The sequence below is a fragment of the Metapseudomonas cellulosilytica genome, assembly GCF_049334135.1.
GTDB lineage: Bacteria > Pseudomonadota > Gammaproteobacteria > Pseudomonadales > Pseudomonadaceae > Metapseudomonas.
Genome location: NZ_JBHZGN010000005.1, coordinates 115,049 through 172,719 on the forward strand (window position 1 = coordinate 115,049; position 57,671 = coordinate 172,719).

The following is a 57,671-nucleotide window of genomic DNA, read 5'->3' on the forward strand; positions in this document are numbered from 1 at the left end:
CGAGCTGCGGGCCCAGGTCGCGGGGTTGCTGGAGGACTGCACTGAAGAAGACGATCTCGGCCGTCGCCTGCGCCGATACCGCAATCGCCAGCAATTGCGCATCATCTGGCGAGATCTGACCCGGCAGGCTGACCTGGCGGAGACCTGTCGCGACCTGTCCGACCTGGCCGACGCCTGCATCGACCTGGCCTATCACTGGCTCTACAGCCGTCATTGCGCCCAGTTCGGCACCCCCATCGGCCGGCGTTCCGGCCAGCCGCAGCACCTGGTGGTGCTGGGCATGGGCAAGCTGGGCGCCTTTGAGCTGAACCTGTCCTCGGACATCGACCTGATCTTCGGTTACCCCGAGGGTGGTGAAACCGAAGGCGCCAAGCGTGCCCTGGACAACCAGGAGTTCTTCACCCGTCTCGGTCAGCGGCTGATCAAGGCGCTGGACGCCATCACCGTGGACGGCTTTGTCTTCCGCGTGGACATGCGCCTGCGTCCTTATGGTTCATCAGGACCGCTGGTGTTCAGCTTCAACGCCCTGGAGCAGTACTACCAGGACCAGGGGCGCGACTGGGAACGCTACGCCATGATCAAGGCGCGGGTGGTGGGTGGCGACCAGGCCGCTGGCGCGCAGCTGCTGCAAGTACTGCGCCCCTTCGTCTACCGCCGCTACCTGGACTTTTCCGCAATCGAAGCGTTGCGTTCGATGAAGCAGCTGATCCAGCAGGAAGTGCGGCGCAAGGGCATGACCGAGAACGTCAAGCTCGGCTCCGGCGGTATTCGCGAGGTGGAGTTCATCGCTCAGGCCTTCCAGCTGATCCATGGCGGACGCGACCTCAGCCTGCAGCAGCGGCCGCTGTTGACCGTGCTGGATACTCTGGAAGGCCAGGGCTACCTGCCGCCGCCAGTGGTGGCGGAGTTGAAGGAAGGCTACGAATTCCTCCGTTATACCGAGCACGCCCTGCAGGCCATCGCCGACCGCCAGACCCAGATGCTGCCGGACAGCGACCTGGACCGCGCCCGTGTGGCCTTCATCATGGGCTTCGATGATTGGGCCGCCTTCCAGGAGCGCCTGATGTACTGGCGCGGACGTGTCGAGTGGCACTTCCGGCAGGTGATCGCCGACCCGGATGAAGAAGAGGGCGGCGATGGCGAAAGCTGCATCGGCGGTGAGTGGCTGCCGCTGTGGGAAGAGGCCCTGGACGAGGAAAGCGCCTGTCGCCAGTTGGGCGAGGCCGGATTCCGCGAGCCCGCCACCGCCTGGCGCCGGCTCACCGACCTGCGCAACGGCCCGCAGGTGCGGGCCATGCAGCGCCTCGGCCGCGAGCGCCTGGATGCCTTCATTCCGCGCCTGCTGAACATGACCGTGGAGCACGGCAACCCTGATCTGGTTCTGGAGCGGGTGCTGCCCATGGTGGAAAAGGTGGCGCGCCGTTCCGCCTACCTGGTGCTGCTGAGCGAGAACCCCGGCGCCCTGCAGCGGCTGATCGAACTCTGTGCCGCCAGCCCCTGGATCGCCGAACAGATCACCCGCTTCCCGCTGCTGCTGGACGAGTTGCTCAACGAAGGGCGCCTCTACCGCCCGCCGCTGGCCCCGGAGCTGGCCGCCGAACTGCGCGAGCGCCTCACCCGCATTCCCGAGGATGACCTGGAACAGCAGATGGAGGCCCTGCGCCACTTCAAGCTGGCCCACAGCCTGCGGGTGGCGGCATCGGAAATCGCCGGCACCCTGCCCCTGATGAAAGTCAGCGACTACCTGACCTGGCTCGCCGAAGCCATCCTGGAACAGGTGCTGGCGCTGTCCTGGCGCTACAACGTGGCCAAGTTCGGCACGCCGAAGCGCGCTGACGGCAGTCTCTGCGACCCGGATTTCATCATTGTCGGTTACGGCAAGGTGGGCGGCCTGGAGTTCGGCCATGGCTCGGACCTGGACCTGGTGTTCATCCATGACGGTGACCCCCAGGCCGAGACCGACGGCGCCAAGCCCATAGACGGCGCGCAGTTCTTCACTCGCCTGGGCCAGCGCATCATCCATCTGCTGACCACGCAGACCACTTCCGGCGCCCTCTACGAGGTCGACATGCGCCTGCGCCCGTCCGGCGCGGCGGGGCTGCTGGTCAGCTCCCTCGGCGCCTTCCAGCGCTACCAGGAGAACGAAGCCTGGACCTGGGAGCACCAGGCGCTGGTGCGTGCGCGGGTGCTGGTGGGCTCGCCGCGGGTCGCCAGCGCCTTCGAGCAGGTACGCCTGGCGGTGCTGGGGCGCGAGCGTGACCTGCCCAAGCTGCGCGCCGAAGTGAGCGACATGCGTGCCAAGATGCGCGACAACCTCGGCACCCGCGAAACCGCCGCCGGCACTGCGCCGAATGCCTTCGAGGCCGCGGCCGCCTTCGATCTGAAGCAGGATGCCGGCGGTATCGTCGATATCGAATTTATGGTGCAATATGCGGCCCTGGCCTGGTCGCGACAGCACCCCGAACTGGTGCGTTACACCGATAACATCCGCATTCTGGATGGCCTGGAGCAGGCTGACCTGCTGTCCGGCGACGAGGTTCGCCTGCTGCAGGAGGCCTACAAAGCCTATCGTTCAGCGGCTCACCGCCAGGCCTTGCAGAAGCAGCCCGGTGTGGTGGGAGGGGACCAGTTCAATGCGGAGCGCCAGGGCGTGATGCGGATCTGGCGCGAGTTGGGCTTGAACTGACTCGACTGACTGAACCAATCGAATTCTTGAGGAGCTGGCAATATGTCGATGGCCGATCGTGATGGCGTGATCTGGTATGACGGCGAACTGGTGCCGTGGCGCGAGGCGAATACCCACGTCCTGACCCACACCCTGCATTACGGCATGGGCGTGTTCGAAGGCGTGCGCGCCTACAACACCCCGGACGGCACCGCCATCTTCCGCCTGCAGGCCCACACCGATCGCCTGTTCGACTCCGCTCACATCTTCAACATGCAGATCCCCTTCACCAAGGAGGAGATCAACGAAGCCCAGCGCGCCGCAGTGCGCGAGAACGGCCTGGAAAGCGCCTACCTGCGCCCGATGGTGTTCTTCGGCAGCGAAGGCATGGGTCTGCGCGCGTCCGGCCTGAAAGTCCATGTGATCGTTGCCGCCTGGCACTGGGGCGCCTACATGGGCGACGAAGCGCTGGAAACCGGCATCAAGGTGCGCACCAGCTCCTTCACTCGCCACCACGTCAACATCTCCATGACCCGCGCCAAGGCCAACGGCAACTACATCAACTCGATGCTGGCCCTGCAGGAAGCCATCTCCGGCGGCGCCGACGAGGCCATGCTGCTGGATCCGGAAGGTTACGTGGCCGAGGGTTCGGGCGAGAACATCTTCCTGGTCAAGGACGGCGTGGTGTACACCCCGGAAGTGACCTCGTGCCTCAACGGCATCACCCGCAACACCGTCCTGACCCTGGCCGGCGAGTTGGGCATCAAGGTTGTGGAGAAGCGCATCACCCGTGACGAGGTGTACATCTCCGACGAGGCCTTCTTCACCGGCACCGCTGCCGAAGTCACCCCCATCCGCGAAGTGGACGGCCGCAAGATCGGCCTCGGCCGTCGCGGTCCGGTGACCGAGAAGCTGCAGCAGGCCTACTTCGACCTGGTGACCGGCAAGACCTCCGCTCACGCCGAGTGGCGCACCCTGGTCAAATAAACCGACAGAGCTGCACGCGGCAAGCCGCAAGCTGCAAGTGGTCCCCACCGCTTGGAGCTTGCGGCTTGTCGCTTGAGGCTTGAAGCTGCCCTTATGAAGATTCTGATCGTAGGACCCTCCTGGGTCGGCGACATGGTGATGGCGCAGACACTCTTCCAGTGTCTGAATGCCCGCCATCCCGACTGCGAGATTGACGTACTGGCCCCCGAGTGGAGCCGGCCCATCCTCGAGCGCATGCCGCAGGTGCGCCGCGCACTGAGCTTCCCCATCGGGCATGGCGTGCTGGATATCGCAACCCGGCGCAAGATCGGCAAGTCCCTGGTGGGGGCGTACGACCAGGCCATCCTGCTGCCCAACTCGCTGAAGTCGGCACTGGTGCCCTGGTTCGCGGATATCCCCAAGCGCACTGGCTGGAAAGGCGAGATGCGCTACGGCCTGCTGAACGACATCCGCGTCCTCGACAAAGAGCGCTACCCGCTGATGATCGAGCGCTTCATGGCCCTGGCCTTCGAGCCCGGTGCCGAGCTGCCCAAGCCCTATCCGCGCCCTTCGTTGCGGATCGACCCGGCCAGCCGCGAGGCGGCCCTGGCCAAGTTCGGCCTGGACCTGGACAGGCCCGTACTGGCGCTCTGTCCGGGCGCCGAGTTCGGCGAGGCCAAGCGCTGGCCGGCCGAACACTACGCCAAGGTGGCGGAGATCAAGATCCGCGCGGGCTGGCAGGTCTGGCTGTTCGGCTCGAAGAACGACCATCCCGGTGGTGAAGACATTCGCATGCGCCTGATTCCCGGCCTGCGCGAAGAGGTCACCAACCTCGCCGGCGAAACCAGCCTGGCCGAGGCCATCGACTTGCTGTCCTGCGCCAGCGCCGTGGTGTCCAACGACTCCGGCCTGATGCACGTGGCCGCGGCCCTGGCGCGTCCGCTGGTGGCGGTCTATGGCTCCACCTCGCCGCAGTTCACCCCGCCCCTGGCCGAGCAGGTGGAAATCGTTCGCCTGGGCCTGGAGTGCAGCCCCTGCTTCGAGCGCACCTGCCGTTTCGGGCACTACAACTGCCTGCGCGAGCTCAAGCCACGCCCGGTGATCGACGCCCTGGACCGCCTGGTGCCGGACCCGCTGGAACTGGTGGAGACTCACTGAGTGCGGGTACTGCTGATCAAGACTTCCTCCCTGGGCGACGTCATCCATACCCTGCCGGCGCTGACCGATGCCGCGCGGGCGATTCCCGGCATCCAGTTCGACTGGGTGGTGGAAGAGGGCTTCGCCGAAATCCCCGCCTGGCATCCGGCGGTGGCCCGGGTCATCCCGGTGGCCATCCGCCGCTGGCGCAAGAACCTCTGGCAGACCCTCAGGAACGGTGAGTGGCGCCGTTTCAAGCGGCGCCTGCGGGAAACCCGCTACGACCTGGTGATAGACGCCCAGGGCCTGCTGAAAAGCGCCCTACTGACCCGATACGCCAAGGCCCCGGTGGCTGGCCTGGATCGGGATTCGGCCCGCGAACCGCTGGCCAGCCGCTTCTACGACCGCCGCTATCCGGTGGCCTGGGGGCAGCACGCCGTCGAGCGGGTGCGCCAGTTGTTCGCCCAGGCCCTGGACTACCGCGTGCCCGAGGGCGTGGGCCATTACGGGCTGAACCGCGCCCAACTGGCCGACAGCCAGGGTGGGGCGCCCTACCTGCTGTTCCTCCATGGCACCACCTGGGATACCAAGCACTGGCCGGAGAAATACTGGCGCGAACTCACCGAGCGTGCCTGCGAGCACGGTTGGCACGTGCGCCTGCCCTGGGGCAACCCGGCGGAGAAGGCGCGTGCCGAGCGAATCGCCGAAGGCTTGGAAAATGCTGCGGTACTCCCCAGGTTATCCCTGGCGGGGATGGCCAAGGTGGTGGCCGGCGCCCGCGCCTGCGTGGCCGTGGATACCGGACTTGGCCACCTGGCCGCCGCGCTGGATGTGCCTACCCTGTCGCTCTACGGCCCGACCAACCCGGGTTTCACCGGCGCCTATGGGCGGTCGCAGATCCACCTGGGCAGCGACTTTCCCTGCGCGCCCTGCCTGAAGAAGACCTGCGCCTACAAGCCGACGGCGGAGGATCGCCGCCTGTTCGACCTGGAGCGCGAACAGCCGCTTTGTTTCACCCGGCTGAATCCGCAGCGTGTGGCGACCCAGTTGGAAGCCCTGCTGCTGACCGAGGATATCCACTGATGCAATTGGCATTCGTGCTCTACAAGTACTTCCCCTTCGGCGGCCTGCAGCGCGATTTCATGCGCATCGCCCTGGAGTGCCAGCGCCGTGGGCATGCCATTCGCGTCTACACCATGATCTGGGAAGGCGACATTCCAGAAGGCTTCGAAGTGCTGATCGCACCCGTCAGGGCGCTGTTCAACCACAAGCGCAACGAGAAATTCACCGCCTGGGTCGAGGCGGATCTGGCGCACCGTCCGGTGAACCGGGTGATCGGCTTCAACAAGATGCCCGGCCTGGACGTCTACTACGCCGCCGATCCCTGCTTCGAGGACAAGGCGCAGACCCTGCGCAACGGTTTGTACCGTCGCTGGGGTCGCTACAAGCATTTCTCCGATTACGAGCGTGCGGTCTTCGCTCCCGAGTCGAAGACCTCGGTGCTGATGATCTCCGAGGTGCAGCAGCCACTCTTCGTCAAGCATTACGCCACCCCGGCCCCGCGCTTCCACCTGCTGCCGCCGGGCATCGCCGCCGACCGCCGTGCCCCGGCCAATGCTGCCGAGATCCGTGCCGAGTTCCGCCGTGAATTCAAGCTGGGCGAGGATGACCTGCTGCTGGTCCAGATCGGCTCCGGTTTCAAGACCAAGGGCCTGGACCGCAGCCTCAAGGCCGTGGATGCGTTGCCCCGCGATTTGAAGAAGCGTACGCGGCTGATCGTCATCGGCCAGGACGACCCCAAGCCGTTCCTGCTGCAGATGAAGGCCCTGGGCATCTCCGACCAGGTGGAAATCCTCAAGGGTCGTAGTGATATCCCGCGCTTCCTGCTGGGCGCCGACCTGCTGATCCACCCGGCCTACAACGAGAACACTGGTACCGTACTGCTGGAGGCCCTGGTAGCCGGACTGCCGGTGCTGGTCACCGATGTCTGCGGCTATGCCCACTACATCGCCGAGGCCGACAGCGGCCGCGTGGTACCGGGGCCGTTCGAACAGGAACAACTCAACCGCATGCTTGCCGAGATGCTCGCCGACCCCGCAGCCCGCTCCCGCTGGAGCACCAACGGCCTGGCCTTCGCCGACAGCGCCGATCTGTACAGCATGCCGCAGCGCGCGGCCGATGTGATTCTTGCGGAGCGTCCATGAAGCTTGTCCTGAAGGAACCCTTCGAGCGCCTGTGGGCCGGGCGTGACGCCTTCGCCGAGGTGGAGGCGCTGCAGGGCCAGGTCTACCGCGAACTGGAAGGCCGCCGCACCCTGCGCACCGAAGTGGCGGGCCGGGGCTACTTCGTCAAGATCCACCGCGGCATTGGCTGGGGCGAGATCGTCAAGAACCTGGTCACCGCCAAGGCTCCGGTGCTGGGGGCCGGCCAGGAGTGGGCGGCCATCCAGCGCCTGCATCAGGCCGGTGTGCCGACCATGACGGCGGTGGCCTTCGGCGAGCAGGGCAGCAATCCCGCCCGCCAGCATTCCTTTATCGTCACCGAGGAACTGGCGCCAACCATCAGTCTCGAGGATTTCTGCCTCGACTGGCTGCGCAACCCACCGCCGGTACGCCTGAAGTGGGCGCTGATCAATGAAGTGGCGCGGATGACCGGCACCATGCACCGGGCGGGGGTCAACCATCGCGACTGCTACATCTGCCACTTCCTGCTGCATACCGCGCGGCCGGTGAGCGCCGATGACTTCAAGCTGTCGCTGATCGACCTGCATCGTGCGCAGACCCGCGCACGCACGCCGAAGCGCTGGCGCGACAAGGACCTGGCCGGCCTTTATTTCTCGGCCCTGAACATCGGTCTTACCCGGCGCGACAAGCTGCGCTTCCTCAAGGCCTATTTCCGCCAGCCGCTGCGCCAGGTGCTGCGCGAGGAAATCGGCCTGCTGGCCTGGCTGGAGCAGAAGGCCGCGCGACTGTTGTCGCGCTACGAGCGCAAGTACGCCGGGGGAGGGGAGGCGTGAGCCACTGGAAGCTGGCCGAGGGGCTGGATGCTGAAATCGCCGAGCTGTTCGGCGACCTCGACAAGGTGTTCGCTCTGCAGGGTGACTGGATCACCAGCGACCCCCTGTCCGAAGTGCTTCGGGTCGAGCACTGCGGCGTGCGCTACTACGTCAAACGTTACTGGGCTGCGGGCAAGGGGCTGCGCCGCTGGCTCGGCCGGCCTCGGGTCAAGGCCGAGTGGCAGAACCTCAAGCATTTCGCCAAGTGGGGCATTCCCACTGCCCCGCTGGTGGGCTGGGGCCAGGAACGTCGCGCCGGTGCCTTCCATCGCGGTGCGCTGATCACTCGGGAACTCGAGGGCACGGCGGACCTGGCGGAAATGGCCAGGCAGGGCGATCCGCGTCTGGCTGACCCACGCTGGGTCGACCGCGTCAGCCGGCAACTGGCAAGGGCCACCCGGGAGCTGCACCAGCACAACTTCGCCCACAACGACCTGAAGTGGCGCAACCTCCTGGTGGATGAAGCGGGTGCCCTGTTCCTGATCGACTGCCCGACCGGCACCTTCTGGTGGGGGCCTTTCCTGCAGTACCGGGTGATCAAGGACCTGGCCTGCCTGGACAAGGTCGCGAAGTACCACCTAAGCCGCAGCCAGCGTCTGCGCTTCTACCTGCAATACCGGGGGCAATCGCGCCTGCACGCCGGCGACAAGCGACAGGTGCGGCAGATCCTGAAGTTCTTCGAGGGACGCGAATGAGCGACTTCATCGCTGAGGCGGACCGCGAGATCCTCGCCCGCCACGGCCTGGACAGCTTCGACGCGCTCTGGGCGTTGCGCCTGGAAGCGGTGGATGAGCCCAATACCGGACGTGGTGGCTGGAGCAGCGTGTTCCGCCTGGACCTGGGCGACACCGCCTACTTTCTCAAGCGGCAGAGTAATTTCCTCAGCCGCAGCCCGCTGCGCCCATTCGGCGAGCCCACCTTCGCCCGTGAGTTCCGCAATATCCGCCGCTATCAGGCCCTCGGGGTGCCTGCCCTGGAGGCGGCATTCTTCGGCACTCGCCAGGTCGACGGCGAGCGCCGAGCCATCCTGGTGTCGCGCGCGCTGGACGGTTGGTGCGAGCTGGTCGGCTGGCTGGACGGCTGGGACGAACTGTCGGTGCGGTCGCGCTCGGCCATCCTGCTCGCAGTCGCCGGCCTTGCCCGGCGCCTCCACGAAGCCGGCCAGTTGCACGGCTGCTTCTATCCCAAGCACGTTTTCCTGCGGGAAGCTGGGGCCGGCTTCGAGGCCTGCCTGATCGACCTGGAAAAGACCCGGCCGCTGCTGCTGGGGTGGCGCGACCGGGTCAAGGACCTGGAGGCCCTGGTGCGTCGCGCCGACGCCTGGGGCGAAGCCGAGATGCGTGAATTGCTGGCCGCCTATCTCGAGCGCCCGCGCGATTCGGAGGAGGTGAACGATTGGCTGGCGCGCCTGGTGCATCGCCGTCGCAACAAGGAACGCAATCAATGACCCTGGCGGAACTGGCCCGGGCGGGCCGTAGCCCGCAATTGCCCATTCGACTGGACATCGCCGGCGGCCTTGAGCTGCACAGCCTGCTGCGGGTGCTGCCCGGCCAGCGCTACGTGGGCGTAGCCCGTTGGCAGGGTCGCAAGGTGCTGGCCAAGCTGCTGGTGGGCGGCAAGGCCGAGCGGCATTTCCAGCGTGAGCTGTCCGGTGCCCGTGCCTTGCACGAGCAGGGCATCGATTCGCCGGCGCTTCTGGCCGAAGGGTCGCTGCAAGGGCAGGGCGGCTGGCTGCTGTTCGATTTCCTCGAAGGCGCCGAGAGCCTGTGGGACGCCTGGCGCCATGTGGAGCACGAGGCGCCGCTGTCCGACGGGCAGCAGGACGTGCTGGGCGAGGCCCTGGCAGCGATCGGCCGTCTGCACCTGGTGGGTCTGGCGCAGGAGGATCTGCATCTGGACAACCTGCTGCGCCATGGCAGCAGGCTGCAGGTGATCGACGGCGGTGGCATCCGCGCCGAAAGCCCTGGTACGCCACTGCCGCGGGACAAGGTCATGGCCAATCTCGGCGTGTTCTTCGCCCAGTTGCCGGCGGAGCTGGACCCTTTCCTCGAAGAGCTGCTGGTGCATTACCTGCTGGTCAATGGCGAGCATGCCCTGCCCCTGGAAGCCCTGGAGAAGGAAATCGCCCGCGTACGGCGCTGGCGCCTGGGCGACTACATGAAGAAGATCGCCCGCGACTGCAGCCTGTTCAGCGTCGTTCGTGGGGCATTTGGCCTGCGTGCCGTGCGCCGGGACGCCGAAGCAGGGTTGGAACGTCTGCTGCAGGCGCCGGACGCCGCCCTGGAAGGGGGCCGCTACCTGAAGCAGGGTGCTACCGCCACCGTGGCGGACGTCGCTGTCGAAGGCCGTCGGCTGCTGCTCAAGCGCTACAACATCAAAGGGCTGCTGCACTGGCTGACGCGCTTCTGGCGGCCGAGCCGGGCCTGGCACAGCTGGCGCGAGGGCAATCGCCTGGAGTTTCTCGGTATCGCCACGCCGCGTCCGCTGGCCGTGCTCGAGCGGCGCTTCTTCTGGTTGCGCGGACGTGCGTACCTCATTACCGAATATCTCTCCGGGCAAGATATAATCGCCCGTTTTAAACCCTATCTGGACGACCCCGACGGGGCTGGAACTCCGCCCGAAGTCGAGCTGCAGGCGCTCGATCGGCTGTTCGCCGCGCTGATCCGCGAACGCATCAGCCATGGCGACCTCAAGGGTTTCAACCTGTTCTGGCAGGACGGCCGCTGGACCCTGATCGACCTCGATGCCGTGTGCCAGCATCGCAGCCAGCGCAGCTTCGCCCGGGCCTACGCCCGTGACCGCGCGCGCTTTCTGAGGAACTGGCCGGCCGAGTCGGCGCTGCACCAGCTACTGGATCAACGTTTACCGCAGGTGCCGGGCACCTGCCCTGAAAGAGGCTAACCCCGTGGCATTGACGATTCTCGGCCTTTCCGGCGCCCTCAGCCATGATCCCTCCGCTGCGCTCTATATCGACGGCAAGCTGATCGCGGCCGCCGAAGAAGAGCGCTTCGTGCGCGACAAGCACGCGAAGAATCGCATGCCTTACGAGGCGGCCAAGTTCTGCCTGGAGCAGGCCGGCATCAAGCCGTCCGACGTCGACGTGGTGGCTATTCCCTTCGCCCCCATCAGCCTGTTCGGCAAGGCCCGCTGGCAGTACGCCAAGCGCTACTGGTACGCCCCGGATCGCGCGCTGGACGCCATCCTCATGGGCAACCGCCGCTACAAGCGCTACCGCAAGAAGATCGTCTGGTGCCTGGAGCAGCTGGGCTTCGACGCCAAGAAGGTGAAGATCGAGCCGGTGGAGCACCACCTGGCCCACGCCTCCAGCGCCTACCACTGCTCGGGCTTCAAGGAGAAGACCGCGATCCTCGGCATCGACGGCAAGGGCGAGTACGCCACCACCTTCTTCGGCTGGGGCGAGAACGGCAAGATCCACAAGATCAAGGAGTTCTACGATCCCGACTCCCTCGGTGGCCTCTATGGCGCGATCACCGAGTACCTCGGCTTCGAGATGCTCGACGGCGAGTTCAAGGTCATGGGCATGGCGCCATACGGTGACGCCGCCCAATACGATTTCTCGCGCCTGGCCAAGTTCGAGAACGGCGAGCTGATCATCAATACCGACTATGCCAACGTCATCGGTTTCCGCCGCTACAAGGAAAACGGCAAGGGCTACTACTTCTCGCCCAAGCTGATCGAGTGGCTGGGCCCGAAACGCCAGGGCGACATCGCCGACGATCCGTACATCCACTACGCCGCCAGCATGCAGGCGCTGTTCGAGAAGCTGGCGCTGGAGATGATGGACTACTACCTCGGCGACATCCTCCGCGAGACCGGCAAGATCGCCTTCGCCGGCGGCTGCGCGCTGAACGTCAAGCTGAACCAGAAGATCATCGCCCGCCCGGAAGTGAAGGAGCTGTTCGTCCAGCCGGCTTCCGGCGACGCCGGCACCTCCGTGGGTGCCGCCGCCTACGTCTCGCACAAGCGCGGCGTGCCGGTGGAGAAAATGGAGCACGTCTACCTCGGCCCATCCTTCACCAACGAGGATGTGATCGCCGCCTGCGCCAGGCACCCGAAGCAGCCGGTGTACAAGCGCATCGACAACACCCCGCAGCGCATCGCCCGGATCATGGTCGACGCCAACCCGGTGGCCTGGTTCCAGGGCCGCATGGAGTTCGGCCCGCGCGCCCTCGGCGGCCGCTCCATCATCGGTTGCCCGAGCGTGGCCGGCGTGGCCGACCGCATCAACGAGCAGATCAAGTTCCGCGAGCGCTGGCGCCCCTTTTGCCCGTCCATGCTGGACACCGTGGCGCCGCAGATGCTCAAGGTCGACCATCCGAGTCCCTTCATGACCTTCACCTTCGAAGTCAATGAAGAGTGGAAGACCCGCGTGGGCGAAGTGGTGCACGAGGACGGCACCTCCCGTGCCCAGGTACTGGAGCGTCGCCACAACCCGCGCTGGTACGACCTGATGAAGGAGCTGGAGAACCTCACCGGCAACGGCGTGTCGCTGAACACTTCGCTGAACCGCCGTGGCGAACCGATGATCTGCTCGCCCACCGACGCGCTGAACATGTTCTACGGCTCCGACCTGCAGTACCTGATCATGGAAGACATCCTCGTCGTCAAGGAAGGCAAGGACTGGTATGACAATGTCGGCTAAGCCGCTGCTTAGCGTTGTCATTCCCAGCTACAACTACGCGGGCGTGCTCCCGCGTGCCGTGGAATCGGTGCTGGCCCAGGCCACCCCGGAGGTCGAACTCTGGGTAGTGGACGACGGCTCCACCGACGGCACCCCGGCGGTTTTCGCCGCCCTGAGCCAGCGTTACGGCGATGCCTTCCAGGGCGTGCGTCAGGCCAATGCCGGGCCGTCCGCCGCGCGCAACAACGGCGTGCAGCTGGCCCAGGGTCGCTACGTGCTGCTGCTGGACGCCGACGACGAACTGGCGCCCGGCGTGCTGCCCGACCTCTGCGCGCGCCTGCGCCAGCAACCGGATGTCGGCCTCTGGCTCGCCGGCCATGTGGCGGTCCAGCCTGACGGCCGCGAGCGCGGGCATCCCGCCAATACCGTGCCTGGCGAGCCCCTCCGGCGCCTGAAGGATTACCTGCTGGACAAGAAGATCGCCTTGAGCCACGGCGCCTGCGTCTTCCAGCGCGAGCTGCTGCTGGAGCGGCCCTATCCCGAACACCTGCGCCATAGCGAGGACATCCCGGTCTTCGCCTATTGCCTGACCCAGGGCGAGGTGGAAGTCCTGGACCTGATGCTGGCGCGCATCCACAAGCATCCCGGCAGCCTGCGGCATAACGCCGAAGCCGCCCGCAAGGTAGGCCTCGACCTGGTGGACGAGGTCTTCCGCAAGCTGCCGGCCGCTCTGCAATCGCTCAAATCCGCCTATCGTGCCCAGCGCTGCCTGTCGCTGTTCCGCACCTGCCTGCTGGCCGGCGACCGGGACAGCGCGCGGAACTATTACTGCGAGGCGCTAGGCGCGGACTGGCGGGTGTTGTTCAAACTGTCCTACAGCCGCAAGGCCCTGCGCCTCTGGTTGGGGCGCTGATATCCCGTTTACCGTCGTGGCCCGGAGTGGCGCGCCGTTTTTTACCCAGGAGTCTCCATGCAAGGAATAATCGGCCAAGTGCACAGGCTGCGCCCAGCGCATTGGGCCTTCATCGGCAGCCTGCTGCTGTCCTGGATCGCCGTGGGCTTCGAGGTCACGATAGCCAAGGATGCCGCGTTCTACATGGACGCCGCCCAGGTCTTCGTCGATCAGGGGCTGGCCGCGACCCTGGCGACATTCAACTGGCCCTGGTTCTCGATCCTGGTCGGGATCACCCATGCCCTGACCGGGTTGCCCATGGAAACCACCGGGTATCTCTGGTGCGCGCTCCTGATGGCGGGTACCTGCGCCTTGCTGGTGGACATGGTGTCGAGCCGCATCCCCGGAAGCGGTGGCTGGGCTTGCCTGGTGGTCCTGGCGATGCCGGCGTTCAACGGCTTTCGCAACGATATCCTGCGTGAGTTCGGCTTCTGGTTCTTCTCCATCCTGGCGCTGTGGCTGGCCCTGCGCTGGGAGGCGCGTGGCGGCTGGGGCCGCGGCTTCCTGATCTCGGTGGTGGTAGCCCTGGCCGCCCTATTCCGCCTGGAAGCCGTGATGCTGATGGCGGCGCTGTGCTTGTGGCTGCTGCCGGGGCTGGGCACCACCCTGGGCAGGAAGCGCTTCCTGCAGTTGATCCTGCTGCCGTCGCTGCTGATGGCAGTGGCCGTGGGCGGGTTGTTCGCCACCGACCATCTGCCCCTGGCGAGGATCCAGTACTACCTCCTTTTGCTGGACCCCCGCACCATGTTTGCCAATTTCTCGGCCGCGGCCGAGCAACTGGGCTCGAACATCCTGCAGAAATATTCGGCCGACGACGCGGGACTGATCCTGCTGGTCGGTTTCATCGCCACCGCACTGCTGAAGTTCGCCAAGCTGCTCGGCCCCTTCTGCGTGCCTTTCCTGTTCCGTGACGGCTGGCGCTGCCTGCGTGACTACCTGAAGGGCTTTTCAGCCCTTGCCTGGGCGTGGGTGCTCTACTTCGGCGTGTTGCTGATCTTCTTCATGCAGCAGATGTTCATCAACGGGCGGTACGTCAGCTTCCTGAACCTGCTCGCGGTTCCCCTGGCGGTCCTGGCCATGCAGGCGCTTTCCCGGCGCTTCCCCCGCGCCATCAGGGGGCTGGTGGTGGTGGCAGTGCTGGTGATGCTGGGCAACGTCATTTCCCTGTCGGCGAAGAAGACCCACTACATCGAGGCCGGCCACTGGCTGGCGCAGCACATCGAACGTACCGATGCCATCTACTACGAGGATCCGCGCATCGGCTACTACGCGGGCTGGGGTTACCGGTTGCCGTCCCTGACCCGTGAGCAGGCGATGAACGACGAGCATTTCGCCGAGTTCCGCTACTTCCTGATCGAGGAAAAGGCCGATGAGCCCTGGGTCCAGAAGTGGCTGGCGCGTCGCGAGCTGAAGGTCCTGGCGCAGTTCGCCAACAAGAAGAACGCGACGGTGCTGGTGATCGGCAAGTGAGGCAGGGCCGCGCGGCTGTGCGCCCCTATTGCGGATGCAGCCGCTGGATGGCCGAAGCCAGGCGTCGGGCGACCTGCGCGCCGCATCCGGCGGCATAGCCGTCGAGCAGGGCGGCGCGATGCTCGCCGACCAGCAGGCGGATGTCCTCCTCGTAACGCAGCATGTGCTGAAGGTTGCGACGGCGTTTCCAGGACGTCAGGGGGTGCCCGCTGATGCGCATGTCGGAGAGGTCGATCAGGCCGAGCTGGCCATCAGGCAGCAGCAGCACGTTGCCCAGGTGCAGCGAGCGGAAGTACACCCCCAACTGGTGCAGTCGTGCGAGGAAGCGGCCGAACTGGCGGACCTGCGCATCCCGGCTGGCGGCGTCGAGATCGCGCCAGTGGCTGCGCAGGGTTTCTCCTGGCAGCGGTTGGTAGCGCACGCCGTTGGCCCGGCGTTGCGGCACCTGGAAGGTCTCGATGATGTCCGGAGCCGCGATGCCCAGCTCCTGGAGGCGCCTGGCATTCTCGGCGAAACGCTGCGCCGGTGGCGACCAGATGCTCGATGAGATCAGCCGCTTGCGGCGAAACAGCTTGAGGAAGCTGCCATCGGCAAGGCGCGCCACCTTGAGTCCATGGCCATCGGCTTCGATGGTCTGGGCGCCTTGCAGAAGGGTGTCGAGGTCGGTCTCTTCCAGCGCTCTCATCGCTCGGGCTCTTCGCTTCCTGGGTCTGTCGCGGATTCTATTGACGGGCCTCCCGCCATCGGCCCGGCGGCATCTTAATCCATCCCCGGGAAAGGGGCAGCCCTCGGTGTGCTAAGCTTGCCGCCTTTTCGGCAACGTCCTTGCGTGAGTCCATGTCCGATAACCCCCTCAGCGACGCTCGCCCGTCGAGTCTCAGGATCTACCTGCGCCTGCTGGGCTATGTAAGGCCCTACGTCGGCCTGTTCCTGATCAGCATCATCGGCTACATCATCTTCGCCTCCACCCAGCCGATGCTGGCCGGCATCCTCAAGTACTTCGTCGATGGCCTGAGCAATCCGGATGCCGTCCTGTTCCGTGACGTTCCCTACTTGCGCGACCTGAAACTGCTTCAGGCGGTGCCGCTGCTGATCATCCTGATCGCCGCCTGGCAGGGGCTGGGTTCCTACCTGGGCAACTACTTCCTGGCCAAGGTATCCCTGGGCCTGGTGCACGACCTGCGGCTCGCCCTGTTCGACAGTCTGCTGAGACTGCCCAACCGCTACTTCGACAGCCACAACTCGGGCCACCTGATCTCGCGTATCACCTTCAACGTGACCATGGTCACCGGCGCGGCGACCGACGCCATCAAGGTGGTGATACGCGAAGGCCTGACCGTGATCTTCCTGTTCGGCTACCTGTTGTGGATGAACTGGAAACTGACCCTGGTGATGGTGGCCATCCTGCCGCTGATCGCGCTGATGGTGAGCAGCGCCAGCAGGAAGTTCCGCAAACAGAGCAAGAAGATCCAGGTGGCCATGGGTGACGTGACCCACGTGGCCTCCGAAACCATCCAGGGTTATCGCGTGGTACGCAGCTTCGGCGGTGAGCCCTATGAGTCCGCCCGCTTCCAGAGCGCCAGCCAGGACAACACCCACAAGCAGCTGCGCATGACCAAGACCTCGGCCGTCTACACCCCGATGCTGCAGTTGGTGATCTACACCGCCATGGCCGCGCTGATGTTCCTGGTGCTGTTCCTGCGGGGCGACGCCAGTGCTGGCGACCTGGTGGCCTACATCACCGCCGCGGGCCTGCTGCCCAAGCCGATCCGCCAGCTGTCCGAGGTCAGCTCCACGGTGCAGCGCGGCGTGGCGGGTGCGGAAAGCATCTTCGAGCAGCTCGATGAAGAGCCTGAGGTGGATCACGGCACCGTCGAACGGGACCGGGTGAGCGGGCGCGTGCAGGTGCGCAACCTGAGCTTCCAGTATCCCGGCACCGACAAGCCCGTACTGCAGGACATCAGTTTCGAGGCCGAGCCGGGCCAGATGGTCGCCCTGGTGGGGCGCTCCGGCAGCGGCAAGTCCACCCTGGCCAACCTGATCCCGCGCTTCTACCACCACGAACAGGGGCAGATCCTGCTGGACGGCGTCGATATCGAGCAGTACCGCCTGCGCAACCTGCGCCGCCACATCGCCCTGGTGACACAGCAGGTCAACCTGTTCAATGACTCGGTGGCCAACAACATCGCCTATGGCGACCTTGCTGGCGCGCCGCGGGAAGACATCGAGAAGGCTGCCGAGGCCGCCTACGCCAAGGAGTTCGTCGACCGGCTGCCGAAAGGCTTCGACACCGAGGTGGGCGAGAACGGCGTGCTGCTGTCCGGTGGTCAGCGTCAGCGCCTCGCCATTGCCCGCGCGCTGTTGAAGAACGCCCCGGTACTGGTGCTGGACGAGGCCACCTCGGCACTCGATACCGAGTCCGAGCGGCACATCCAGGCCGCGCTGGATCGCGTGATGGATGGCCGCACCACCCTGGTCATCGCCCACCGCCTCTCCACCATCGAGAAGGCGGACCTGATCCTGGTGATGGATCAGGGGCGGATCGTCGAGCGCGGCAGCCATGCCGAACTGCTGGCCATGAACGGCTACTACGCCCGGCTCCACGCCAGCCAGTTCGAGGAGGAGGCCCAGCCGCAAGAGCTCTGAGCAGGGCTGGGCGCAGAGGGTAACGAGGAAGGGCCGGGCATTACTCCCGGCAGGGTAAGGATTTGCTCAACAGATGCAGGCTGTACCGTGAACGTGGATGGGAGTCGATAGACGCCGCTGGTTATGCCGATGCCTGGGCGCACTTCGGTGGCAGCGTCATCACCCACCCGCAGATCGTCGAGCGGCTGTCCGCGCTGGCAGGAATTCCGGTGCGTTATCTCGGCTACCGGGTGGCCGGCGAGCTCCAGGCCGCCATTCCGACCTGGGGCAGGAGCCTTGCGCTGTCCCGGCGGGTGCTCAAGCGCAAGGGCATGCGCAACCTCTTCGATCTGGGCAATGCCGAAGTCATCTTGCCGGTTTCGCCTGATGCCGGTATTCCGCTGCGCCACGAGGTGCGCTATCTCTCCGAGCTGAATCGGTCCGGATTCAGCGGCCAACGCTCGCAGAAAGAACAGCTGGCCCTGGCCCGCCCACCCGAGGAGCTGTCCAGGAAGTTCCGCTACAACCAGCGTCGCGAACTGCGCCTGTTCGAGGAGGCGGGCGGCGAGATCCGGCCGGTGGCGGACTATGCCCCCGACGAACTGGCGACTGTCTACACGGAGCTGTTCGAGCGTCGCTGGGGCTTCGAGGTGCCGGGCAAGCCCAGACTGGGCGAAGTCTTCGCGCTGCTGCGTGAGTTCCTCAGCGGCGCACTGCTCCTGCTCGACGGCGCACCCGTCGCCGTTCAGGTGCTGTTCAGGGTCGAGTCACCAGAATGGCTCAGTTACGAGTACATCAACGGTGGAGTCGACCCGCGCGCGCAACACCTCAGTCCGGGCAGCGTACTCAGCTTCATCAATACCCAGGCTGCCTGGGAGCAAGCCCGGGCCGGGGGCAAGGCCCTGCGCTACTCCTTCGGTCGCGCTGATCGTGAATACAAGGATCGTTGGTGCAACAGAGTCGCTGCATACCGGGTTTAAGTGAATGGAAACACGCAAACAGCAATTGCTGCGTCGGCACCGGCGCGGCAAGCGTCTCTTCATGCTCGCGGCGCTGCTGGTCCTGGCCGCGCTCGACTGGTTCGGCAGCTGGAACAGCCTGCCGGTGCTGCTGGTGCTGGCCTGGATCGCCCATGAGGCCTGGTTCGCCGACCATCTCTTCTATTCGCCACGGGAAGATTACCGCTACGACTTCCCTGAATCCGCGCGTTCGATGCCGGGCGAACTCCGCGAAGGCCGGTTGCGGCTCAATACCGCCTCGCTGGCGGAGTCTGCCGATACCCTGATCCTCGACGTGGAAATCCACAGCACCTGGCTGGGGCGCTGGCTGGATCCCCATGTGCTGATCCGGGATGCTCAGTACCGCGATCGCCAGGATTTCGAGCGTGGCCTGCGCGGTCGGCGCTATCTCAACTTGTCGGGCCTGCTGCCTGCCCTGCGCGACGGGCGCCTGCAGCTGTCCGGCCGCTTCTGCCGGTTGCTGCCGGAGGTCAGGCTGCATGCCTTCGCCAACCCGGATTACGCGGCGCGGCGTGTCATGGTCATCGCCCCCCACGCGGACGACGCCGAACTGGCGGCCTTCGGCTTGTACAGCCGCTGCGCCCACGCCTGCATCGTCACCCTGACCCAGGGCGAGATCGAAGCGCGGAATTACCGTCGGATGGGGCTCGACAAGGCGTCTGCCGCGCGCCTGAAGGGGCGCCTGCGCAGCTGGAGCAGCCTGGCCGTGCCGCTGTGGGGCGGAGTACCGGCGACGCAGTGCGTCCAGTTGGGCTACTACTGCATGCAGCTGGCGCCCATGGCGGCCGAACCGGACAAGGCTTTCGCGTCGCTGGAGTCCGGCGATGCGGATATCCGCAGCGTGCGCCGCTTCAATCCCCTGACGTTGCCGGGTGACCGCGACGGCGTGCCGAGCTGGAACAACCTGGTGGGGGACCTCGCCGCGCTTCTGGAGCGCTGCCGCCCCGAGGTGGTGGTGCTGCCACACCCCGAGCTGGATCCGCACCCTGACCACGTCCAGGCCAGCAGGGCCCTGGTCGAGGCCGTCGAGCGAAGCGGCTGGCGGCCCGGGGTCCAGTTGCTCTATGCCAACCACCTTTACGACAACGACCGCTGGCCCATGGGGCCTGCGGGCAATGGTGTCCCCCTGCCGCCACGTCTGGAACCGCTGCCGGCCGACGGGTTGTGGAGCCCGTTGTTGAGCGAGTCCGCGCGCATGGACAAGGCCCAGGCACTGGCCATGCAGCACGACCTGCAGGGGCCGCTGCCGTTCAGGAGGCGCCTGCGGCGCATGATCCAGTGGCTGCTGGCCGGGCGGCGCTGGCCCGAGTTTGGCCAGGACGAATTCTTCCGCAAGGCGGTGCGTCGCCACGAGCTGTTCTGGGTGCGTTCCACGTCCGATCGGGGGCCTCGGGCCCACTGAGCTGCTATGGTATGATCCGCGCCGTTTTTGACGTCCGGAGACTCCATGAAGCTGTCCATGCCCCGATTCGATCAGGCCCCCGTTCTGGTGGTGGGCGACGTCATGCTCGACCGCTACTGGCATGGCGGGACCTCGCGCATTTCGCCCGAGGCGCCGGTGCCCGTGGTCAAAGTGGAGCAGATCGAGGACCGTCCCGGCGGTGCCGCCAACGTGGCGCTGAACATCGCCGCCCTGGGCGCGCCGGCCATGCTGGTGGGCATCACCGGTATCGACGAAGCGTCCGACAGCCTCACCGACAGCCTCAACGCCGCCGGCGTCGAGGTGCACTTCCAGCGTCTCGCCCAGCAGCCGACCATCGTCAAGCTGCGGGTCCTGAGCCGCCACCAGCAGTTGCTGCGCATGGACTTCGAGGAAGCCTTCGACACCGACGCCGAAGCCGTGGCCACGGAAGTCGAGCGGCTGCTGTCCGGGGCCAAGGTATTGGTGCTGTCCGATTACGGCAAAGGTGCGCTGAAGAACCATCAGGTGCTGATCCAGGCGGCCCGCCGCAGCGGCGTGCCGGTACTGGCCGATCCCAAGGGCCGGGACTTCAGCATCTATCGTGGCGCCAGCCTGATCACGCCGAACCTCAGCGAGTTCGAAACCATCGTCGGCCGTTGCCTGGATGAAGCCGAACTGGTGGCCAAGGGCGCCGCCCTGATGCAGGAGCTGGATCTGGGCGCGTTGCTGGTCACCCGTGGCGAGCACGGCATGACCCTGCTGCGTCCCGGCCACCACGCCCTTCACCTGCCGGCCCGCGCCCGCGAAGTGTTCGACGTCACCGGCGCCGGCGATACCGTGATCTCCACCCTGGCCGCCGCCCTGGCCGCGGGTGAGGAGCTGCCCCAGGCCGTGGCCCTGGCCAACCTCGCCGCGGGCATCGTCGTCGGCAAGCTGGGCACCGCCGCCATCAGCGCCCCGGAACTGCGCCGCGCGGTGCAGCGCGAGCAGGGCTCCGAACGCGGCGTGCTGAGCCTCGACCAGCTGCTGCTGGCCATCGAGGACGCCCGCGCCCATGGCGAGAAGATCGTCTTCACCAACGGTTGCTTCGACATTCTCCACGCCGGCCACGTGACCTATCTGGAACAGGCGCGCGCCCAGGGCGACCGCCTGGTGCTGGCGGTCAACGACGATGCCTCGGTCAGCCGCCTGAAGGGGCCGGGCCGGCCGATCAACAGTGTCGAACGGCGCATGGCCGTACTGGCTGGCCTGGGCGCCGTGGACTGGGTCGTCAGCTTCGCCGAGGACACCCCGGAGTGCCTGCTGTCCCAGGTCAAGCCCGATGTGCTGGTCAAGGGCGGCGACTATGGCATCGACCAGGTGGTCGGCGCCGATATCGTGCGTGCCTACGGCGGCGAGGTGAAAGTGCTCGGCCTGGTGGAGAACAGCTCCACCACCGCCATCGTCAACAAGATTCGCGACCGCTCCTGAGGACGATTGGGCTCCCCTGATCGAATGCATACGTCGCCCGGGGCGGATCGAGCTGTGTAACAAGAAAAATAAACGCGCAGGTCAGGCTATTGCGCTGTACTCCGTGATCAGGATCGGCAGCCTCCGATCGATGTAAAGGGAAGTCGATTCATGTACATGCTAGGGATCCATACGGGGCACGATGCTGGTGCGTGCCTGTTCGAGGACGACAGGCTTCTGGCTTTCTGCAAAGAGGAACGCCTGAACCGGATCAAGAATGATGGTGGTTTCTTCGATCTGCAGTCGGTGGATGAAGTGTTGCGCATTGCCGGCATATCCCGCGCGCAAATCGATGTCGTTGCCTTTACCCGGATGAAGTTCCCGGTGTCCTGCTTCAAGACGGGGGCGCTGCCCCTGCGGGATGTACGCCGCAAGATATTCAACCAGCAGCGTGATCGCTCCCTCGGCTCGCTGATGATGCGCACCCGGAACCTCGACGCGGAAACCTTCCTCGACCTGCCCAGGCTGCGCCAGCACATGGGCCTGCGGCCGGACGTCGAAATGCACTTCGCCAACCACCACCGCGCGCACGTGATGTCATCGCTGCGTTATTGCGACTGGCCTGGCGATACGCTGCTGGTCAGCTGCGATGGTGGCGGCGACGCCGCGCAATACTCGGCTTACCTGCTTGCCGATCAGCAACTGAAGCTGATCTGGGGCGGCGAGGAGACGCTGCTGGATGAGCCTCAGAACGAGGCGGCCTCCATCGGTCTGGCCTATGCCTTTGCGACCTCCGCCTGTGGTTTCAAGCCCAACCGCCACGAAGGCAAATTGACCGGCCTGGCCGCCTTCGGCGAGCCGAAGGGCGCCGATCGGATCGTCGCGCTCTTCCCGATCGACGAGCACGGCCGTATTCACACCGAACTGGCCGACAACAAGGCCCTGCATGCGGCGCTTGGCGATATCTTCCAGGGGCTTTCCAACGCAGATATTGCCGCCTCCATCCAGGTCGCTACCGAGCGGGTCGTGCTGCGTTGGCTGCAGGTGCTCCTGAAAAAGCACCCGGCCAAGTACATCGCCATGAGTGGCGGGGTCTTTTCCAATGTGCGCCTGAACCAGCTGGTTGCCGCGCTGCCGGAGATTGAAGAGGTCTTCATCTTTCCGGCGATGGGCGATGAAGGGCTGCCGGTGGGCGCCTGCGTGGACTATTGGGTCGCCAGGCACGGGCTCGCCAAGCTGACGCGCGATCGCCTGGACCACCTGTATTTCGGTTGGCCGTACACCGGCGACGACCTGCTCGGCGCCGGCGAGCGGCTCGGTTTTCGGGTCGAGCGCGAGCCCGGTTATGTCGAGAAGACCGCACAGATGCTGGCTGACGGCTGGGTGGGGGCGATCTTCTACGGCGCAATGGAAATGGGGCCACGCGCCCTGGGGGCGCGGACCATCCTGGCCAGCCCGGCCCAGCGTGAAGTCAACGACAGCATCAACAAGCGCCTGCAGCGCACCGAGTTCATGCCGTTCGCACCCTACGTCCTGGATGTCGATGCCGAGCGTGTCTATGACATCGATCCGAGCAACCAATACGCCTGCCGGTTCATGACCATCACCACCAAGGTCAAACCCGAGTGGGCGGCCAGGATCCCGGCGGTGGTGCATGTCGATGGCACGGCGAGGCCGCAGATCATCGAGCGCGCGAGCAATCCGCTGTATTACGACATCCTGGTGTCGTTCAAGGAAAAAACAGGGCTGCCCACGCTGGTCAACACCAGCTTCAACGCCCATGAAGAGCCGATCATCAATACCCCCGAAGAGGCGCTGCAGGCCCTGGCCGACAACCGCATCGACTTCCTGGTCTGCGATGGCGGCATGGTCTTCCCCGGCGAGGCTCACCGGGCGCAAGGCTGATTTTCCCTTCCCGGGTGCGATTGACTGCGACGCCTTGCGGGCCTGATCCGCAAGGCGTCGTCGTTTGAAATCGGCGTTTGGCCGGACTGCCGCTCACCCGCGGCAAAGCGGTCATAGTCGCCGGCCATCCCCGCGCGCATGCTCCTCGCATTGTCGAGAGCAGGGGATTGGACACCATGGCTTCCACCGCACAGGGCCGTGCCCTGGCCGCGCTCTATCGCGTGGCCCAGGCCGATTGGCCCGATCGTCTGAAACTACGCAAGGTTTTCGAACGACTCCTCTACAGCGGCGCCCGTGCCGGCTTCGGGTTGGCCGCCCGGCGGGGCCGCAAGGCAACTCGCCAGGCCGCGGCGGACGACCTGTTCGATCTTTCCCTGTCCGACGAGCAGCGGATGCTGGTGGAGATGCTGGAATCCTTCGCCCTGGATACCCTGCGTCCGGCCGCCCGTGAGGCGGATGCCCGTGGCGTGCTGCCCGCAGTACTCCTCAACCAGGTCCACGAACTTGGGCTGGCCCACTATGGGGTTGGTGAATCCCTGGGCGGGCTGGCCGGCGAGCGCACCATAGTGACCAACGCCCTGATGGCCGAGGCCATGGCCAAGGGCGACCTTGGCCTGGCCGCCGCGCTGCTGGTGCCGCTCTCGGCCGCCAACTGCATCCGCCGCTGGGCCTCGCCCGAGCAGCAGGTCGCCTGGCTGCCGGCTTTCGTCGCGGCACAGCCGGCGCCCCGCATGGCGATCGCGGTGAACGAACCGGCCTTGCTCTTCGATCCCCATCGACTGGCCACCCGTGCCCGGCGCCGGGGCGGGCACTACGTGCTGAGCGGCGAGAAATGCCTGGTGCTGGACGGGCTGGACGCCAGCCGACTGATAGTGGCCGCCGAAACCGGCAGGGGGCCGGCGCTGTTCATGGTTGAGGCCGGCAGCAAGGGGCTGGAACGGCGCCATGAGCCGGCCATGGGCCTGAAAGCCTGCGGCACCGCACGGGTTCGCCTGAAGGGGGTGAAAGTGCCGCTGGGCAATCGACTGGCCGCCGCCGATTTCGACTACCAAGCATTCCTCGATCTCAGCCACCTGGCCTGGTGCGCCCTGGCCCTGGGCACGGCCCAAGCTGCGCTGGACTACGTGATCGATTACTGCAACCAGCGCACGGCCTTCGGCGAGCCCATCAGCCACCGCCAGGGCGTGGCCTTCCTGGTCGCGGACATGGCCATCGAACTGGACGCCATGCGCCTGATGGTCTGGCGCGCCAGCGCTCGCGCGGACCGGGGCGAAGCCTTCCGCCGCGAAGCCTACCTGGCACGCCTGTTCTGCGCCGAGAAGGCCATGAAGATCGGGACGGACGCCGTGCAACTGCTCGGCGGCCACGGTTTCACCCAGGAGCACCCGGCTGAGCGCTGGTATCGCGACCTGCGCGCCGTCGCCCTGATGAGCGGCGGCCTGCAACTCTGAGGACGGCAGCATGAATCTGGAAATCCCGAAGAAACTCCGCGGCCTTGGCGACCAGGCCCACCAGGTGGCGGCCCGCTACTTCCGCCCGCTTTCGCGCAAGTACGACAAGGCCGAGCATGCCTATCCTCGCGAACTGGACCTCTTGGCTGCGCTGCTGGATGGCATGAACGCCGGCTCCCCTGACGCCGTCGGCGCCGGCTCTGCCAGCAAGCGCGGTGCAGTGGCGGAGGACGGCGTGTGCAACGGCGGCAACCTGTCCGCCCTGCTGGGCGTGATGGAGCTGTGTTGGGGGGACGTCGGCCTGCTCCTGGCCATGCCGCGCCAGGGCCTGGGCAACGCCGCCATCGCCGCGGTGGCCAACGACGAGCAGCTCAAGCGCTTCAAGGGCACCTGGGCGGCCATGGCCATCACCGAGCCGGGCTGCGGCTCGGACTCGGCGGCCATCCGCACCACGGCGGTGAAGGATGGCGAGCATTACGTGCTCAATGGCGAGAAGATCTTCGTCACCTCCGGCGAGCGCGCCGACGCGGTGGTGGTCTGGGCCACCCTGGACCGCAGCCTGGGGCGTGCCGCCATCAAGTCCTTCGTGGTCGAAAAAGGCGCGCCGGGGATGACGGTGACCCGCCTGGAGAAGAAGCTCGGCATCAAGGCCTCGGATACCGCCTCCATCAGCCTCAACGACTGCCGGGTACCGGCCGCCAACCTGCTGGGCGCCGCCGGGATCGATGTGCAGAAGGGCTTCGCCGGGGTCATGGAAACCTTCGACAACACCCGCCCGCTGGTGGCCGGGATGGCGGTGGGGCTGGCCAAGGCCGCGCTGGACCGCACCCGCGAGCTATTGGGCAAGGCCGGTTGCCGCTTCGACTACCGCATGCCGCTGCTGGCCGTGCGTCATGCCGAAGCCACGCTCTATCGCCTGGAGGCCGAATGGGAGGCCGCGCGCCTGCTCACCCTGAAGGCGGCCTGGATGGCCGACAACCGGCTGCCCAATTCGAAGGAGGCCTCCATCGCCAAGGCCAAGGCCGGGCGGGTGGCCAACGAGGTCACCCTGAAGTGCGTGGAGCTGGCGGGCGCCCTGGGCTACGGCGAGGACGAGCTGCTGGAGAAATGGGCGCGGGACTCGAAGATCCTCGACATCTTCGAAGGCACCCAGCAGATCCAGCTGCTGATCGTGGCGCGGCGGTTGCTGGGTAAGACGTCGAGTGAACTCAGATGAGCCGGCCAGCCTCGTTGCGCTCGGTCGCGTAGGGTGCGCCGTGCGCGCCAGACCGAGGTGTCGGCGGACTCGGCGCCGGGCTCGGGCATCGAATTCGGTGCGCGCGGTACACCCTACGGCGAGCCATCTTCCAGGAGCTTGAGGCCGCGCGTGAATACTCATTCGCGCGGGGGCTCCTTGCGCTCCCGGTGCTTCAGCCGGCCATCCGCTTTCCCATCGGCCGGGCCGTCCCCACCCGCGACAGCCAGTCCCGCCAGCGCACCCGTTCGTCGTGGACCAGCCAGCCGTCCTGTTCGGCGAAGCTTTCCGAAAGCCACAGGCCACGGGTGCTGGCGGTATTGAACTCGCCATTGCGCAGGGTCAGCAGCTCACCGGTGGGCAGGCCCTGGTGCAGCGGCAGCAGGTAGATGTCCGGCCGCCGCCGTTCCAGCTGGGCCACCAGTTCGCGGTCCTGCAGCACCTCATCGACGTGGAAGAGGCTGATCTGGTGGCAGTCCCGTGGCAGCTCCAGGCGCAGGTCGTAGACCAGTTGCAGGGAGGCGGTGGGCAGGTGGACATAGGCCTCGGGCCGCTCCAGCAGGGTCAGCTTGCCATTGCGCACCGGCCGCGCCGCGCCGGACAGCGGGCTCAGGCGAAAGTGACTCGCCTCGCGGTAGCGCAGTTGGCGCTGGTAGGGCGTGGGCAGCCAGGTGTCGGCGAAACGCCCGGCGAGCCAGCCTTCCGACGTTTCGATCAGGCATTCCTCGGCTACTTCCTGGATGGCGGTGAGTAGCGGCAGGTTCAGCTCATGGGCCGGGACGTAGCCGGATATCAGCTTGAGCACGGTGTCGCCGCGATCCTGCCGGCGCTGGCGCACCAGCAGCCAGTAGTCGCGGCCTTGCAGATTCAGCGTCAGGCGTACCGAAACGCCCAGGTTCGCCAATTCCACCGCGAAACGCCGGTTGTCGTTCACCTGCACCGGGCGGCGGCGCTCCAGCATCTGGGAGAAGTTGAGCGGCCGACCGAGGCTCTGGTAATTCAGTGACTCGGAACTGGCTTCGACATGCAACGGAAGGGTCTTGAAAGCGCTGGGGTCCTTGCGGGCGAGGATTCGCGGCATGTCGGCTCCTTCTGCGTAGGGGGCGGCTAGCGATGACCCCCGATCACTGCGGCGGCCGTCGCGACATTATGGGACAGATGCAGCGGATTGATCGTCCCGATTATCGCGCTGGTCACCCCGGGATGACCGAAGATCAGTTCGAAGCTGGCGTGCACCGGGTCCACTCCCGCAGCCAGGCAGACATGGCCGCTGGCCAGGCCTTTCTTGATCAGGATGCCCTTGTTCTGTTGCAGCGCGAAGTCGAGCACCGGCTTCTCGCCCTGCTCGTTGAGGTTGTAGGTGACCATGGCGCAGTCGCCCTGCTCCAGGGCCAGCAGGCCGCCGTCCACCGTCTTGCCGGAAAGGCCGTAGGCGCGGATCTTGCCGGCCCGCTTCAGCTCGGCGAGGGTCTCGTAGACGCCGCTGTTGCGCAGGACGTCCAGGTCATTGCCGTCGGAATGCACCAGGACCAGGTCGATGAAGTCGGTTTCCAGGCGTTTCAGGCTGCGTTCGACGGAGAAGCGTGTGTGTTCGGGGCTGAAGTCGAAACGGGAGAGTCCGTTCTCGAACTCTTCGCCGACCTTGCTGACGATGACCCACTCCTGGCGCTGGCCGCGCAGCAGCGGGCCAAGGCGTTCCTCGCTGCGACCGTAGGCCGGCGCGGTGTCGATCAGGTTGATGCCGAGGTCGCGGGCCAGGGCCAGCAACTGGCGGGCCTCGAAGTCATCGGGAATGGTGAAGCCGCTGGGGTATTTCACGCCCTGGTCGCGGCCCAGCTTGACGGTGCCCAGGCCCAGCGGGGAGACCACCAGACCGGTGTTGCCCAGCGGGCGGTGGAGGCTGTGCAGGTTGTTCATCCCAGCAGCTCCTCCCAGGCGGGCTGCGCCACCGGCGGGCGGGGCAGGGCGGGCAGTGGGGAATGGTGAGCCGGGCGGAGACTGTCGCGCGCGAAGGCGGCCAGCACGCGGTCGGCGAAGTCCGGCGCCAGGGCCAGCTTGGTGGGCCAGCCCACCAGCAGCGCGCCCTGTTCATGGAGGAAGGCGTTGTCCGGGCGCACCAGGCCGCTTTGCGCCGGCTCGGCACGATCCACCCGCAGGGTCGCCCATTGGGCGGCGGAGAGGTCGATCCAGGGCAACAGCTGGCGCAGTTCCTGTTCGGCGGCGGCGATCTGCTCGGCTTCGCTGCGGGCCACGCCGTCGGCTTCGGCCAGGTCGCCGCCCAGATACCAGACCCACTGGCCGTCGGCGGCCGGGTGGCTGGTGACGGTGACGCGGGGCTTGGGGCCGCCGCCCAGGCAGTGTGCGTAGAGGGGTTTCAGGCTGGGCGCCTTGACCATCACCATGTGCAGCGGGCGGCGCTGCATGGCCGGCTGGCTCAACCCCAGGGCTTCGATCAGGCCCTGGTTGCCGGCGCCGGCGCTGAGGACGATGCGCTGGGCGCGCACTTCACGGCCGTCGATGCGCAACCCTTTGAGCTGGCCATCTTCCAGCAGCGGTTCGATCTCGCGGGCGGCCAGCAGGCCATCGCCGGCCAGTTCCGCCAGGCGGTTGATCAGGCTGGGCACATCCAGTACGAGTTCGGCCAGGCGATAGACCTTGCCCTTGAATTTCGGATGTTGCAGCGCGGGGGGCAGGGCGTCGCCCTTCACCTGGTCGACGCGGCCGCGCACTGCCTTGCTGGCGAAGAAGCTGGTGAGGTTGCCGGCCAGGGTGCCGGGGGACCAGAGGTAGTGGGCGTCGGAGAGCAGGCGCACGCCGGAGAGATCCAGTTCGCCGCTGCCGGCCAGGGCTTCACGCCAGCGCCGCGGCATGTCGGCGATGGCTTCGGAGGCGCCGGTCAGGGCGCCGTGCAGGGCGTACTTGGCGCCACCGTGGATGATTCCCTGGGATTTCACGCTCTGCCCGCCGCCCAGGCTGGCGTTTTCCACCAGCAGAGTGGCGAAGCCTTGCTTGCGCAGACGGGCGTTGAGCCAGAGGCCGGCGATGCCGCCGCCCAGGATGAGCACATCGGTGGAAAGGGATTCGGCCATGAGTTGCAGGCGCCTTAAAAAAAACAGGGGCGCAGTATAGCGCCCCTGTCGGTGATGCTGCGGCAGGACCCTGCTTAATGCCCGGTGCTGCTGGAAAACAGCTGGATCACGACGACGCCGGAGACGATCAGCCCCATGCCCAGCACCGCCGGGGTATCCAGCTTCTGCTGGTAAAGCACCAGCGCGGCGACGCTCACCAGCACGATGCCGAGCCCGGCCCAGATGGCGTAGGCGATGCCCACGGGAATGCTGCGCACCACCATGGTCAGCATCCAGAAGGCGATGGCGTAGCCGCCGATCACCAGGATCAGGGGCAGCGGTTTGTTGAAGCCGTCGATGGCCTTCATCGAGGTGGTGGCGATGACTTCGGCGGCAATGGCGATAGCGAGGTAGATGTAGCCGGTCATGGTCGGGCCTCCTGTGCGATGGAGCGGATTCTAAGACTTCAGGTGATGGGATAAAGTCATTACCCATCTGTATTGGAGATAGGTTTGCCACCATGCAATGGAGTCTGGAACAGATCCGCCTGTTCGTCGGCGTGGCCGAGGGCCAGTCCTTTTCCGCCGTGGCACGGCGCCTGCGCCGCGCGCAGTCTGCGGTGAGCAGCGGCATCGCCCTGCTGGAGGAAGACCTCGGCGTGCAGCTGTTCGAGCGTAGCAGCGGACGTCAGCCGCGCCTGACGGAGGCCGGGGTGGCCCTGCTGGAGGAGGCGCGCGAGGTATTGCGCCAGTGCCAGCGCCTGGACGGCCGGGCGTTGGGGCTGGCGCGGGGTGAGGAGGCGCGGTTGCGCCTGGCCCTGGACGAGGCCATGCCGTATCAGCCGGTGCTATCCAGCCTGGAAGCACTGGGCAGTGCCTTCCCGCTGCTGGAAGTGCAACTGGCCAGCAGCGCCCAGGGCGATGTGGCGCGCAAGCTGCTGGAGCGCCGCGCCGACCTCGGCCTGCTGTTTCACCACGAGCAGATGCCCGACGCCCTGGAACGCCAGCGACTGGGCACCATCGAGATGGTCACCGTCTGTGGCGCCAGCCATCCTCTGGCGGCGCAGGACTATGCCGAGCGCCGCGAACTGGCGCGTCACCGGCAGATCCTGATGTCGCCCCAGGACAGCCACTACCCCGGCGGCGAGCAGCTAGGCCCCCAGGTCTGGCGCGCCGACAGCTTCTATGTGATGGCCGAGTTGCTGATGCGCGGTCTCGGCTGGGCCTGGCTGCCGCGCCATGTGGCCCAGTACCCGGGCTACCAGGGACAACTGGTGGAGCTGCGCAGCGACTGGACGCCGCCGTCGCTGGTGGTGGAACTGGTCTGCCGTCGCGACGAGGCCCTGGGCCCCGCCGCGCTCTGGCTGGCCGACCGCCTGGCCGAGCACCTGCAGGCCATGGGCTGAGAGCCCGTTCAAAGGCTGCTGCGCGTCGGACCTGCTGCGTTAAAAACAGGCTCAGAATGCTCATTTACAGTCGTAAACTCCGCTTCTTCGCCTGTTTTTGCCTTGCATGTCTCTAGCTCGCGATCCTTTGAACGGGCTCTGACGTGTTGTCGGGTATCATCCGCGTCAATTTGGTCAAGCGCCGCGCCCATGAACCGTACCCTCTATACCCTGCTGTTCCATCTTGGCCTGCCGCTGGTCGCCTTGCGCCTGGCCTGGCGGGCCTGGCGCGCGCCGGCTTACGCACGGCGCCTCGGCGAACGATTCGCCTTCGGCCTGCCGGCCATCAAGCCGGGCGGTATCTGGGTCCATGCCGTGTCGGTGGGCGAGAGCATCGCCGCCGCGCCCATGGTGCGCGCCCTGCTGGAGCGCCACCCGGACCTGCCGATCACCATCACCTGCATGACGCCCACCGGTTCGGAGCGCATCCGCGCCCTGTTCGGCGACCGGGTGCAGCATTGCTACCTGCCCTATGACCTGCCTTGGGCGGCGGCGCGATTTCTCGATCGGGTGCGGCCGAAGCTGGCCGTGATCATGGAGACCGAACTCTGGCCCAACCATATCCACCAGTGCGCCCGCCGCGGCATTCCGGTGGTGCTGGCCAACGCGCGCCTGTCCGAGCGTTCGGCCCGTGGTTATGCACGATTCCACAAGCTCACCGCGCCCATGCTGGCGGAGTTGAGCTGGATCGCGGTGCAGACCGAGGCCGAAGCCGAGCGTTTCCGCACCCTGGGGGCGCGACCTGAGTGCGTCGGGGTGACCGGCTCGATCAAATTCGACCTGCGTATCGATCCGGCCCTGCCGCAGCGCGCCGCCGAACTGCGCGAGCAGTGGCGTGCCAGCGAGCGACCGCTGTGGATCGCCGCCAGCACCCATGCCGGGGAGGACGAGGTCATCCTCGACGCCCACAAGAGCCTGCTGGCGCAGCGGCCCGATGCCCTGCTGATCCTGGTGCCGCGCCACCCGGAGCGCTTCGGTCCGGTGTTCGAGCTCTGTCGCCGCGAAGGTCTGGCCACCGTGCGCCGCTCTACCGGCGGGCCGGTAACGGCGGCGGACTCCGTGCTGCTGGGCGATACCATGGGCGAGCTGCTGTTCCTCTATGCCCTGGCGGACATTGCCTTTGTCGGCGGCAGCCTGGTGCCCAATGGCGGTCACAACCTGCTGGAACCGGCGGCCCTGGGCAAGCCGGTGCTCTCGGGGCCGCACCTGTTCAACTTCCTCGAGATCGCCTCGCAGTTGCGGGGCGCCGGGGCGCTGGCCGAGGTGGCCGACGCCGGGAAACTGGCTGCGCAGGTGGGCGGGCTCTGGGCCGAACCGAAGCGCGCGACGGCCATGCGCGAGGCCGGGCTGGGGGTGCTCAAGGCCAACCAGGGGGCGCTGGAGCGACTGCTGGGCGGGATTGCGCGGTTGCTGCGCTGAGACTTGGCAAGCCTTGTTGTAGGGGCGATTTCAATCGCCAAGCAGACCGAAGGTCTGCCCTTCGGTCTCCCATGGGGCGGCTGCGCCACCCTTGGCGAATGAATTCGCCCCTACAGGAATGCTGCCTTCGCCAGGGCTAGAACGTCGGCGGAGTTATCACCCAGAGGATCAGCGCATCCTTATCGCCCGGATTGCCATAGCGGTGCGGTTCCTGGCTGGAGAAGCTGAAACTGTCGCCTTCCTGCAGGCGGAAGTGGCGCTCGCCGACCCAGAGCTCGAATTCGCCGCTGAGCACATAGCCCGCTTCTTCGCCCTCGTGGCTGTAGCTCTCTTCGCTGTAGGTCCCGGGTGGAAAGCGCGAGTGGAGCATTTCCAGCTGGCGCAGCGGCTGCGGGCTGAGCAATTCGTCGGTGATGCCGTTCTCGTAGTGCAGGCTGGTGCGGGCGCTGCGTCGCACCACGTAGCCACGGTCGGCCTCGCTGGTGGGGGCCTCCTTGGCGAAGAACCACTGGATGGTCACCCCCAGGCTGCGGGCGATGTTGAACAGCGCCGGGATCGAGGGATAAGCCAGGTTGCGTTCCAGCTGGCTGATGTAGCCGGCGGTGAGCCGGCTCTGCTCGGCCAGCTCGCTGAGGGTCATGCCCTGGCGTTTGCGCAGCGCGCGGATGCGCGTGCCGAGGAACTGGCTCTCGGCGTTGGCGTTCGGCGATGGCAGGCTGGGGCTCATGGTTCCCTCCATGGGAAGCGGAATCGCGGCATTGTATTGCAGCCGCGATCCGCTGGGGCCTTCAGATATTCCAGCCGGCCTTCAGTCCTTCGTAGATGGCTTCTTCCACCGTGCGCGGCGCCAGGCAGTCGCCGATCCGGCGGAATTCCACCAGGCCTTCCAGTTCGGCGCCCAGCTCATCCACGGGCTGGTGGCCCTGGCAGAGCACCAGGGTGTCCACCTCCTCGAACAGCATCGGCTCGCCACAGGCAGCGTGCATCATGTACACCGTGCTGTCGTCGCAGCCGTACAGCCGGGCATAGGGGGTGATCGGGATGCCCAGCTTGTGCAGCTCGCCGGCCAGCTGGTCGCGAACGTAGAGCGGCAGGCTCTCGCCGCAGTGGGGGCCGTTCACCGCCAGGCGCACCTGGTGGCCGTTGCGCGCCAGGCGCTCGGCGATGCCCGGGGCGATCCAGTCGCCGCGCCAGTCGGTCACCAGTACCGAACGACCGAGCTGAACTTCCTCACGCAGCACCTGCCAGGCATCCACCACCTGCAGCTCGCCGCCGCGCTCGAAGGGCGGCCAGTAAGGTTTGGCGCCCGTGGCAAGAATCACCAGGTCGGGGCGCTCCTGTTCCACCAGCGCGCGGTCGACCTGGACATTGCGCCGCACCTGCACGCCCGCCAGCTCCATTTCCCGCTGCAGGTTGGTGGAAGCGCCGCCGAACTCCGCGCGCCGGGGCAAAAGCTGGGCCAACAGCACCTGGCCACCGAGCTGGCTGCCGGCCTCGAACAGGGTTACCTCGTGGCCGCGCTGGGCCGCCACCGCAGCGGCCTTCATCCCTGCCGGACCGCCACCTACCACCATCACCCGCTTGCGCCGGGCCGCCGGATTGGGTTGGCCGTAGGTCAGTTCGCGGCCGGTTTCAGGGTGCTGGATGCAGGAGATGGGGTAGCCACGGTGGAAGTGGCCGATGCAGGCCTGATTGCAGGCGATGCAGGCGCGTACGTCATCGCTGCGGCCGGCGCTGGCTTTGTTCGGCATCTGCGGGTCGCAGATCAGTGCGCGGGTCATGCCGCAGACGTCGGCCTGGCCGCGGGCGATGATGCTTTCGGCTTCCTGGGGCTGGTTGATCCGCCCGGTGACGAAGAGCGGGACGTCCAGGCGCGATTTGAAGCTGCCCGCCGTGGGCGCCAGGTAGGCGGCCTCGATGGCCATGGGCGGGACGATGTGGATCGCGCCGCCGAGGGACGCGGAGGTGCCGGCCACCAGGTGCACGTAGTCCAGCTCATTTTGCAGGGACAGGACGGCGGCCAGCGATTCGTCCTCGGTCAGGCCCTCGGGATCGCGCTCGTCGGCGGAAATGCGCAGGCCGACGATGAAGTCCTCGGAGCAGTTGGCGCGCACCGCCTGGATCACTTCGCGGAGGAAGCGCAGGCGCGCCTGCAGATCGCCGTTGTAGCCGTCGGAACGCTGGTTCACCCGGGGGTTGAGGAACTGCGCCGGCAGGTAGCCATGGCTGGCGACAATTTCCACGCCATCCAGCCCAGCCTCGCAGAGGCGGCGGGCGGCGGCGGCATAGCCGGCGACTATCTCGTCGATCATCGCCTGGTCCAGGGCCCGGGGCATGACGCGGAAACGCTCGTTGGGGGAGGCCGAGGCGGACCAGGCCACTGCCAGCAGGCCGTCGCTGGACTCCATGATCTCCCGGCCCGGATGGAAGATCTGCGACAGCACCACGGTGCCCTCGGCATGGCAGGCCTCGGCGAGGCGGCGGTAACCCTCGATGCAGGTGTCGTCGGTGGCCATCAGCACATGGGAGGTGTAGCGCGCACTGTCATGGACCCCCGCCACCTGCAGCACGATCAGGCCGACACCACCCCGGGCGCGGGCGCGGTGGTAGGCGATGAGCTGCTCGTTGACCAGGTTGTCGGCGGGCATGGACGTGTCGTGGCCGCTGGACATGATGCGGTTCTTCAGTCGCTTGCCACGGATTTCCAGGGGCTCGAAGAGGTGCGGGAAGGCCAGCGCTGGCTGGTGTGCGGTGGACATGGGGGCTCCTGTGGACCTGGTGGTCCCGCTTGTTCTTGTTGTGCCATGAAAATTTACCGTTAGTAAAAAATCAACTTGTTTTTTTACTTTGCCCTGACTAGTTTCGAGTCAGCCCCAAGCCGGGCACGCTTCATGACAACAACAAGAGGAGAAGCACCATGCGGCATTCGTTCGTCCCTTGCCTGAACATCGAGAACCTCCCTTCCATCGCCTCCTGGCTGGCCGGACTGGCTCTGGCCTCCACCCTGGGAGCCGCCCAGGCGGCGGACAGCATGGTGGTAGTGGGCTATGGCGGGGCAGGGCAGAAAGCCCTGAGCGACGCTTTCTTCAAACCCTTTGCCCAGGCCAGCGGCAGCCCGCTGACCGAGGGCGAGTACAACGGCGAAATGGCGCGGATCAAGGTGATGGCCGATACCGGCAGCGTCGACTGGGACCTGGTGGAGATCGAGGCGCCGGACCTGGTACGCGGTTGCGAGGAGGGCATGTTCGAGCGGCTCGACTGGCAGCGTATCGGTGGCGCCGACCAGTTGATCGCCGATGCGGCCCAGGAGTGCGGTTCGGCCACCATGGTCTGGAGCGTGGCGCTGGCCTATGACGCCGGCAAGCTGGCCGAGGCGCCGAAATCCTGGGCGGATTTCTGGGACGTCAAGCGCTTCCCCGGCAAGCGTGGCCTGCGCAAGCGCGCGGTGTACAACCTGGAGTTCGCGCTGCTGGCCGACGGCGTCAAGCGCGAGGATGTCTACAAGGTATTGGCCACCCCGGCCGGAGTGGAGCGTGCCTTCGCCAAGCTGGACCAGCTCAAGCCCCATATCCAGTGGTGGGAGGCGGGCGCCCAGCCGGTGCAGTGGCTGGCCGCCGGCGATGTGACCATGACCTCGGTCTACAGCGGCCGCATCGCCGCGGCCCACCAGGAGGGGCACAACTTCGCCGTGGTCTGGCCGGACAGCCTCTACGGCATGGACTACTGGGCCATCATCAAGGGCTCGAAGCATGTCGATCGCGCCCATCAGTTGATCGCCTTCATCAACAAGGCGGAGAACCAGGCCGACTACGTCAAGCGCATTCCCTACGGGCCGGTCAACCAGAAGACCTTCGATCGTCTCGACCCGGCCCTGACCGGCTGGCTGCCCAGCGCGCCGCAGAATATCGCCCAGGCCTTGTCCATGGATGTGGAGTTCTGGACCGATCACGGCGAGGACCTGGAGCAGCGCTTCAACGCCTGGGCGGCGAAGTAGGAGCGAATTTATTCGCGATTGAGGTGTGGCACCGAGGATGTAGCTGTGCGAATGCGTTACAAGGGTGGATCACGCTTCATCGATCCACCATCGGAGTCATGCCGAGCGCCGCTGGTGGATAGGAAAAGCGCTATCCACCCTACGAAAACAAGAAGCCCGGCGAATGCCGGGCTTCTTCGTTTGCAGCGAACCTCAGTACTCCGAATTTCCCTTCAGGCTTTCTTCCGCCGCCTTCGCCAGGTCTGGCGGGAGGAAGTCCTTGTCCGGGTCGTAGTCGGGCTTGAGGAAACCGGCCAGGGCTTCCAGGTCGCCCGGGCTCAGGGTGCCGGCAGCCTGCTTCAGGCGCAGGTTGTCGAGGATGTAGTCGTAGCGGGCGTTGTTGTAGTCGCGCACCGAGCTGTACAGCTGACGCTGGGCATCGAGCACGTCGACGATGTTGCGGGTGCCCACCTGGTAGCCGATTTCGGTGGCTTCCAGGGCGCTCTGGTTGGAGATGATCGACTGCTTGCGCGCCTTCACCTGCTCGACGTCGGTGTTCACCGCGCGGTGGAAGTTGCGGGTGTTCTGCACCACGGTGCGGCGCAGGCTTTCACGCTGCTGTTCGGTCTGGTTCAGGCGCTGGTAGGACTCGCGCACCTGGGAGCTGGTCAGGCCGCCGCTGTAGATCGGGATGTTCAGCTGCAGGCCGATGCTGCGCTGTTCCACGTCGCCACTGAACGGTGCCTGGCCGGTAGTGGAGCCGGTGTTGCTGAAGCCGAGGCTGTCGTTGTCACCCTTCTGGTAGCTGGCCACCGCGTCCAGGGTCGGCGCATGGCCGGCCTTGCGCTGGCGCAGAGTTTCCTCGGCAGCGTCGACGGCGTAGTTGGCCGCCTGCAGATTGAGGTTCTGCTGGGCAGCGGTGTCGACCCAGGCCTTGGCGTCATTGGGCGCGGGTACGACCACCGGGAGGGTGTGGAGGATGCCTTCGATCGAGGCGTACTCGCGGTTGGTCAGGGTCACCAGGGCCTGGAAGGCATCCTGCACGTTGCGCTCGGCGATCATCCGGTTGGCGCGGGCGGTGTCGTAGCCGGCCTGGGCTTCGAGCACGTCGGTCTTGTCCGAAAGGCCGACGTCGAAGCGTTCGTTGGCCTGGTCCAGTTGACGCTTGAACGCCGCTTCCTCGGCCTTGGTCGAGGCCAGGTTGTCCTGGGCGCGCAGCACGGAGAAATAGGTTTCGGCGGTCTGCAGGATCAGGTTCTGCTGGGTCGCGGAGTAGTCCAGACCGGCCTGCTCGGTGCTCGACTCGGCGGCCTTCAGCTGGAACCAGCGGTCGGCGCGGAAGATCGGCTGGCTCAGGGTCGCCTGGTAGGCGATGCCGCTGCGCGAGAAGGTGTTGGAGGGCTCGTCCAGCTTGGTGCGGGTGTTGTCCGCCGTGGCGCCGCCATTGATCTGCGGCAGCAGACCAGAGCGTGCCTGGGGCACCGCTTCGCGCAGCGCTTCATAGTTGGCGAGGGCGGCAGCGAGGTCGGCGTTGTTGTCGACGGCGTCCTTGTAGACGGTCACGAGGTCCGTCTTGGCTGACAGGGGGGCATCTTCGGCCCAGGCGGTTCCGGCAAAGGCGGAAGCCACGGCGATGGCCAGCGAGAGTCTGCGCAGCATGATCAATCCTGGATTCTGGGGTGTCGGGCAAGGCTACGGGGCCGCTGGGGGGCGGGTCAAGACGCCCCCACGGCGGCCTCAGTGTAGTTTGCGACAAGCTATGTTGCCTGCCTGCAACAATCGATTCCCGCCGGCAGTGGATCGTCATTTCCCGACGAGGCGGTCACCTTATTCTGACCACCGGGTTGGTTTTCTTCCCCAAGCTTGATTAGACTGCGCGAGTTCTTGTCGGGGTGCCTCGAATTGGAGGCTGAGATCGGAGAGTTCCGGATCCCGTTGAACCTGATCAGGTTAAGGCCTGCGTAGGGAACAAGATGTGCCTCCCAAGCCGAAGTCCGGGAGGTTCCTCTCGGCACCAGTCCAGGTGCGCTCTGCCTTCAGGTTCGCTCCGACATCTTCCCCAGGAGCCAGCCGATGACCGCAAAACAACAAAAGAACCTGAGCGAAAGCGCCCAGGTCGACCAGCAATCCATCCAGCCTTTCCCCCGTTCGCAGAAAGTCTATGTGCAGGGCTCCCGCCCGGACATCCGCGTGCCCATGCGCGAGATCAGCCTGGACGTGACCCCCACCGCCTTTGGTGGCGAAATCAACGCCCCGGTCACCGTCTATGACACCTCCGGCCCCTACACCGACCCGAACGTCAGCATCGACGTACGCCAGGGCCTGGCCGATGTGCGCTCGTCCTGGATCGAGGACCGCGGCGACACCGAGCGCCTGCCCGGCCTGACCTCCGAGTTCGGCCAGCGCCGCCTGGCGGACGCCGAACTGTCGGCCATGCGCTTCGCCCATGTGCGCAATCCGCGCCGCGCCAAGGCGGGCCAGAACGTCACGCAGATGCACTACGCCAAGAAGGGCATCATCACCCCCGAGATGGAATACGTCGCCATCCGCGAGAACATGAAGCTGGCCGAGGCCCGCGCCGCCGGCCTGCTGAACGAGCAGCACCCGGGGCAGAGCTTCGGTGCCGCCATCCCGAAAGAGATCACCCCCGAGTTCGTGCGCGAGGAGATCGCCCGCGGCCGGGCCATCATCCCCGCCAACATCAACCACGTGGAACTGGAGCCGATGATCATCGGCCGCAACTTCCTGGTGAAGATCAACGGCAACATCGGCAACTCGGCCCTGGGCTCCTCCATCGAGGAAGAAGTGGCCAAGCTGACCTGGGGCATCCGCTGGGGCTCGGACACCGTGATGGACCTGTCCACCGGCAAGCACATCCATGAAACCCGCGAGTGGATCATCCGCAACTCGCCGGTCCCGATCGGCACCGTGCCGGTGTACCAGGCCCTGGAGAAGGTCGGCGGCATCGCCGAAGACCTGACCTGGGAGCTGTTCCGCGACACCCTGATCGAACAGGCCGAGCAGGGCGTGGACTACTTCACCATCCACGCCGGCGTGCTGCTGCGCTACGTACCGCTGACCGCCAAGCGCGTTACCGGCATCGTCTCCCGCGGCGGCTCGATCATGGCCAAGTGGTGCCTGGCGCATCACAAGGAGAATTTCCTCTACACCCACTTCGAGGAAATCTGCGAAATCATGAAGGCCTACGACGTCAGCTTCTCGCTGGGCGACGGCCTGCGTCCGGGTTCCATCGCCGATGCCAACGACGCCGCGCAGTTCGGTGAGCTGGAAACCCTCGGCGAGCTGACCAAGATCGCCTGGAAGCACGACGTGCAGACCATGATCGAGGGCCCGGGTCACGTTCCGATGCACCTGATCAAGGAAAACATGGACAAGCAGCTGGAGTGCTGCGACGAGGCGCCGTTCTATACCCTCGGCCCGCTGACCACCGACATCGCCCCCGGATACGACCACATCACCTCCGGCATCGGCGCCGCGATGATCGGCTGGTTCGGTTGCGCCATGCTTTGCTACGTGACGCCCAAGGAGCACCTGGGCCTGCCGAACAAGGATGACGTGAAGACCGGCATCATCACCTACAAGATCGCCGCCCACGCCGCCGACCTCGCCAAGGGCCATCCGGGCGCGCAGATCCGCGACAACGCCTTGTCCAAGGCGCGCTTCGAGTTCCGTTGGGAGGACCAGTTCAACCTCGGCCTGGACCCGGACACCGCCCGTGCCTTCCACGACGAGACCCTGCCGAAGGATTCGGCCAAGGTGGCGCATTTCTGCTCCATGTGCGGACCGAAGTTCTGCTCCATGAAGATCACCCAGGAAGTCCGCGACTACGCCAAGGAAAATGGTCTGACCGACGAGCAGAAGGCCATCGAGGCCGGCTTCGCCGAGCAGTCGGGGCGCTTCAAGGACGAGGGTTCGGTGATCTACAAGCAGGTGTGAACGTCTGTAGCAAGACCGTGAACAGGCACTGACCTGTCACACCCACGCTGGAAGCCGGGCCTTGTGCCCGGCTTTCCGGTTTGTGGATAACCTGATAACAACAGTCCACAAGGACATCTGCCATCGTGAACACCCCGCCCAACTATTCGCCGTCCCTCCCGGTCGCCTTCGACCAGCGCGTTCTCGGCACGCGCGACCTGTTTTCCCTCTGGTTCTCCCTCGGCCTGGGCCTGATGGTGCTGCAGACCGGTGCGCTGCTGGCGCCGGGCCTGGGCACCAGCGACGCGCTGCTGGCGATCCTGCTTGGCACCGGCGTCGGCGTGCTGCTGCTGGGCGCCACAGCCATGATCGGCAGCGACACGGGCCTTGCCGCCATGGCCTCGCTCAAGCTCAGCCTGGGCTCGGCCGGCGCGGGCCTGCCGGCCTTCCTCAACCTGCTGCAACTGGTGGGCTGGGGCGCCTTCGAGATCATCGTCATGCGCGACGCCGCCAGCCTGTTGGTGGCGCGCGGTCTGGGCGAAGGCAGCCCGTTGACCTCGCCCACCCTCTGGACCCTGGTATTCGGCGCGCTGGCCACCCTGCTGGCGGTGGCCGGACCGCTTGCCTTCGTGCGCCGCATCCTGCGCCGCTGGGGCATCTGGCTGCTGCTGGGCGCCTGCATCTGGCTGACCTGGGACCTGCTGCACCGCGCCGATTTCGGGGCGCTGATGGCGCGTGCCGGCGACGGTTCCATGTCCTTCGCCCTGGGCTTCGATATCGCCATCGCCATGCCGCTGTCCTGGCTGCCGCTGATCGCCGACTACTCGCGTTTCGGCCGCCGTGGCGGCGGCGTGTTCGCAGGCTCCGCCCTGGGCTTCTTCATCGGCTGCCTGTGGCTGATGGGCCTCGGCGTGGCCTACACCCTGGCCTTCGCCGAGGGCACTGACGCCAACGCCCTGCTGCTGGCGCTGGCGGGCGCCGGCATGGGCATCCCGCTGCTGCTGATCCTGCTGGACGAGTCGGAAAAGGCGTTCGCCGATATCCACTCGGCGGCGGTATCCAGCGGCATCCTGCTGCCGCTGAAGGTGGAGCAGCTGGCACTGGTCATCGGCGTGCTCTGCACCCTGATCGCCTGGTTCGCGCCGCTGGCCGAGTACCAGAACTTCCTGCTGCTGATCGGTTCGGTGTTCGCGCCGCTGTTCGGCGTGGTCCTAGTGGATCACTTCATCCTGCGTCGCCGCCGTGCCGAGCTGGCGCCCCGCGTGGCATTGCGCTGGGACACCCTGCTGGCCTGGGCCTGCGGCGTCGCGGTCTACCACGTTCTGGCCAACCGCTGGCCGGAGCTGGGCGCGACCCTGCCGGCGCTGCTGGCTGCCGGCGGCCTGCAGTTCCTGCTGGGGTTCAGCCGCGCCCGGGGAAATACTGCGGCTTCAATATTCCGTTGAGCTGCGGGTAGGGGATGCGAATCTCCGGGTGGCCGCTGGAATAGGGCGCGATGCTGTAGACGTCGTACTTGAGCAGCATGGCGCCGTAGCCCAGGCCGATATTGGCGGTGCGCTCGAACGGCCAGGTCTTGATGAAGTCAGGGTCCTGGTCGAGCTTGTTGGCCGCCAGCCAGCGCTGGTGGGCCTGTTCGGCCACCTTCCAGAAGGCCTCTTCCTGGCCTGGCAGCAGCATGTCGCCGAGGCTCAGGGTCTTTTCCAGCTTGCGGTCGTAGTTGATGAAACCGCGCCCCGGCATGCCGTGGGCGCCGCCGGTGAAGAGGTAGCTGGACAGTTCGATCAGCAGCAGCTTGTCGTGCTGCTCCAACACCTTGGCCTGCAGGTAGCTGCTCCAGCCCGGCTCGGCGCCGGCGAGGAAATCCTTCTCGTAGGACTCGAGCGATGCCGGCAGCGGCGTGCCAGGGGTGTCCTGGGTCATCTGCAGCAGGCGCTGGGTGATCAGGGTATTGAGTTGCGGCTCATCGGCGAAGCTGATGGTGTCGATGTTCACCAGCGGGCAGCTTTCGCCTTGGCAGCCGGGTTTGAGATGCTCCCAGGCGTGGCGCTGGGGTTCCAGCTTGTCGCTGCCGCCGGGCAGCATCTGGCAGGCGCTGAGCAGGGTGCCGAGACTGGCGGCGGCGAGGACTCTGGCGAGGGACGTCGGCTTCATCTTCAGGGGGAATTTCCGGAAAAGTGCAGGCTTCGACTGCCGCCGGGGCCATGAGTTCGGGCGCGGCGCAGTGCTGTTCAGCCGCGCATCTTCCCAGTCCTCGGTCCATCTGCAAAGAGGCTGCACGGCCTGTGGCCAAGGGGTAGGATGCGCGGATCGAAGCCTTCCGCAGCCAGTGAGACCCTCCCATGACCGAATCCTTCAAGCCGGGCCCCGACGCCGTCGAAATGGTCGAACGCGAGACCTGCTTCCAGGGTTTCTACCGCCTGGACCGCCTGAGCCTGCGCCATCGCCAGTTCTCCGGTGCCATGGGGCCGGTCATCCATCGGGAACTCTTCGTCCGTCATGATGCTGTCTGCGTGCTGCCCTATGATCCGCAGCGGGATGCGGTGGTACTGATCGAGCAATTCCGTGTCGGTGCCCTCGGCAAGAGCGAGAACCCCTGGCTGCTGGAGCTGGTGGCCGGGTTGATCGACAAGGACGAAGAGCCGGAGGATGTCGCCCGTCGGGAAGCCATCGAAGAGGCCGATCTGCAGTTGACTTCGCTATGGCCGATCACCACCTACTATCCTTCACCAGGGGGCTCCAACGAGCGTGTTCACCTGTACCTCGGACGCTGCGACAGCAGTGGCGCGGGCGGTGTCCACGGGCTGGCGGAGGAGGGCGAGGATATCCGCGTGCACGTATTGGCGCTGGAAGATGCCCTGAACCTGATGCGTGAAGGGCGCCTGGATAACGCCGCAAGCATGCTGGCCCTGCAGTGGCTGGCACTGAACCGTACCGAAGTCAGGGGGTTGTGGACGTGAATCTGTTGCGCGATCGCTACCGGGTCGACCTCATCGGGCTGCAAGCAGCCTGCGAGGCGAACTACGCGCGCCTGATGAGCCTGCTCCCGCAGATGCGCGAGGTGCGCGGTTCCCGGCGTGTCGCGCTGAGCCAGGGTGAGCGCCTGCTCGGCGTGCTGGCCCTGGAAGTGGTCGAGGCCTGCCCCTACACCACCACCCTGCAGGTGCGCCAGGAGTACAGCCTGCCCTGGCTGCCGTCGCCGCAGCTGGAAGTGCGGGTCTACCATGACGCGCGCATGGCAGAAGTGGTCGGTGCCGAGAATGCACGGCGCCTGCGCAGCGTGTATCCCTATCCCAACGCCGATATGCACCAGCCCGACGAGAAGAGCCAGCTCAACCTCTTCCTCGGCGAATGGCTGAGCCATTGCCTGGCCTGCGGTCACGAACTCGAGCCCGTCGTCCTCTAGTCGCCTGCTGGCAATCGGCTTCCACCAACTGTGAACCATTCCCGTTTCGCGGGTTTACCCTTTGCGCGTGCAGCAACCATAATCTGGACATCCCGCCCAAGGAGAAGGCCTTGCCCAGACCACTCCCCCAAGCCGCTGACGAATCGGTGCTGCTGGTGCAGCTTTCCGACAGCCACCTGTTCGCCGAGGCGGATGGCAAGTTGCTGGGTATGGACACCCGCGACAGCCTGAGACAGGTGATCGAACAAGTGCTGCAGGAGCAGCCGCGCATCGACCTGGTGCTGGCCACCGGAGACTTGTCCCAGGACGGATCGGCTGATTCCTATAGGCGTTTCCGCGAACTGGTTGGACGTATTCCGGCACCGGCCCGCTGGTTCCCCGGCAACCACGACGAAGTGCCGGTGATGCGCGAGGTCTGCGCCGGCACCTCCGCCCTTGAGCCCATAGTCGACTTCCCCCGCTGGCGCCTGGTGCTGCTGGATTCCACCATCGCCGGCGCCGTTCCCGGGCATTTCCCCGCCGAGCAGCTGCAACTGCTGGAGGAGGCTCTGGAGGGAGCCGGGGATCGCCATGTGCTGGTCAGCTTCCACCATCATCCGGTGCCCATCGGCTGCGCCTGGATGGACCCGATCGGTGTGCGCAACAGTGCTGCTCTGTTCGCCGTGCTGGACCGCTATCCGAACGTGCGCGTGTTGCTCTGGGGCCATGTCCACCAGGAGTTCGACGAGGTCCGCAAGGGCGTGCGCCTGCTGGCTTCCCCCTCCACCTGCGTGCAGTTCACCCCCGGTAGCGAGGACTTCTGCGTCAGTTGCGAGGCGCCGGGTTATCGCTGGATGCGCCTCGGCCAGGACGGCAGCGTGGAAACCGGGGTATCGCGGGTCACCGGGATCGCCTTCGAGGTGGATTACAGCGTCAAGGGTTATTGACCTTCGCGCCTTGGCACGGCAAGAAGTACAACTTTCCCTCGACCTGCCAGGAAGCCGCGTGTCCAGTCCAGAGCCCAGCATCCTCTATATCCACGGTTTCAACAGCTCGCCGGCCTCCCACAAGGCGCGCCAGCTCAGTGCCCTGATGCAGGGCCTGGGGCTGGCCGGGCGTCTGCGGGTGCCGGCACTGCACCATCACCCGCGCCAGGCCATGGTCCAACTGGAGGCGGCCATCGCCGAGCTCGGCCGCCCGGTGCTGGTCGGCAGCTCCCTGGGCGGCTACTATGCGACCCACCTGGCCGAGCGCCACGGCCTGAAGGCCGTGCTGATCAACCCCGCGGTGGCCCCGCACCGGTTGTTCGAAGGGCGGCTCGGTCCGCAGAAGAACTACTACAGCGACGAAACCTGGGAGCTGACGACGGAGCATGTGATGGCGCTGGCCGAACTGGAAGTGCCGCCACCGCAGGACCCTGCCCGTTATCAGGTCTGGCTGCAGACAGCCGACGAAACCCTCGACTACCGCCAGGCGGAGCGCTACTACCGCGCCTGCGCGCTGCGCATCGAGGCCGGCGGCGACCATGGTTTCCAGAACTTCCCTGCCCATCTGCCCGCCTTGCTGGCCTTCGCCGGCTTTCCCGCGCAGCTGTGGCGTGACATCGACTTTTCCGACCTCTGACTGAAAGGGAATCCATGGCTACTTACAATGCGGATGCCATCGAAGTCCTCTCCGGCCTCGACCCGGTGCGCAAGCGCCCGGGCATGTATACCGACACCACCCGGCCCAACCACCTGGCCCAGGAAGTCATCGACAACAGTGTGGACGAGGCCCTGGCCGGCCACGCCAAGAGCGTGCAGGTGATCCTCCACGAGGATAATTCCCTGCAGGTGATCGACGACGGCCGCGGCATGCCGGTGGATATCCACCCCGAAGAAGGGGTGCCCGGCGTCGAACTGATCCTCACCAAGCTGCATGCCGGCGGCAAGTTCTCCAACAAGAACTACCAGTTCTCCGGCGGTCTCCATGGCGTCGGCATCTCGGTGGTGAACGCCCTGTCCACCCGCGTCGAAGTGCGGGTCAAGCGCGAGGGCAGCGAATACATGATGACCTTCGCCGACGGCTTCAAGGCCAGCGACCTGGATGTCGTCGGCACGGTCGGCAAGCGCAATACCGGCACCAGCGTGCACTTCTGGCCGGACGCCAAGTATTTCGACTCCCACAAGTTTTCCGTCAGCCGCCTCAAGCATGTGCTCAAGGCCAAGGCCGTGCTGTGTCCGGGGCTGCTGGTCAGCTTCGAGGACCGGGCCGCCGGCGAGAAGGTCGAGTGGCACTACGAAGACGGCCTGCGTTCCTACCTGGTGGATGCAGTCAGCGAATTCGAACGCCTGCCGAGCGAGCCGTTCTGCGGCAGTCTGGCCGGCAACAAGGAGGCCGTGGACTGGGCGCTGCTCTGGTTGCCCGAGGGTGGCGACAGCGTCCAGGAAAGCTACGTCAACCTGATCCCCACTGCCCAGGGCGGCACCCACGTCAATGGCCTGCGCCAGGGCCTGCTGGATGCCATGCGTGAGTTCTGCGAGTTCCGCAACCTGCTGCCGCGCGGGGTCAAGCTGGCCCCCGAGGACGTCTGGGAGCGCATCGCCTTCGTCCTCTCGATGAAGCTGCAGGAGCCGCAATTTTCCGGCCAGACCAAGGAGCGCCTGTCTTCCCGCGAGGCGGCGGCCTTCGTCTCCGGTGTGGTCAAGGACGCCTTCAGCCTCTGGCTCAACGCCCACCCGGAACTTGGCATGCAACTGGCCGAACTGGCCATCAGCAATGCCGGCCGTCGGCTGAAAGCCAGCAAGAAAGTCGAGCGCAAGCGCGTGACCCAGGGGCCGGCGCTACCCGGCAAACTGGCCGATTGCGCTGGCCAGGACCCCATGCGCTCCGAGCTCTTCCTGGTTGAGGGTGACTCCGCCGGCGGTTCGGCCAAGCAGGCGCGGGACAAGGAATTCCAGGCGATCATGCCGCTGCGCGGCAAGATCCTGAACACCTGGGAAGTGGACGGCGGCGAAGTGCTGGCTTCCCAGGAAGTGCATGACATCGCCGTCGCTATCGGCGTCGATCCCGGCGCCCATGATCTGACCCAGCTGCGCTACGGCAAGATCTGCATCCTTGCCGACGCCGACTCCGACGGCCTGCACATCGCCACCCTGCTGTGCGCGCTGTTCGTCCGCCACTTCCGCCCGCTGGTGGAAGCGGGGCACGTCTACGTCGCCATGCCGCCGCTGTTCCGCATCGACCTGGGCAAGGAGATCTACTACGCCCTGGATGAAGCCGAGCGTGACGGCATCCTCGACCGCCTGGTGGCCGAGAAGAAGCGCGGCAAACCCCAGGTCACCCGCTTCAAGGGCCTGGGTGAAATGAACCCGCCCCAGCTGCGCGAGACCACCATGGACCCGAACACCCGGCGTCTGGTCCAGCTGACCCTGGAAGACGCCGAAGGCACGGTGGAGGTCATGGACATGCTGCTGGCGAAGAAGCGCGCCGGCGATCGCAAATCCTGGCTGGAGTCCAAGGGCAACCTGGCCGAGGTCATGGTGTGAGGGGAGCGCTGATCCTCCTCTCCCTGCTGTTCGCCGCCTCGCTCCAGGCCGCTGACGATCCCGAGCAGCTGCGTCTGGCCGCCGAATACCCGGTGGACGGCATGCCCGTGGGCAACCTGTCCGGGCTGGCCCGCTGCGGTGACGACCTGTTGGCGGTGTCCGACCGGGTGGACAACCAGCTGTACCGGCTCAAGCCCATAGGCGGTGTGCTGCAGGCCCAGACCGAATCCTTCCTGGCCCCACCGGCGCCACCGAGCAACCTGCCCTGGGGTGTGCGTACGCGTGCCTTGGTCATCAGTCTGCTGCGGGGCAACGAGCTGGACTTCGAAGGCATCAGCTGCGATACCGCCGGCAACCGCTACCTGGTCAGCGAAACCCATGCTGCGGTGCTGCAGGTGCCGCTGGCCGGTGAACCCAACTGGCTGCTGCTGCCGGGCAGCCTGGTGCGCCAGGCCCGCGCCAGCGGCATGCTGCTGCACTTCAATGCGTTGCTGGAGGGCATCGCCATCGATCCCAAGGGCGAGCGGCTCTGGCTCGCCGCCGAGCGCGAACGCCGCGGCCTGATGGTGCTGCACAAGCAGCAATCCACCTGGCGCTGCAGCGGCAGCTGCGTGATCTTCAGCGAAGGCGGCAATCAGCGGCCGCCCGCCCCCGTCGGCAGCGAGCAACTGATGCCGCGGGACTTCTCCGATGTCGCCTTCCATGAAGAGAAGCTCTTCACCCTGGAGCGCCTGGCCCACCAGATCTGCCGGCGCAAGCCGAGCAACGGTGAGGTGGAGCGCTGCTGGTCCTTCGCCGAGGAGGCCCTGGCCGACACCCGTCGCTATGGCGTGCCCTTCGGTGTGGCCGAGGCCCTGTCCATCGACGCCGAAGGTGCCTGGATCGGCCTCGACAACGGCGGCAAGGCCCGTGGCGACGGCGAGCGCCGGCCCATCGTCTGGCGCTTTTCCGCACCCAAGGGCGGCTGGGGCGCGAAATGACCACACAGACGCCGGGCAAACGTGCGGGAAGGGTCATGCTGGTGCTCGCCTGGGGTATCGGCCTGCTCCTGGCCACGCATTACTTCGGCGTCTGGGAAGATCGCCAGCACAATCCCAATCGCGCGCCCGAATCGGTGCATGGCGACGGCTTCGTCGAAGTGCGCCTGGCCAGCAGCCGCCAGGGGCATTACCTGCTCGATGGCCGTATCGATGGCCAGGGCGTGACCTTCCTGCTCGATACCGGCGCCACCCAGGTGGCCGTTCCTGCGCGATTGGCCGAACGCCTCGGCCTCGCGCCCGGAGCCCCGGTCACCCTGAGTACCGCCAACGGCCGCGTCACCGGCCACCGCACCCAGCTGCAGGATCTGCGCCTGGGTGACATCCGCCTGACCCAGGTGCCGGCCATCATAGTGCCGGGCATGGACGGCGATGAGGTGCTGCTCGGCATGAGCGCCCTCAAGCAACTCGAATTCACCCAGCGCGACGGCACCCTGGTGCTGCGCCAAGTCACTTCTCCGTGAGGCACGCATGAGCGAATCCCTCGATCTGAGCCTGGAAGGCGTGGAGCGTCGCTCCCTGGCCGACTTCACCGAACAGGCCTATCTCAACTATTCCATGTACGTGATCATGGACCGCGCCCTGCCGCATATCGGCGACGGCCTGAAACCGGTGCAGCGGCGCATCATTTACGCCATGAGTGAGCTGGGCCTGGACGCCGATTCCAAGCACAAGAAGTCGGCGCGCACCGTCGGCGACGTGCTCGGCAAGTTCCACCCCCATGGCGACTCGGCCTGCTACGAGGCCATGGTGCTGATGGCCCAGCCTTTCAGCTACCGCTACACCCTGGTGGACGGCCAGGGTAACTGGGGTGCGCCGGACGATCCCAAGTCCTTCGCCGCCATGCGTTACACCGAGGCGCGCCTGTCGCGCTATTCCGAGGTGCTGCTCTCCGAACTCGGCCAGGGCACGGTGGACTGGGTGCCGAACTTCGACGGCACCCTGAACGAGCCGGCGACCCTGCCGGCGCGCCTGCCCAACCTGCTGCTCAACGGCACCACCGGCATCGCCGTGGGCATGGCCACCGACGTGCCGCCGCACAACCTGCGGGAGGTCGCAGCCGCCTGCGTGCGCCTGCTGGACGAACCGGGCGCCACCGTGGAACAGCTCTGCGAGCACATCCTCGGCCCGGACTTCCCCACCGAGGCGGAGGTGATCACCCCCCGCGCCGAACTGCTGAAGATCTACGAGACCGGCCGCGGCTCGGTGCGCATGCGCGCCGTGTACCGGGTGGAAGACGGCGACATCGTGGTCACCGCGCTGCCCCACCAGGTCTCCGGGGCCAAGGTGCTGGAACAGATCGCCGGCCAGATGCAGGCCAAGAAACTGCCGATGGTGGCGGACCTGCGTGACGAGTCGGACCACGAGAACCCCACCCGCATCGTCATCATCCCGCGCTCCAACCGGGTGGATGCCGACGAGCTGATGCAGCACCTGTTCGCCACCACCGACCTGGAGTCCAGCTACCGGGTCAACGCCAACGTCATCGGCCTGGATGGCAAGCCCCAGGTCAAGGACCTGCGCACCCTGCTCAGCGAGTGGCTGACCTACCGCATCGGCACCGTGCGGCGCCGCCTGCAGTTCCGCCTGGATAAGGTGGAAAAGCGCCTGCACCTGTTGGACGGCTTGCTGATCGCGTTCCTGAACCTCGACGAGGTGATCCACATCATCCGCACCGAGGACCAGCCCAAGCCGGTGCTGATGGAGCGCTTCAGCCTGACCGAGGTCCAGGCCGACTACATCCTCGACACCCGCCTGCGCCAGCTGGCGCGCCTGGAAGAGATGAAAATCCGTGGCGAGCAGGACGAACTGCTCAAGGAGCAGAAGAAGTTGCTCGCCCTGCTGGGTAGCGAGACCAAGCTGAAGAAACTGGTGCGCGAGGAGCTGATCAAGGACGCCGAGACCTACGGCGATGATCGTCGCTCGCCGATAGTCGCCCGGGCCGAGGCCCGTGCCCTGTCCGAAACCGAGCTGATGCCTACCGAGCCGGTGACCGTGGTGCTGTCCGAGAAAGGCTGGGTGCGTTGCGCCAAGGGCCACGACATCGATGCCACCGCGCTGTCCTACAAGGCCGGCGACCTGTTCAAGGCTGCCGCGCCTGGGCGCTCGAACCAGTACGCGGTGTTCATCGACTCCACCGGCCGCAGCTACTCCCTGGCCGCTCACTCGCTGCCCTCGGCCCGTGGCCAGGGCGAGCCGCTCACCGGCCGGCTGACGCCGCCGCCGGGCGCCAGCTTCGATTGCGTGCTGCTGCCCGAAGACGAGGCCACCTACGTGATCGCTTCGGACGCCGGCTACGGTTTCGTGGTCAAGGGCGCCGACCTGCAGGCCAAGAACAAGGCGGGCAAGGCCCTGCTCAGCCTGCCCAACGGCGCCAAGGTGGTGCCGCCGCGCCCGGTACAGAGTGTGGACGAAGACTGGTTGGCGGCCGTGACCACCGAGGGCCGCCTGCTGCTGTTCAAGGTCGCCGATCTGCCGCAACTGGCCAAGGGCAAGGGCAACAAGATCATCGGCATTCCCGGTGATCGCGTGGTCAGTCGCGAGGAGTATCTCGCCGACCTGGCAGTTCTGCCTGCCGGTGCAACCCTGGTACTGCAGGCCGGCAAGCGCACCTTGTCGCTCAAGGCCGACGACCTGGAGCACTACAAGGGTGAGCGTGGGCGTCGTGGCAACAAGCTGCCGCGCGGCTTCCAGCGGGTCGATGCGCTGGTGGTGGAACCGCCGGCCTGAGGCTGGCGACAGCGAATTGACGTGGGGCTCTGGAGTCCTGCGTCACATTGACGGATGATATGTCCCCTCGCCACTGCCAATGATGGCGAGGACGAATGAATTCGACTGCAGGCTGCCCACAAGGCGGCCGTGGGTGAGATTGATGACCGTGCGTTTTTCCCTGGCTTTGATGCTGGCAAGCCTCCTCGGCCTTGCCGGCTGCGTACATAGCCCCCCTGTTCCCATGTTCCAGCTGGACGCAGGCACCCCGGAGGTGCCGTCAAAGAAGGCTGGCATACAGGTATTGCTTGGCCCGGTGACCGTGGCCGACTACCTGCAACGTGAAACCCTCCTGCAACGCCAGCCCGACGGCAGCCTGACTGCGGCCCCGGACGGTCGCTGGGCCGGCAGCCTCGCGGCGGATATCGACCAAGTGCTGCTGCGCCAGTTGTCCTGGCGCCTGGACAGCCAGCGCCTGGTGCTGGCGCCCGGCAATCCCGGCTTCACCCCCGAGGTGCAAGTGCTGCTGACCATCAGCCGCCTGGACTCCGGCCCCCAGCGTCCGGCCGTGCTGGAGGCGCAATGGCGCCTGCTGGACCGTGCCGGACAGTTGCGTGACAGCCGCCTCGTGCGCCTTGAAGAACCGCACACCGGCACCGCCGCCGACCAGGTGCGGGCACAGAGCAAACTGCTGCAGCAATTGGCCGAGCAACTGGCCTCTGCGGTGAAGCCCCTGGAAGGACAGCCGCCGGTGGCTGACGCCCCGCGCAAGCCGGCACAACCAGCGGCCCCGGCCAAAGCCAAGGAGCCGCAGCCGCCGAAGATTCCCATGGCGGCCCCGGTGCGTACCGATGTGGAAGTGTTCCGCTTCTGATGATCGCCGGATCATGGAAAAGCCCGCTCGATGCGGGCTTTTTTCTTCCCGTTCGCGACTTTATGTCGCCGAAAGCCGTTAGAACGTAGGGTGGAAATCCCGCTTGGGATTTCCACCATCGGTGTCTTGCATGGCCTCGCTGGTGGATAGAAAAGCGCTATCCACCCTACACGGCTGGCAATCCTCTTCGCTCCGTTGCGTAGGGTGCGCCATGCGCACCGGCAGGGTATCGGCAAACTCGATGTCGGGCCTGGGCATCGAAATCGGTGCGCACGGCGCACCCTACGAGCAACCTATCGGCTCAGACGGCCGAACGCCCACAAAAAAGCCCGCATCTAGCGGGCTTTTCGTTATCCGGACGCTCAATGCGCACGGGCTTCGTGCATGCGCGCCAGTTGGCGTTCCAGCAGCGAGGGGTAGGGCTCCAGCAGGCGCTCGACGCAGCAGGCGCCCTCCGGGCTGGTGATTGCGCGGATACGGGCGCGCTGGCGCACCAGTTCGTCTTCGGCGATGGCGCGCTCCACCAGCAGCAGGTTGCGGCTGTGCTGGCTCAGGGCCAGGGCGTTCTGAGTCGTGTCGTTGAGCAACAGGTCGCCCTGGCCGAGGCCGGAGAGATCGTCACCCAGGGTCAGGCCCAGTTGCAGCTGCAGGGTGATGCCGCTGTCGGCGACCTCGATCTGCAGGGCGTGGCCCAGGGCGCGCATCAGCTCGCCACAGCAGAGGGCGTGGGTGAGGTAGTCTTCGTCGCTGTCCTGGCTGTGGAAGAGCATCAGGCTGCTGCCATCGTTGAGGGTGAGCAGCTGGCCATGGTACAGGCGGGCGGCCTGGTCCAGGCAATCGCGGTAGCGCTGCAGCAAGTCCATCAGGCGGGCGCGGGGCAAGCGGCGCAACTGGTCCTGGGCACCCAGCTGGATGGCGAGCACGGCACTGTTCTGGGGCTCTTCGGCTGCGACGGGCGCAGGGGCGGGGGCGGGCTCTTCGGCCATTTCCTCGCGCAGGTCGGCAAAGGGATCTTCCTCGTCCGGCGTGAACAGCTTGCTCGGGGTTTCTTCGTCACCGTCGAAGCTTTCGTCGCGCAGGTCGCGGACCTGGAAGCCTTCCGACTCGTCGTCCTGCACGTCCTGTTCGTCCTGCTCGAGCGCTTCCTCCTCATCCTCCAGGAGGTCCTCGTCGGCCTCGGCGTAGTCCTCTTCCGGGATGGGCTCGGGCTCCGGCTTTTCCGGTACCAGGCGCGCCTGCAGCTGGCGTGCCAGGTCGCCGATCTCATCCTGGCGGCCGGCGCCGGGGGCGGGGTCGTCCGGGTCGCGCAGCCAGACCCGCAGTTGCAGCAATGGCGTGGAGATATGGCGGCCGAGGCGCAGGCTCAGGGACAGCGTCAGGGCCAGCAGGATCAGGCTGAGCAGGCCCATGCTCTGCAGGCTGATGGTCATGGGCTGCTGGAACTGCTCCATGTCCAGGCTCAGGCGCAGATGCCCGGCGATCACCTCCTGGAAGGTGATGGGCGTGGAAAACAGGCCCTCGGCCTCGCCCAGCAGGCCCTGTTTGGGGCGCGAGCCGGCTTCGGCGAGTATGCGGTTGTCCACACTGTAGATCGCCGCGTGGGCCACCAGCGGGTTTTTCACCAGGTTGTTGAGCAGCACGTTGAGGCTGAGGATGTCGTTGGACACCAGCAGCTCGGTGGCTGACGCAGCGGTCTGCGCGGTCAGGCTCTGGCCCAGCGCGTCGGCCTGCTGCTGCATGGCCTGCTTGAACTGCATGCCCATTACCCAGGCGTAGATCACCAGCGCCAGGGCCACCAGTAGCAGGCTGTGGCTGGCGATGCGCAGGGCGATCGGCACACGCCGCTGGCGCAGGGCGTGGAAGATCAGCAGGAAGAAATTGTCGGGTTTGACAGGCGTGGGCCGGTTCACAGAGCGCGGCTCTTCTCGGACGAAATTGTGGCGCAGTATAGCGAGCGCCCCTTGCAGGGCAAAGCGCCGAGCATGCTACGGGTGATGCGAAAGTGGGTAGAATGTGCGCCTTTTCATGCGCTGAGGGAGGTGCGCCTTGCGCGAGATTGTCCTGATCAACATCACTGGCGAGGACCGCCCGGGCCTTACCGCGGCCATTACCGGCGTGCTGGCCCAGGGGGGCGTGAACATCCTGGATATCGGCCAGGCGGTGATCCACGACACCCTGTCCTTCGGCATCCTGGTGGAAATCCCGGATAGCGCCGAAGCCTCGTCCGTGCTCAAGGACGTGCTGTTCACCGCCTACAAGCTGGACCAGCAGGTGCGTTTCACCCCGGTATCCGAAGCCGACTACCAGCAATGGGTCGGCGGCCAGGGCAAGAGCCGCCACATCGTGACCCTGCTGACCCGCAAGGTAACCGCCGAGCAGTTGCAGCGGGTGAGCTCCATCACCGCCAAGTACGGGCTCAACATCGATCACATCGACCGCCTGTCGGGACGCATGCCGCTGGACATGCCGGCCGACCAGGGCAAGGGCTGCATCGAGTTCTCGGTGCGTGGCGAGCCGGCCGACCCGGTGGCCCTGCGCGCGGAGTTCCTCAGCGTGGCCCAGGAGCTGAACGTCGACATCGCCTTCCAGCGTGATTCGGTGTTCCGCCGCAACCGCCGCCTGGCGGTATTCGACATGGACTCGACGCTGATCGAGGCCGAGGTGATCGACGAACTGGCCAAGGCGGCCGGCGTGGGCGACCAGGTTGCCGAGATCACCGAGCGCGCCATGCGCGGCGAGCTGGACTTCCGGGCCAGCTTCAAGGAACGCCTGGGCCTGCTCAAGGGATTGTCCGAGGAGGTGCTGGAAGAGATCGGAGCCTCCCTGCGTCTTACCGAGGGGGCGGAAACGCTGTTCGCCGAGCTCAAGCGCCTGGGCTACAAGACCGCGATCCTGTCCGGCGGCTTCAGCTACTTCGCCAAGCAACTGCAGGCCAAGCTGGGTATCGACTACGTGTTCGCCAACGAACTGCAGATCGTCGACGGCAAGCTGACCGGCGTGGCCGTGGAGCCGATAGTGGACGCCCAGCGCAAGGCCGATCTGCTGCGGGAGCTGGCCGAGAAGGAAGGCCTGCGCCTTGAGCAGACCATCGCCGTGGGTGACGGTGCCAACGACCTGCCGATGCTTGGTCTGGCCGGTCTGGGGGTCGCCTTCCGCGCCAAGCCGCTGGTCAAACAGTCGGCCAAGCAGGCCATCTCCACCCTGGGCCTGGACGGCATTCTCTATCTGCTGGGCTTCCGTGACCGCGACGGCCAGGACTGATCGTCGCGCCGGACACGAAAAAGCCGCCTTCGGGCGGCTTTTTCATGGGGCGGTCGTGGCGGGGCTGCGCCCGGTTCGCGAATGAATTCGCTCCTACAGGTCATTCATCTCCGGAGGAGAAGTCGTAGTCCATCGCCTGGCTCGGGCCCTGCAGGTAGTAGCCCTGGATGTAGTTGACGCCGGCCTGCCACAAGGTGGCCAGGACGCTGGCGGTCTCGACGAAGGGCACTATGGTCAGCTTGGCCTGGGCGTGCAGGCTGGCCAGCAGGGTCTTGAGGACTTCCTGGTTCTCCGCGCGGCCGAGGTCCTGGGTGAAGGAACCATCCACCTTCACGAAATCGATGGCCAGGTGCTTGAGGGTATTGAAGGGGTTGAGGGCGCAGCCGAACTGGCTCAGGGCCACCTGGCAGTGCAGTTCGGCAAGCCCCTGGGTCAACGCCTTGGCCTGTTTGAGGTAGGCGATGGCATCCGGTTCGCTGAACTGGAAGATCAGCGCATCGGAGGGCAGACGAGCCGCCTTCAGTGCCACGCTGAGCCAGGGCAGCAGGGTCTGGTCCTGCAGGCTGACGCCGGAGAGGTGGACGAAGAGCCGGGTGTTGTGGCCTTTGGCGCGGTGCTCGGCTAGCAGCTTGATGGAGTTGAGGATCACCCAGCGGTCGATCTTCTCGGCCAGGCCGGCTTCCTTGGCGGCGTCGAGGAAATCGGCGGGGGGGACCTCCTCGCCCTTGGGACTGAGCAGGCGCAGCAGCACTTCGTAGTGCTCGTAGCTGTCGCCGCGCAGGCTGATGATCGGCTGGAACAACAAGCGGAAGCTATTGTTCTCCAGGGCCTGTTGGACCATGGCCACCAGATTGCCCCGGTTGGCCGCGGCGGCCAGCTCGTCGGCCGGGTCATAGAGCTTCAGGCCGTTTTCGTCACCCAGTTCGTCCGCGCAGCGGTGAGCGCGATCCACCACATCCTGAGCCTTGGGCGTGGTTTCGCTGAGGCCGGCAACACCGATGCACAGGCTGACCTGCACCGTGCGGCTGCTGACGTCGAACAGGTGAATGTCGATCTTCTTCAGCAGGCTCTGCAGGCTTTCTGCGGCCTGCTCCGGGGTGAGTTCAGGCTGCAGGACGCCGAACACGTCGTCGCCATAGCGGGCGAGCTGGGCGGCACCGGCGAAGTGGGCGCGCAGCAGGTTGGCCAGGTCGGTGAGCAGCAGGTCGACGCCGGCGATGCCAATGTCGGCCAGCAACCCGGGATAGCGGGCGACGCGGATGTAGGCGAGGCTCGACGGCTGTCCGGCCTTGACCGCACGTTCGGCGGCGGCATCGAGCATCTCGTTGAAATGGGAGCGGTTGAACAGACCGGTGACCAGATCCTGGCTGCTGATCTCGCGCAGCTTCTCTTCCAGTTCGGCGTTGTCGGTCTCGGCGCGGATCACCACCTGGATGCAGGGTTCGCCGTCGTAGGTCGCGGGGGAGAAGCCCATGCGCGCCTGGAAGGTCTGGCCGTCCACCTTGCAGCCATTGCAGGTGAGCTCGCCATTGCCGTCGCCGTCGCGGTAGTTCTTCAGGAAATCCTTGAATCCGGCCTGGTCGGCGCCGGCGATCAGGTCGATCATCGGCATGCCTTCAAGCTCGTCACCATCGACGTAGCCGAACATCTCCACGTAGGCGCGGTTGGCATAGATGTGCATGCCGTCGTGGACATAGGCGATGGCGTCCACCGAGCTGTCCAGCAGCAGCTGGCAGCGCTTCTCCGCTTCCCGCAGGCTGACCTCGGCGGCGCGCCGGGCACGGCGTTGCTCCAGGTTGGCCAGCTCCCGGTTGGCCACCAGCACCAGGCGTTCGTCCTCGCCCTGGGGCAGGGCGTCCTGGGCGCCCAGGGCCAGGGCTTCGGTGATCAGGTCGGAGTCGTTTTCCGCTACCAGCTGGATGAAGGGGATGTCCTTGGACTGGCGGCGGATGCTGTTGAGGGCCTCCCCCGGGCTCAGATGCTCGCTGCTGGGAGCGGCGATCAGCAGATCCCAGCTCTGTTGCAGGGCTTCGCTGAGGTCGTCGACGGACAGGATGCGGTGGACGCGGGTCGCGCGGCCGGCATTACGGAACAGGCTGACCAGGCGCTCGGCTTCGTTCTGCGAGTCTTCCAGGATCAGCAGACGGATCGTCTTCTTTTCTATGGCCATGGCCTGTACTTAGCGCTGAAGTGGCGCGAATAGGCGACGAATGGAAATGAGTCGGGAATCTACAGCGACTTCCATAGCGAGTCAAAATCTTCCTCGCCGCCCTGTGTCTGACTTTCCGGACCTGTGACCGGTTTCCCCTGCGACGGGGTCGATTGCTCGAAAATCCGGTACTCGAACTGGTTGAAACTGCCGGTGCTGGTCAGGCGCCGGGTCAGCACGGCACGGTGTTCGTCACCGTGCAGGTTGATCTGTACCTTGTTGCCTTCCTGGAACGGCAGGCGTGGGGTGATCAGGGTCGCCGGTCGGGAAATGGCGCCGATGGCCGGCAGCAGCAGAGCCCGCAGGTAATGACTGTTCTGTTCACCCTTGCGCAGCAGGAGCACGCCGCAGGACTGCGCCTGGGGCGCCACCAGTTCGATGCCCATCTGCGTGCCGCCACCGCGCACCTGGCGGATCCAGCGCACCACCGCGATGCTCCAGCCCTGGCCGGGCATGTCCTGCACACCGAGCAACTCGCCGGCCTGCAGCTGGCTCGGGACGTCTTTCGGCCAGCTCAGGCAATAGCCGCCGGGGCTGTGGTTGACCACCGCGACGGCGAAGGTCGGATAGCTTTCCGGCGCCGCGCTGGCCTGGAGGGGGCGCGTGTTGCTGTTGGCGGGGCGGGTGTATTCGATCTCCTCCAGGGCGCCGGGTCGCCAGCCCTGGTTGGATTGGGCGTCGAAGGCACGGGCCCAGATGTCCGTCGTTGGCCGCTTGGCGAGGGTGCTGAACACGGCCTGGTTGGTGTCCTGTGGCAGCTTGAGCAGTTCGCTGAAGGGACGGCTGCCGGCGAGGAAGAAGTGCAGCGCGCTCATGCCGATGCACAGGGTCAGGTTGCCGTGGCCTGGATTACGCTGGAA

At 66.2% G+C, this 57,671-nt stretch carries 46 protein-coding genes and 1 riboswitch (2 of these 47 running past the window's edge); of the genes, 34 read left to right on the forward strand and 12 right to left on the reverse strand.

Annotated features, from left to right (window positions below; genetic code table 11):
* From glnE to ACFW0H_RS08220, 12 genes are all read left to right on the forward strand, one after another.
* A protein-coding gene (glnE, locus tag ACFW0H_RS08165) for a bifunctional [glutamate--ammonia ligase]-adenylyl-L-tyrosine phosphorylase/[glutamate--ammonia-ligase] adenylyltransferase (protein ID WP_422913396.1) crosses the window boundary here: on the forward strand, positions 1-2,686 show its 3' portion. It extends 248 nt beyond the left edge of the window; only the last 2,686 of its 2,934 coding nucleotides appear in the window; its start codon lies off the left edge, out of view; its stop codon occupies positions 2,684-2,686.
* A gap of 42 nt (positions 2,687-2,728) precedes the next feature.
* Positions 2,729-3,652 (forward strand): branched-chain amino acid transaminase, encoded by a 924-nt coding sequence (locus ACFW0H_RS08170; RefSeq protein ID WP_422913397.1) that lies wholly within the window; start codon positions 2,729-2,731, stop codon positions 3,650-3,652.
* A gap of 93 nt (positions 3,653-3,745) precedes the next feature.
* Positions 3,746-4,789, forward strand: a complete 1,044-nt coding sequence (gene waaF / locus ACFW0H_RS08175; RefSeq protein WP_422913398.1) for a lipopolysaccharide heptosyltransferase II — start codon at positions 3,746-3,748, stop codon at positions 4,787-4,789.
* A complete protein-coding gene (waaC, locus tag ACFW0H_RS08180; RefSeq protein ID WP_422913399.1) occupies positions 4,790-5,851 on the forward strand; it encodes a lipopolysaccharide heptosyltransferase I in 1,062 nt (353 codons plus the stop codon). It begins immediately after the preceding gene.
* Positions 5,851-6,972: a glycosyltransferase family 4 protein gene (locus tag ACFW0H_RS08185; RefSeq protein WP_422913400.1), complete on the forward strand. Its 1,122-nt coding sequence runs from the start codon at positions 5,851-5,853 to the stop codon at positions 6,970-6,972. Before waaC ends, ACFW0H_RS08185 begins: the two co-directional genes overlap by 1 nt.
* Positions 6,969-7,784: a lipopolysaccharide core heptose(I) kinase RfaP gene (rfaP, locus tag ACFW0H_RS08190; protein WP_422913401.1), complete on the forward strand. Its 816-nt coding sequence runs from the start codon at positions 6,969-6,971 to the stop codon at positions 7,782-7,784. The genes ACFW0H_RS08185 and rfaP overlap by 4 nt, the downstream gene beginning before the upstream one ends.
* Complete coding sequence (locus tag ACFW0H_RS08195) at positions 7,781-8,518, forward strand: lipopolysaccharide kinase InaA family protein (RefSeq protein ID WP_422913402.1); 738 nt, start codon at positions 7,781-7,783, stop codon at positions 8,516-8,518. Before rfaP ends, ACFW0H_RS08195 begins: the two co-directional genes overlap by 4 nt.
* The gene (locus tag ACFW0H_RS08200) at positions 8,515-9,270 is read left to right on the forward strand and encodes a lipopolysaccharide kinase InaA family protein (RefSeq protein WP_422913403.1); all 756 of its coding nucleotides are present in this window, start codon (positions 8,515-8,517) and stop codon (positions 9,268-9,270) included. The genes ACFW0H_RS08195 and ACFW0H_RS08200 overlap by 4 nt, the downstream gene beginning before the upstream one ends.
* Positions 9,267-10,724 carry a lipopolysaccharide kinase InaA family protein gene (locus ACFW0H_RS08205; protein ID WP_422913404.1) on the forward strand — a complete coding sequence of 486 codons (1,458 nt, stop codon included), beginning with the start codon at positions 9,267-9,269 and terminating at the stop codon, positions 10,722-10,724. Before ACFW0H_RS08200 ends, ACFW0H_RS08205 begins: the two co-directional genes overlap by 4 nt.
* 4 nt (positions 10,725-10,728) lie before the next feature.
* Positions 10,729-12,486: a carbamoyltransferase family protein gene (locus ACFW0H_RS08210; RefSeq protein WP_422913405.1), complete on the forward strand. Its 1,758-nt coding sequence runs from the start codon at positions 10,729-10,731 to the stop codon at positions 12,484-12,486.
* A complete protein-coding gene (locus ACFW0H_RS08215; protein ID WP_422913406.1) occupies positions 12,476-13,378 on the forward strand; it encodes a glycosyltransferase family 2 protein in 903 nt (300 codons plus the stop codon). The genes ACFW0H_RS08210 and ACFW0H_RS08215 overlap by 11 nt, the downstream gene beginning before the upstream one ends.
* 57 nt (positions 13,379-13,435) lie before the next feature.
* Positions 13,436-14,887, forward strand: a complete 1,452-nt coding sequence (locus ACFW0H_RS08220) for a hypothetical protein (protein ID WP_422913407.1) — start codon at positions 13,436-13,438, stop codon at positions 14,885-14,887.
* A 25-nt stretch (positions 14,888-14,912) separates the two neighbouring features.
* Here the strand turns inward: ACFW0H_RS08220 and ACFW0H_RS08225 are convergent, their stop codons facing one another.
* A complete protein-coding gene (locus ACFW0H_RS08225; protein ID WP_422913408.1) occupies positions 14,913-15,572 on the reverse strand; it encodes a phosphotransferase in 660 nt (219 codons plus the stop codon).
* 152 nt (positions 15,573-15,724) lie between these two features.
* Here ACFW0H_RS08225 and msbA point away from each other — a divergent pair, with 152 nt between their 5' ends.
* From msbA to ACFW0H_RS08260, 7 genes are all read left to right on the forward strand, one after another.
* Positions 15,725-17,533: a lipid A export permease/ATP-binding protein MsbA gene (gene msbA / locus ACFW0H_RS08230; RefSeq protein ID WP_422913409.1), complete on the forward strand. Its 1,809-nt coding sequence runs from the start codon at positions 15,725-15,727 to the stop codon at positions 17,531-17,533.
* 62 nt (positions 17,534-17,595) lie between these two features.
* The gene (locus tag ACFW0H_RS08235) at positions 17,596-18,492 is read left to right on the forward strand and encodes a GNAT family N-acetyltransferase (RefSeq protein ID WP_422913410.1); all 897 of its coding nucleotides are present in this window, start codon (positions 17,596-17,598) and stop codon (positions 18,490-18,492) included.
* A gap of 4 nt (positions 18,493-18,496) precedes the next feature.
* Positions 18,497-19,933, forward strand: coding sequence for a PIG-L deacetylase family protein (locus ACFW0H_RS08240; RefSeq protein ID WP_422913411.1), 1,437 nt, complete (start codon positions 18,497-18,499; stop codon positions 19,931-19,933).
* 45 nt (positions 19,934-19,978) lie between these two features.
* A complete protein-coding gene (gene hldE / locus ACFW0H_RS08245) occupies positions 19,979-21,403 on the forward strand; it encodes a bifunctional D-glycero-beta-D-manno-heptose-7-phosphate kinase/D-glycero-beta-D-manno-heptose 1-phosphate adenylyltransferase HldE (protein ID WP_422913412.1) in 1,425 nt (474 codons plus the stop codon).
* Positions 21,404-21,553: 150 nt separating this feature from the next.
* Positions 21,554-23,287, forward strand: coding sequence for a carbamoyltransferase C-terminal domain-containing protein (locus ACFW0H_RS08250; protein ID WP_422913413.1), 1,734 nt, complete (start codon positions 21,554-21,556; stop codon positions 23,285-23,287).
* 176 nt (positions 23,288-23,463) lie between these two features.
* Positions 23,464-24,738, forward strand: coding sequence for an acyl-CoA dehydrogenase family protein (locus ACFW0H_RS08255; protein ID WP_422913414.1), 1,275 nt, complete (start codon positions 23,464-23,466; stop codon positions 24,736-24,738).
* A 10-nt stretch (positions 24,739-24,748) separates the two neighbouring features.
* The gene (locus tag ACFW0H_RS08260) at positions 24,749-25,954 is read left to right on the forward strand and encodes an acyl-CoA dehydrogenase family protein (RefSeq protein ID WP_422913415.1); all 1,206 of its coding nucleotides are present in this window, start codon (positions 24,749-24,751) and stop codon (positions 25,952-25,954) included.
* A 193-nt stretch (positions 25,955-26,147) separates the two neighbouring features.
* Here the strand turns inward: ACFW0H_RS08260 and ACFW0H_RS08265 are convergent, their stop codons facing one another.
* From ACFW0H_RS08265 to ACFW0H_RS08280, 4 genes are all read right to left on the reverse strand, one after another.
* On the reverse strand, positions 26,148-27,053 hold the full coding sequence (locus ACFW0H_RS08265) for a metal ABC transporter ATPase (protein ID WP_422913416.1): 906 nt from the start codon (positions 27,051-27,053) through the stop codon (positions 26,148-26,150).
* A 26-nt stretch (positions 27,054-27,079) separates the two neighbouring features.
* Positions 27,080-27,889: an aldo/keto reductase gene (locus ACFW0H_RS08270; RefSeq protein ID WP_422913417.1), complete on the reverse strand. Its 810-nt coding sequence runs from the start codon at positions 27,887-27,889 to the stop codon at positions 27,080-27,082.
* Positions 27,886-29,061: an NAD(P)/FAD-dependent oxidoreductase gene (locus ACFW0H_RS08275; RefSeq protein WP_422913418.1), complete on the reverse strand. Its 1,176-nt coding sequence runs from the start codon at positions 29,059-29,061 to the stop codon at positions 27,886-27,888. Before ACFW0H_RS08275 ends, ACFW0H_RS08270 begins: the two co-directional genes overlap by 4 nt.
* A gap of 74 nt (positions 29,062-29,135) precedes the next feature.
* Positions 29,136-29,468, reverse strand: coding sequence for a DMT family transporter (locus ACFW0H_RS08280; RefSeq protein ID WP_422913419.1), 333 nt, complete (start codon positions 29,466-29,468; stop codon positions 29,136-29,138).
* Between the two features lie 92 nt (positions 29,469-29,560).
* Here ACFW0H_RS08280 and ACFW0H_RS08285 point away from each other — a divergent pair, with 92 nt between their 5' ends.
* Positions 29,561-30,445, forward strand: a complete 885-nt coding sequence (locus tag ACFW0H_RS08285; protein ID WP_422913420.1) for a LysR family transcriptional regulator — start codon at positions 29,561-29,563, stop codon at positions 30,443-30,445.
* 189 nt (positions 30,446-30,634) lie between these two features.
* Positions 30,635-31,903, forward strand: coding sequence for a lipid IV(A) 3-deoxy-D-manno-octulosonic acid transferase (gene waaA / locus ACFW0H_RS08290; protein ID WP_422913421.1), 1,269 nt, complete (start codon positions 30,635-30,637; stop codon positions 31,901-31,903).
* Between the two features lie 136 nt (positions 31,904-32,039).
* Here the strand turns inward: waaA and ACFW0H_RS08295 are convergent, their stop codons facing one another.
* Positions 32,040-32,630 carry a cupin domain-containing protein gene (locus tag ACFW0H_RS08295; protein ID WP_422913422.1) on the reverse strand — a complete coding sequence of 197 codons (591 nt, stop codon included), beginning with the start codon at positions 32,628-32,630 and terminating at the stop codon, positions 32,040-32,042.
* Between the two features lie 61 nt (positions 32,631-32,691).
* A complete protein-coding gene (locus ACFW0H_RS08300; protein WP_422913578.1) occupies positions 32,692-34,638 on the reverse strand; it encodes an oxidoreductase in 1,947 nt (648 codons plus the stop codon).
* A gap of 182 nt (positions 34,639-34,820) precedes the next feature.
* On the opposite strand from ACFW0H_RS08300, the gene ACFW0H_RS08305 reads away from it, so the two are divergent.
* Complete coding sequence (locus ACFW0H_RS08305; protein ID WP_422913423.1) at positions 34,821-35,897, forward strand: polyamine ABC transporter substrate-binding protein; 1,077 nt, start codon at positions 34,821-34,823, stop codon at positions 35,895-35,897.
* Between the two features lie 192 nt (positions 35,898-36,089).
* On the opposite strand, the gene ACFW0H_RS08310 is transcribed toward ACFW0H_RS08305, so the two are convergent.
* Positions 36,090-37,535, reverse strand: a complete 1,446-nt coding sequence (locus tag ACFW0H_RS08310) for a TolC family outer membrane protein (RefSeq protein WP_422913424.1) — start codon at positions 37,533-37,535, stop codon at positions 36,090-36,092.
* Positions 37,536-37,754: 219 nt separating this feature from the next.
* A riboswitch (TPP riboswitch) is annotated at positions 37,755-37,861 on the forward strand.
* Positions 37,862-37,949: 88 nt separating this feature from the next.
* Here ACFW0H_RS08310 and thiC point away from each other — a divergent pair.
* Complete coding sequence (thiC, locus tag ACFW0H_RS08315; protein WP_422913425.1) at positions 37,950-39,833, forward strand: phosphomethylpyrimidine synthase ThiC; 1,884 nt, start codon at positions 37,950-37,952, stop codon at positions 39,831-39,833.
* 125 nt (positions 39,834-39,958) lie between these two features.
* Positions 39,959-41,257, forward strand: coding sequence for a putative hydroxymethylpyrimidine transporter CytX (cytX, locus tag ACFW0H_RS08320; protein ID WP_422913426.1), 1,299 nt, complete (start codon positions 39,959-39,961; stop codon positions 41,255-41,257).
* Here the strand turns inward: cytX and ACFW0H_RS08325 are convergent.
* Positions 41,214-41,963 (reverse strand): DUF3298 and DUF4163 domain-containing protein, encoded by a 750-nt coding sequence (locus tag ACFW0H_RS08325; protein ID WP_422913427.1) that lies wholly within the window; start codon positions 41,961-41,963, stop codon positions 41,214-41,216. The two genes, cytX and ACFW0H_RS08325, sit on opposite strands and share 44 nt — an antisense overlap.
* Before the next feature lie 188 nt (positions 41,964-42,151).
* On the opposite strand from ACFW0H_RS08325, the gene ACFW0H_RS08330 reads away from it, so the two are divergent.
* The 9 genes from ACFW0H_RS08330 to ACFW0H_RS08370 all read left to right on the forward strand — a co-directional run bounded on the left by ACFW0H_RS08330 (position 42,152) and on the right by ACFW0H_RS08370 (position 51,341).
* Positions 42,152-42,769, forward strand: a complete 618-nt coding sequence (locus ACFW0H_RS08330; RefSeq protein WP_422913428.1) for an NUDIX domain-containing protein — start codon at positions 42,152-42,154, stop codon at positions 42,767-42,769.
* Complete coding sequence (locus ACFW0H_RS08335; protein ID WP_422913429.1) at positions 42,760-43,215, forward strand: DUF1249 domain-containing protein; 456 nt, start codon at positions 42,760-42,762, stop codon at positions 43,213-43,215. Before ACFW0H_RS08330 ends, ACFW0H_RS08335 begins: the two co-directional genes overlap by 10 nt.
* Positions 43,216-43,325: 110 nt before the next feature.
* Positions 43,326-44,141, forward strand: coding sequence for a 3',5'-cyclic-AMP phosphodiesterase (cpdA, locus tag ACFW0H_RS08340; protein WP_422913430.1), 816 nt, complete (start codon positions 43,326-43,328; stop codon positions 44,139-44,141).
* 10 nt (positions 44,142-44,151) lie between these two features.
* Positions 44,152-44,817 (forward strand): YqiA/YcfP family alpha/beta fold hydrolase, encoded by a 666-nt coding sequence (locus ACFW0H_RS08345; protein WP_422913431.1) that lies wholly within the window; start codon positions 44,152-44,154, stop codon positions 44,815-44,817.
* A 14-nt stretch (positions 44,818-44,831) separates the two neighbouring features.
* Positions 44,832-46,721 carry a DNA topoisomerase IV subunit B gene (parE, locus tag ACFW0H_RS08350; RefSeq protein WP_422913432.1) on the forward strand — a complete coding sequence of 630 codons (1,890 nt, stop codon included), beginning with the start codon at positions 44,832-44,834 and terminating at the stop codon, positions 46,719-46,721.
* Positions 46,718-47,701, forward strand: coding sequence for an esterase-like activity of phytase family protein (locus tag ACFW0H_RS08355; protein WP_422913433.1), 984 nt, complete (start codon positions 46,718-46,720; stop codon positions 47,699-47,701). Before parE ends, ACFW0H_RS08355 begins: the two co-directional genes overlap by 4 nt.
* The gene (locus tag ACFW0H_RS08360; protein ID WP_422913434.1) at positions 47,698-48,222 is read left to right on the forward strand and encodes a retropepsin-like aspartic protease family protein; all 525 of its coding nucleotides are present in this window, start codon (positions 47,698-47,700) and stop codon (positions 48,220-48,222) included. Before ACFW0H_RS08355 ends, ACFW0H_RS08360 begins: the two co-directional genes overlap by 4 nt.
* Before the next feature lie 7 nt (positions 48,223-48,229).
* Positions 48,230-50,488 carry a DNA topoisomerase IV subunit A gene (parC, locus tag ACFW0H_RS08365; protein WP_422913435.1) on the forward strand — a complete coding sequence of 753 codons (2,259 nt, stop codon included), beginning with the start codon at positions 48,230-48,232 and terminating at the stop codon, positions 50,486-50,488.
* Positions 50,489-50,627: 139 nt separating this feature from the next.
* Complete coding sequence (locus ACFW0H_RS08370; RefSeq protein ID WP_422913579.1) at positions 50,628-51,341, forward strand: PqiC family protein; 714 nt, start codon at positions 50,628-50,630, stop codon at positions 51,339-51,341.
* Positions 51,342-51,703: 362 nt separating this feature from the next.
* Here the strand turns inward: ACFW0H_RS08370 and ACFW0H_RS08375 are convergent, their stop codons facing one another.
* Positions 51,704-53,251 carry a histidine kinase gene (locus ACFW0H_RS08375; protein WP_422913436.1) on the reverse strand — a complete coding sequence of 516 codons (1,548 nt, stop codon included), beginning with the start codon at positions 53,249-53,251 and terminating at the stop codon, positions 51,704-51,706.
* A gap of 136 nt (positions 53,252-53,387) precedes the next feature.
* Between ACFW0H_RS08375 and serB the strand changes: the two genes are divergently transcribed.
* A complete protein-coding gene (gene serB / locus ACFW0H_RS08380) occupies positions 53,388-54,602 on the forward strand; it encodes a phosphoserine phosphatase SerB (protein ID WP_422913437.1) in 1,215 nt (404 codons plus the stop codon).
* Between the two features lie 100 nt (positions 54,603-54,702).
* On the opposite strand, the gene ACFW0H_RS08385 is transcribed toward serB, so the two are convergent.
* On the reverse strand, positions 54,703-56,772 hold the full coding sequence (locus ACFW0H_RS08385) for an EAL domain-containing response regulator (RefSeq protein WP_422913438.1): 2,070 nt from the start codon (positions 56,770-56,772) through the stop codon (positions 54,703-54,705).
* A gap of 59 nt (positions 56,773-56,831) precedes the next feature.
* Positions 56,832-57,671 carry the 3' end of a molecular chaperone gene (locus tag ACFW0H_RS08390; protein WP_422913439.1) on the reverse strand. It continues 975 nt past the right edge of the window, so the window shows 840 of its 1,815 coding nt (coding positions 976-1,815); its start codon lies off the right edge, out of view; it ends in the stop codon at positions 56,832-56,834.

Excerpts from the sequence above, each read along its gene's own strand:
- ACFW0H_RS08170 (WP_422913397.1), top strand. The coding sequence starts at position 2,729 with ATGTCGATGGCCGATCGTGATGGCGTGATCTGGTATGACGGCGAACTG.
- waaF (WP_422913398.1), top strand. The coding sequence starts at position 3,746 with ATGAAGATTCTGATCGTAGGACCCTCCTGGGTCGGCGACATGGTGATG.
- ACFW0H_RS08185 (WP_422913400.1), top strand. The coding sequence starts at position 5,851 with ATGCAATTGGCATTCGTGCTCTACAAGTACTTCCCCTTCGGCGGCCTG.
- rfaP (WP_422913401.1), top strand. The coding sequence starts at position 6,969 with ATGAAGCTTGTCCTGAAGGAACCCTTCGAGCGCCTGTGGGCCGGGCGT.
- ACFW0H_RS08200 (WP_422913403.1), top strand. The coding sequence starts at position 8,515 with ATGAGCGACTTCATCGCTGAGGCGGACCGCGAGATCCTCGCCCGCCAC.
- ACFW0H_RS08205 (WP_422913404.1), top strand. The coding sequence starts at position 9,267 with ATGACCCTGGCGGAACTGGCCCGGGCGGGCCGTAGCCCGCAATTGCCC.
- ACFW0H_RS08215 (WP_422913406.1), top strand. The coding sequence starts at position 12,476 with ATGTCGGCTAAGCCGCTGCTTAGCGTTGTCATTCCCAGCTACAACTAC.
- ACFW0H_RS08220 (WP_422913407.1), top strand. The coding sequence starts at position 13,436 with ATGCAAGGAATAATCGGCCAAGTGCACAGGCTGCGCCCAGCGCATTGG.
- ACFW0H_RS08225 (WP_422913408.1), bottom strand. The coding sequence starts at position 15,572 with ATGAGAGCGCTGGAAGAGACCGACCTCGACACCCTTCTGCAAGGCGCC.
- msbA (WP_422913409.1), top strand. The coding sequence starts at position 15,725 with ATGTCCGATAACCCCCTCAGCGACGCTCGCCCGTCGAGTCTCAGGATC.
- ACFW0H_RS08240 (WP_422913411.1), top strand. The coding sequence starts at position 18,497 with ATGGAAACACGCAAACAGCAATTGCTGCGTCGGCACCGGCGCGGCAAG.
- hldE (WP_422913412.1), top strand. The coding sequence starts at position 19,979 with ATGAAGCTGTCCATGCCCCGATTCGATCAGGCCCCCGTTCTGGTGGTG.
- ACFW0H_RS08250 (WP_422913413.1), top strand. The coding sequence starts at position 21,554 with ATGTACATGCTAGGGATCCATACGGGGCACGATGCTGGTGCGTGCCTG.
- ACFW0H_RS08255 (WP_422913414.1), top strand. The coding sequence starts at position 23,464 with ATGGCTTCCACCGCACAGGGCCGTGCCCTGGCCGCGCTCTATCGCGTG.
- ACFW0H_RS08260 (WP_422913415.1), top strand. The coding sequence starts at position 24,749 with ATGAATCTGGAAATCCCGAAGAAACTCCGCGGCCTTGGCGACCAGGCC.
- ACFW0H_RS08265 (WP_422913416.1), bottom strand. The coding sequence starts at position 27,053 with ATGCCGCGAATCCTCGCCCGCAAGGACCCCAGCGCTTTCAAGACCCTT.
- ACFW0H_RS08270 (WP_422913417.1), bottom strand. The coding sequence starts at position 27,889 with ATGAACAACCTGCACAGCCTCCACCGCCCGCTGGGCAACACCGGTCTG.
- ACFW0H_RS08275 (WP_422913418.1), bottom strand. The coding sequence starts at position 29,061 with ATGGCCGAATCCCTTTCCACCGATGTGCTCATCCTGGGCGGCGGCATC.
- ACFW0H_RS08280 (WP_422913419.1), bottom strand. The coding sequence starts at position 29,468 with ATGACCGGCTACATCTACCTCGCTATCGCCATTGCCGCCGAAGTCATC.
- ACFW0H_RS08285 (WP_422913420.1), top strand. The coding sequence starts at position 29,561 with ATGCAATGGAGTCTGGAACAGATCCGCCTGTTCGTCGGCGTGGCCGAG.
- waaA (WP_422913421.1), top strand. The coding sequence starts at position 30,635 with ATGAACCGTACCCTCTATACCCTGCTGTTCCATCTTGGCCTGCCGCTG.
- ACFW0H_RS08295 (WP_422913422.1), bottom strand. The coding sequence starts at position 32,630 with ATGAGCCCCAGCCTGCCATCGCCGAACGCCAACGCCGAGAGCCAGTTC.
- ACFW0H_RS08305 (WP_422913423.1), top strand. The coding sequence starts at position 34,821 with ATGCGGCATTCGTTCGTCCCTTGCCTGAACATCGAGAACCTCCCTTCC.
- ACFW0H_RS08310 (WP_422913424.1), bottom strand. The coding sequence starts at position 37,535 with ATGCTGCGCAGACTCTCGCTGGCCATCGCCGTGGCTTCCGCCTTTGCC.
- thiC (WP_422913425.1), top strand. The coding sequence starts at position 37,950 with ATGACCGCAAAACAACAAAAGAACCTGAGCGAAAGCGCCCAGGTCGAC.
- ACFW0H_RS08325 (WP_422913427.1), bottom strand. The coding sequence starts at position 41,963 with ATGAAGCCGACGTCCCTCGCCAGAGTCCTCGCCGCCGCCAGTCTCGGC.
- ACFW0H_RS08330 (WP_422913428.1), top strand. The coding sequence starts at position 42,152 with ATGACCGAATCCTTCAAGCCGGGCCCCGACGCCGTCGAAATGGTCGAA.
- parE (WP_422913432.1), top strand. The coding sequence starts at position 44,832 with ATGGCTACTTACAATGCGGATGCCATCGAAGTCCTCTCCGGCCTCGAC.
- ACFW0H_RS08360 (WP_422913434.1), top strand. The coding sequence starts at position 47,698 with ATGACCACACAGACGCCGGGCAAACGTGCGGGAAGGGTCATGCTGGTG.
- parC (WP_422913435.1), top strand. The coding sequence starts at position 48,230 with ATGAGCGAATCCCTCGATCTGAGCCTGGAAGGCGTGGAGCGTCGCTCC.
- ACFW0H_RS08385 (WP_422913438.1), bottom strand. The coding sequence starts at position 56,772 with ATGGCCATAGAAAAGAAGACGATCCGTCTGCTGATCCTGGAAGACTCG.